The 57671-nt window shown below is 67.9% G+C and carries 40 protein-coding genes and 1 pseudogene (2 of these 41 cut by a window edge); 24 read left to right on the top strand and 17 right to left on the bottom strand.

The features are described from left to right. Positions 1 to 934 carry the 3' portion of a cation:proton antiporter gene (locus tag JYG32_RS20145; protein WP_213266692.1) on the top strand. Its footprint begins 311 nt before the window's first position, so the window shows 934 of its 1245 coding nt (coding positions 312-1245); its start codon lies off the left edge, out of view; the stop codon is at positions 932 to 934. A gap of 81 nt (positions 935 to 1015) precedes the next feature. Here the strand turns inward: JYG32_RS20145 and JYG32_RS20140 are convergent, their stop codons facing one another. The 7 genes from JYG32_RS20140 to JYG32_RS20110 all read right to left on the bottom strand — a co-directional run bounded on the left by JYG32_RS20140 (position 1016) and on the right by JYG32_RS20110 (position 7948). Continuing rightward, positions 1016 to 1228, bottom strand: coding sequence for a hypothetical protein (locus JYG32_RS20140; protein ID WP_249744829.1), 213 nt, complete (start codon positions 1226 to 1228; stop codon positions 1016 to 1018). Positions 1229 to 1466: 238 nt separating this feature from the next. Next, positions 1467 to 1640, bottom strand: a complete 174-nt coding sequence (locus JYG32_RS39715) for a flavin reductase family protein (RefSeq protein WP_433960879.1) — start codon at positions 1638 to 1640, stop codon at positions 1467 to 1469. A gap of 157 nt (positions 1641 to 1797) precedes the next feature. Beyond that, positions 1798 to 2910 carry a Rieske 2Fe-2S domain-containing protein gene (locus JYG32_RS20130; RefSeq protein ID WP_213266690.1) on the bottom strand — a complete coding sequence of 371 codons (1113 nt, stop codon included), beginning with the start codon at positions 2908 to 2910 and terminating at the stop codon, positions 1798 to 1800. A gap of 24 nt (positions 2911 to 2934) precedes the next feature. Further along, positions 2935 to 4635: an NAD(P)/FAD-dependent oxidoreductase gene (locus tag JYG32_RS20125; RefSeq protein WP_213267429.1), complete on the bottom strand. Its 1701-nt coding sequence runs from the start codon at positions 4633 to 4635 to the stop codon at positions 2935 to 2937. Between the two features lie 51 nt (positions 4636 to 4686). Beyond that, entirely contained in the window at positions 4687 to 5772 is a 1086-nt protein-coding gene (locus JYG32_RS20120; RefSeq protein ID WP_213266689.1) for a monodechloroaminopyrrolnitrin synthase PrnB family protein, read from the bottom strand. Then, a complete protein-coding gene (locus JYG32_RS20115) occupies positions 5772 to 7388 on the bottom strand; it encodes a tryptophan halogenase family protein (RefSeq protein ID WP_213266688.1) in 1617 nt (538 codons plus the stop codon). Before JYG32_RS20115 ends, JYG32_RS20120 begins: the two co-directional genes overlap by 1 nt. Positions 7389 to 7630: 242 nt before the next feature. Then, on the bottom strand, positions 7631 to 7948 hold the full coding sequence (locus tag JYG32_RS20110) for a hypothetical protein (RefSeq protein ID WP_213266687.1): 318 nt from the start codon (positions 7946 to 7948) through the stop codon (positions 7631 to 7633). A 702-nt stretch (positions 7949 to 8650) separates the two neighbouring features. Here JYG32_RS20110 and JYG32_RS20105 point away from each other — a divergent pair. Both JYG32_RS20105 and JYG32_RS20100 read left to right on the top strand, forming a co-directional pair. Beyond that, positions 8651 to 10078 (top strand): nitrate regulatory protein, encoded by a 1428-nt coding sequence (locus tag JYG32_RS20105; RefSeq protein ID WP_249744827.1) that lies wholly within the window; start codon positions 8651 to 8653, stop codon positions 10076 to 10078. Between the two features lie 331 nt (positions 10079 to 10409). Then, positions 10410 to 11252 carry a formate/nitrite transporter family protein gene (locus JYG32_RS20100; RefSeq protein WP_213266686.1) on the top strand — a complete coding sequence of 281 codons (843 nt, stop codon included), beginning with the start codon at positions 10410 to 10412 and terminating at the stop codon, positions 11250 to 11252. A gap of 286 nt (positions 11253 to 11538) precedes the next feature. Here JYG32_RS20100 and JYG32_RS39465 read toward each other — a convergent pair whose 3' ends face one another. Further along, a complete protein-coding gene (locus JYG32_RS39465) occupies positions 11539 to 23856 on the bottom strand; it encodes an LWXIA domain-containing protein (protein WP_213266685.1) in 12318 nt (4105 codons plus the stop codon). A 360-nt stretch (positions 23857 to 24216) separates the two neighbouring features. Here JYG32_RS39465 and JYG32_RS20090 point away from each other — a divergent pair, with 360 nt between their 5' ends. The 3 genes from JYG32_RS20090 (at position 24217) to pal (ending at position 27197) form a co-directional block, all read left to right on the top strand. After that, positions 24217 to 24795, top strand: a complete 579-nt coding sequence (locus JYG32_RS20090) for a hypothetical protein (RefSeq protein ID WP_213266684.1) — start codon at positions 24217 to 24219, stop codon at positions 24793 to 24795. A gap of 296 nt (positions 24796 to 25091) precedes the next feature. Continuing rightward, entirely contained in the window at positions 25092 to 26303 is a 1212-nt protein-coding gene (locus JYG32_RS20085) for a porin (RefSeq protein ID WP_249744825.1), read from the top strand. Between the two features lie 402 nt (positions 26304 to 26705). Next, positions 26706 to 27197: a peptidoglycan-associated lipoprotein Pal gene (gene pal / locus JYG32_RS20080; RefSeq protein ID WP_174383196.1), complete on the top strand. Its 492-nt coding sequence runs from the start codon at positions 26706 to 26708 to the stop codon at positions 27195 to 27197. Between the two features lie 135 nt (positions 27198 to 27332). Here the strand turns inward: pal and JYG32_RS20075 are convergent, their stop codons facing one another. Further along, positions 27333 to 27806: a hypothetical protein gene (locus JYG32_RS20075; protein WP_213266683.1), complete on the bottom strand. Its 474-nt coding sequence runs from the start codon at positions 27804 to 27806 to the stop codon at positions 27333 to 27335. Between the two features lie 469 nt (positions 27807 to 28275). After that, a pseudogene (locus JYG32_RS20070) lies at positions 28276 to 28611 on the bottom strand (c-type cytochrome); the annotation flags it as partial. A 349-nt stretch (positions 28612 to 28960) separates the two neighbouring features. On the opposite strand from JYG32_RS20070, the gene JYG32_RS20065 reads away from it, so the two are divergent. From JYG32_RS20065 to JYG32_RS20020, 10 genes are all read left to right on the top strand, one after another. Further along, positions 28961 to 30511 (top strand): sensor domain-containing diguanylate cyclase, encoded by a 1551-nt coding sequence (locus tag JYG32_RS20065; RefSeq protein ID WP_213266682.1) that lies wholly within the window; start codon positions 28961 to 28963, stop codon positions 30509 to 30511. A gap of 260 nt (positions 30512 to 30771) precedes the next feature. After that, positions 30772 to 31047, top strand: coding sequence for a hypothetical protein (locus JYG32_RS20060; protein ID WP_174383192.1), 276 nt, complete (start codon positions 30772 to 30774; stop codon positions 31045 to 31047). 262 nt (positions 31048 to 31309) lie between these two features. After that, a complete protein-coding gene (locus tag JYG32_RS20055; protein WP_213266681.1) occupies positions 31310 to 32344 on the top strand; it encodes a succinylglutamate desuccinylase/aspartoacylase family protein in 1035 nt (344 codons plus the stop codon). 31 nt (positions 32345 to 32375) lie between these two features. Further along, positions 32376 to 32585 carry a type II toxin-antitoxin system MqsA family antitoxin gene (locus tag JYG32_RS20050; RefSeq protein ID WP_174383190.1) on the top strand — a complete coding sequence of 70 codons (210 nt, stop codon included), beginning with the start codon at positions 32376 to 32378 and terminating at the stop codon, positions 32583 to 32585. Positions 32586 to 32903: 318 nt separating this feature from the next. Then, positions 32904 to 33464 (top strand): GNAT family N-acetyltransferase, encoded by a 561-nt coding sequence (locus tag JYG32_RS20045; RefSeq protein WP_213266680.1) that lies wholly within the window; start codon positions 32904 to 32906, stop codon positions 33462 to 33464. 54 nt (positions 33465 to 33518) lie between these two features. Beyond that, on the top strand, positions 33519 to 34460 hold the full coding sequence (locus JYG32_RS20040; RefSeq protein ID WP_213266679.1) for an ABC transporter substrate-binding protein: 942 nt from the start codon (positions 33519 to 33521) through the stop codon (positions 34458 to 34460). Positions 34461 to 34513: 53 nt separating this feature from the next. Further along, positions 34514 to 35563 carry an LLM class flavin-dependent oxidoreductase gene (locus JYG32_RS20035; RefSeq protein WP_213266678.1) on the top strand — a complete coding sequence of 350 codons (1050 nt, stop codon included), beginning with the start codon at positions 34514 to 34516 and terminating at the stop codon, positions 35561 to 35563. Between the two features lie 7 nt (positions 35564 to 35570). Beyond that, complete coding sequence (locus JYG32_RS20030) at positions 35571 to 36923, top strand: LLM class flavin-dependent oxidoreductase (RefSeq protein WP_213266677.1); 1353 nt, start codon at positions 35571 to 35573, stop codon at positions 36921 to 36923. Between the two features lie 76 nt (positions 36924 to 36999). Beyond that, positions 37000 to 38790 carry an amino acid ABC transporter permease/ATP-binding protein gene (locus JYG32_RS39460; RefSeq protein WP_174383008.1) on the top strand — a complete coding sequence of 597 codons (1791 nt, stop codon included), beginning with the start codon at positions 37000 to 37002 and terminating at the stop codon, positions 38788 to 38790. Between the two features lie 34 nt (positions 38791 to 38824). Next, entirely contained in the window at positions 38825 to 39760 is a 936-nt protein-coding gene (locus tag JYG32_RS20020) for an ABC transporter substrate-binding protein (protein WP_213266676.1), read from the top strand. A gap of 191 nt (positions 39761 to 39951) precedes the next feature. On the opposite strand, the gene JYG32_RS20015 is transcribed toward JYG32_RS20020, so the two are convergent. Both JYG32_RS20015 and JYG32_RS20010 read right to left on the bottom strand, forming a co-directional pair. Then, a complete protein-coding gene (locus tag JYG32_RS20015; RefSeq protein WP_213266675.1) occupies positions 39952 to 40350 on the bottom strand; it encodes a PIN domain-containing protein in 399 nt (132 codons plus the stop codon). Continuing rightward, entirely contained in the window at positions 40347 to 40592 is a 246-nt protein-coding gene (locus JYG32_RS20010; protein WP_213266674.1) for an AbrB/MazE/SpoVT family DNA-binding domain-containing protein, read from the bottom strand. The genes JYG32_RS20015 and JYG32_RS20010 overlap by 4 nt, the downstream gene beginning before the upstream one ends. 301 nt (positions 40593 to 40893) lie before the next feature. Between JYG32_RS20010 and JYG32_RS20005 the strand changes: the two genes are divergently transcribed. From JYG32_RS20005 to JYG32_RS19995, 3 genes are all read left to right on the top strand, one after another. After that, a complete protein-coding gene (locus tag JYG32_RS20005) occupies positions 40894 to 41811 on the top strand; it encodes an alpha/beta hydrolase family protein (protein ID WP_213266673.1) in 918 nt (305 codons plus the stop codon). Next, positions 41808 to 42239 carry a MarR family winged helix-turn-helix transcriptional regulator gene (locus JYG32_RS20000; protein ID WP_174383013.1) on the top strand — a complete coding sequence of 144 codons (432 nt, stop codon included), beginning with the start codon at positions 41808 to 41810 and terminating at the stop codon, positions 42237 to 42239. The genes JYG32_RS20005 and JYG32_RS20000 overlap by 4 nt, the downstream gene beginning before the upstream one ends. Positions 42240 to 42763: 524 nt before the next feature. After that, on the top strand, positions 42764 to 44206 hold the full coding sequence (locus JYG32_RS19995) for a sialidase family protein (protein ID WP_213266672.1): 1443 nt from the start codon (positions 42764 to 42766) through the stop codon (positions 44204 to 44206). 60 nt (positions 44207 to 44266) lie between these two features. On the opposite strand, the gene adhP is transcribed toward JYG32_RS19995, so the two are convergent. Next, a complete protein-coding gene (gene adhP / locus JYG32_RS19990; RefSeq protein ID WP_174383015.1) occupies positions 44267 to 45295 on the bottom strand; it encodes an alcohol dehydrogenase AdhP in 1029 nt (342 codons plus the stop codon). A 502-nt stretch (positions 45296 to 45797) separates the two neighbouring features. On the opposite strand from adhP, the gene JYG32_RS19985 reads away from it, so the two are divergent. Then, positions 45798 to 47825, top strand: coding sequence for a TonB-dependent receptor (locus tag JYG32_RS19985; RefSeq protein ID WP_213266671.1), 2028 nt, complete (start codon positions 45798 to 45800; stop codon positions 47823 to 47825). 482 nt (positions 47826 to 48307) lie between these two features. After that, positions 48308 to 49714, top strand: coding sequence for an alpha,alpha-trehalose-phosphate synthase (UDP-forming) (gene otsA / locus JYG32_RS19980; RefSeq protein WP_174383016.1), 1407 nt, complete (start codon positions 48308 to 48310; stop codon positions 49712 to 49714). A 6-nt stretch (positions 49715 to 49720) separates the two neighbouring features. Here otsA and JYG32_RS19975 read toward each other — a convergent pair whose 3' ends face one another. Together JYG32_RS19975 and ftsH are read right to left on the bottom strand one after the other, a co-directional pair. Continuing rightward, a complete protein-coding gene (locus JYG32_RS19975) occupies positions 49721 to 50188 on the bottom strand; it encodes an OsmC family protein (RefSeq protein WP_213266670.1) in 468 nt (155 codons plus the stop codon). Between the two features lie 83 nt (positions 50189 to 50271). Continuing rightward, a complete protein-coding gene (ftsH, locus tag JYG32_RS19970; RefSeq protein WP_213266669.1) occupies positions 50272 to 52245 on the bottom strand; it encodes an ATP-dependent zinc metalloprotease FtsH in 1974 nt (657 codons plus the stop codon). A 473-nt stretch (positions 52246 to 52718) separates the two neighbouring features. Between ftsH and JYG32_RS19965 the strand changes: the two genes are divergently transcribed. Next, positions 52719 to 54383, top strand: coding sequence for an acid phosphatase (locus tag JYG32_RS19965; protein WP_213266668.1), 1665 nt, complete (start codon positions 52719 to 52721; stop codon positions 54381 to 54383). Between the two features lie 95 nt (positions 54384 to 54478). Here JYG32_RS19965 and JYG32_RS19960 read toward each other — a convergent pair whose 3' ends face one another. Beyond that, positions 54479 to 55975 (bottom strand): FAD-dependent oxidoreductase, encoded by a 1497-nt coding sequence (locus JYG32_RS19960; RefSeq protein ID WP_213266667.1) that lies wholly within the window; start codon positions 55973 to 55975, stop codon positions 54479 to 54481. A 314-nt stretch (positions 55976 to 56289) separates the two neighbouring features. Next, positions 56290 to 56499 (bottom strand): hypothetical protein, encoded by a 210-nt coding sequence (locus JYG32_RS19955; RefSeq protein ID WP_213266666.1) that lies wholly within the window; start codon positions 56497 to 56499, stop codon positions 56290 to 56292. Between the two features lie 448 nt (positions 56500 to 56947). Between JYG32_RS19955 and JYG32_RS19950 the strand changes: the two genes are divergently transcribed. Together JYG32_RS19950 and JYG32_RS19945 are read left to right on the top strand one after the other, a co-directional pair. Continuing rightward, a complete protein-coding gene (locus JYG32_RS19950; protein WP_213266665.1) occupies positions 56948 to 57364 on the top strand; it encodes a nuclear transport factor 2 family protein in 417 nt (138 codons plus the stop codon). Between the two features lie 3 nt (positions 57365 to 57367). Then, on the top strand, positions 57368 to 57671 hold the start of the coding sequence (locus JYG32_RS19945) for an SDR family NAD(P)-dependent oxidoreductase (protein WP_213266664.1). 554 nt of this gene lie beyond the right edge of the window; the window shows 304 of its 858 coding nt (coding positions 1-304); its start codon is at positions 57368 to 57370; its stop codon lies beyond the right edge, outside the window.

The raw sequence follows: 57671 nt of genomic DNA, 5'->3' as shown, positions 1-57671 counted from the left end.
CGGCCTGTTCGTGCCGGCCGCGATCGGCATGATCGTGGCGGTCGTGTCGAAGGGGACGCTCGCCAGCGATGCGCCGGCGTTGCAGTACGTGCTGTTTTGCGGCGTTGCGCTCGCGGTATCGGCGGTGCCGGTCATGGCGCGCATTATCGATGACCTGACGCTCGGCGCGATGGCGGGCGCGAGGCATGCGATGTCTGCCGCGATGCTCACCGACGCGCTCGGCTGGATGCTGCTTGCGGCAATCGCATCGTTGTCGAACGGGCCGGGCTGGGCATTCGCACGCATGCTCGTCAGCCTGCTCGTCTATCTGGCACTGAGCGCGCTGCTGGTGCGCTTCGTGGTCCGCCCGACGCTCGCGCGGCTCGCATCGACGGCGCATGCCGCGCGCGACCGGCTGGCAGTATTGTTCTGCTTCGTGATGGCGTCGGCGCTGGCGACCTCGATGATCGGGTTCCACAGTGCATTCGGCGCGCTTGCCGCGGCGCTGTTCGTGCGGCGTGTGCCGGGCGTCGCGAAGGATTGGCACGATAGCGTCGAGGGCTTCGTCAAGCTGGTGCTGATGCCGGTGTTCTTTGCCCATGCGGGGCTGCATGCGTCGATAGGGACGATCGACGACTCGACTTCATGGCTGTGGTTCGGCGTGTTTTTCGCGGGCGGGTTCGTCGGCAAGTTCGGCGGCAGCTATCTGGGTGCGCGCGCCACCGGGCTTGCGCCGCACGACGCGATGCTGGTGGGCTCGCTGATGAATACGCGCGGATTGATGGAGCTGATCGTGCTATCGATCGGTCTGCAGATGCAGATTCTTCCGGCGCGTGTTTACACGATTCTCGTCGTGTTCGCGCTGGTGACGACGGCGCTGACCGCACCGCTCGTCAGGTTTACGCTGCGCATGCAATCGCGCTCGACGCGGGCGACTTCGGTCGCCGGCAAGTGAGGCGGTACCGGACGCGAGAGCGTCCGGCGCGCAGGGTGAAACGGGCGGGCGGCGCGGCGGATGCGAAGCCGACGCGCGGGCTCAGCCGCGGGTGACGGCATCCCACGCCAGCTTCAGGCGGCGCGCCGCTTCGCCGGCATTCCGGTCGCCCAGCATCGAGTACGACAGGCGCAGCGTGTCGGGTTCCGGCTCGCTCGCATGGAACGCCCTGCCCGGCACGAATACGACCTTCTCCCGGATGGCGGCTTCGAGCACGCGCGTCGACGAACTGCTGCCTTGGAATGTGGTCGACAAGCTGACGTCGGTCAGCTCGCATGGCACTGCCTGACTGCTTCATGGATCCAGATAGATCGTGCCCATGATCCACGATCGTGGGCACGATCTCACGTGATCCTCACGGAACGCTCCAGGCTCTCGCATCATGCCCCACTCGCGCGCGAATCTGGAACTGGTCGCGCCGAGCCGCTTACCTTGACTGACTTCCCTGCTCCATTGCTCCCCAAACCCCTGAATCGCGAAGCGAAGAATGGCGTCATCGAAACGAGGCATGGAACTGATCGATGACGGGGCGCGCGAACCGCTCGGCGATCCCCGCCTGGCGCTCTTCGAGGACGCTGATGCCGAAGCGCTCGGCGCCGACAACGTCGTCGTGCGTCCGCGTGCCCCTACCCAGGCACACCAAAACCAGCGGCGGCGCGAGCGACACCGACACGAAGCTGGTGGCCGTGAGCCCGAGCGGGCCCGCCGCGCCGTACGCCGTACGCCGTGATGACCGTGACGCCGCTCGCCAGGTTCGCGAGCGCCTGGCGGAACGACGCGGCCGAGACCGGCTCGGCCAGGGCCGCCGACTCACGCATCGCTGCTCACTCGCGGCGGTGCGGTCGAGCGGTCGCGTCGGCGACGCGGTCGACCCAGCCCCGGTAGAACGCGCGGTACTTGAGCACGAGCTTGTCGTACTTGCTGTACGCGCCGCCGCCGTCCGGCTTCATCCCGTTCCAGATTTTGACGTCGTACCCCGCGGCCTGTCTGGTCTGCAACCCGAACAGCACGTAGTCGGTCGCGCGGCGCAGGGCGCCGCCCACCTTCTTGATCGAGATGAGCATGTGCATGACGTTCTTGCCGTCGCTCACCGGCGTCACGCACTGGAGCAGCTTGTATTTGAAGTCTCCGTCCAGGGCGACGGTCATGACGCACCCGCCGGGGTAGCCATCGAAGTGCAGGTTCATCTGCGACATGTTCAGGCCGAGCGCGCGCGACAGCATGCCGAGGGGCCCGAAGTACCGATCCACGGTGAAGTCGATCCCGGCACCGAACCACGCGCCCGCCCGGGCCAGCGACTCGACCTCCGGCCACCGGCGCCAGTCGTCGAAGAGCTTGAGCTCGAAGGCCGAGATCGGGAGCGCGTGCACGGGGGTCGCGTGCTGCGCGTCGTAGAAGTTCTCGACGATCCGCAAGACCGCCGTCGTCGTCTCGAACGCGAAGTGCAGGTGCATGAAGTCGCCGTTGTCGACGTCGGCCGCGGCGATTTCGGGCAGCGGGTGCAGCGGCTGCGGGGAGCCGTACCAGACCCACACGTAGCCGTACCGCTCGGCGGTGACCAACGTCGGCTGGCGCGCCCCGCGCGGGACGGGCTCCAGCCGGCGCACCGCCGGGCTGTGGCCGGGGATGTGAACGCACTGGCCCTGCTCGTCGTACCGCCAGTGGTGAAACGGGCACTGGATGCACCCGTCCTCGACCCGCCCGTCGGCCAGGTTCGCGCCGAGGTGCGAGCAGTGGCGGTCCATCACCACGGCCCGCCCCGTCGCGCCGCGCCACGCCACGCACGGCCGGCCGAAGAGCGTCAACTCCGTCGGCTTGTCCTTGAGGTCGTCCGAGCGCATCGCGACGTACCAGCTCGCGGCCAGGCGCGTGGTCGCGTCGTACGCCGCCGGGGGATGCTCCTTGACGCTCGCTTGATCCAATTGAATGTCGTCCATCGTTTTCGTGTCGTCGTCGGCCGACTACTTCAGCGCCAAGTCGATGCGGGTCCTGACGTACGCCTTGAGCAGCGCGAACATCGGGTTGTAGTCGAAGTACTTCTTCACCTCCGCCGGCGCGCTGGTCTGCGTCCAGTGCATCAGCTTCATCGCCTGCAGCAGGCTGTACTTCGAGTTGTTGAGCTGCGGCCTGGCCCCGGTGATGCAGTACCCGAAGCCGAACATCGGCTTGGCGAAGTCTCGTTCGTTGATGAGGGCGTGAATCCGCGCCGCGGCCTCCTCGGCCGGCTTGCGCCCGGCGCTCACGGCCTCGACCTCGGCTTTGGCGTCGTTGAACAACTGGTAGTACCCCTCCATGTCCGCGCACAGGTACCCGAGGTACGGGGGGTTGTCGTCGAGGTGATCGAGGTCGCCCTCGTCGCGCGACGCGCGGAACCTCGCGTGGGCTTGCACGAGCCGGAACTGCCCGAGGATCGTGCCGACCGCCCACAGCCGGTGGAACGCGTCCCACAGGCGGAAGTCCGAGAACGCCGTGTAGCAGCAGCTGACGAAGTCGTCGTTGTGGTCCAGAAGCTTCTGCTGCAGGCGCTCGATGTACTCGAAGCGCTCGGGGGAGAAGTCGTCGTCGCGCAGCGCCTTGATGAGGCGCGCCGCGAGCGCGTGGATGGTCACCGCGGTGTTCTCGAGCCCCCGGGAGAAGAGCGGGTCGATGAACCCGTTCGCGTGCAGCATCAGGCAGTAGCGGTCGCCGACGCAGGCGTTCGACGAGAACTGCAGGCGGTCGGTCTTGACCCAGTCGCGCACCGGCACGGCGTCCCGGAACTGCGCCCCGATGCTCGGGAACCGCGCGAGGAACTCGTCGAATTCCTGCTGCGCGGAGATGTCCGTTTTCGGGTAGACACGCGGGTCGAGCTGCAGGCCGACGCTCACCAGGTTGTTGGTCGACCGCGGGTGGTTGTTGAACGGAATCACCCAGAGCCAGCCGCCCGCGAACATGTGGTGCAAGGTCCCCTCGTGCCAGCGCCAGCGCTGCCCCTTGACCTTGAAGATGTCGTCGAACGGCTTGACCCCGAGCATGTGCGTGTAGAGGCTGCGCGAGTGCGTCTTGAAGCGACACGGCTCTTCGCGGAGCTTGAACTTGGTCGCGAGCGGCGCGCGGGGTCCTCCGCAGTCGACCATGTACCGGCCGGTGAACCGTTCGCCCTGGGCGGTGGCCACCGCGACGCCGTCTTTGTCGGCATGGTATTCGGTCACGTTCGTCTTCTGGCGGACCGTGCAGCCGTATTTGATGGCGGCTTGCAACAGGTAGGCGTCGACGTCTTGCCGGTAATAATGGCTCTCCGGCCCCCACGGCAGCTCGGGAATGACGCACTGCGTGAACTCCTTCGGGTCGTGCTCCTGGCCGGGCTTGTGGAACACGAAGCCGAAGTTGCGCTTGATGCCCGTGCTCGACGCGACGTAACGCTGCGTCGAGTAGAACGACGTGATGTGGTCGAGCTCCGGAATGCCGTAGCGATCGGCGATGATGCGGTTCATAAGGGACGTCTCGGGGATCGACGATTCGCCGATCGTGAACCGCGGGTGCGACGACTCCTCGATGATCAGCACGCGAAACTGCTGTTTGGCCAGGATGGCCCCCATCTGGGTGCCGGACATGCCCGAGCCGAGGATGATCACGTCGAAGTGGTTGCTATCGCGCCCGTCCGCGGGGCTTTTCTGAGTCATGGGGGCAAACTCTCCTTGTGAGATGGAACACATGGCCGCGCGCGTCAGGCGTCAGTGCTCGTCGAGCGCGGCGCGGAGGCGGAACCGCGCGGCCCGCGTGAGCGTGAGCAGATCGCCGAGCATGCTGGGCGCGTACCCCCCGCTGCCGATCGTGGGGCCGCTTCGCCCGGCTTCGTACGTCCGCTCCGCCAACTTGAGGTGAGGCGCCCGGAAGTGCAGCAGGACCTCGAAGACCCGCTCGAGGGCCGCCAGCCCGGCCCCGACGGGCTCGCCCCGCACGCGGGCCGCTTGCGCCTCGTCGAGCGCGCGGTCGACGAGCGCCGGCTCCCCGGCGAACCGGGCGTAGACCGCCCTGAACGCGGGAAGCACATAGGGCAGGTACGTCTCCTTGAATTCTCGATAAGCCGGGTGGTCCGATTGCGAGCCCCACAGGACGTGCTCCAGCACGAAGAGGGGCATTTCTACGGCACCGGGGCCGAGGTAGCTCTGGCCCCCGACTCGAATCGGTTCGTAGTAGGGGCGGAGCTCGTCGTAGAAGACTTGCGGCGAGATGAAGCGGTAGGCGTAAACGATCGATTCGACCATTTTCTGAAGATAGGCCGCCAGCTCGACGCACCCTTGCTCGAACGCGGGCGACCTCAGGGGCACGTCGGACAGCTCGACGGTCAACGCGATGGCCGCCTCGAGGGACGCCATCGAGATGCGTACGCTCTCGAGCAGGTGCGCTTCGTCGCGGAGCCCGGTGTAGCTCCGTTGCGCGTCGGCCGCCGCGGGGTTCCAGACCGTTACATGCAGGAGCGTCTCGCGCGGCGGCAGGTCGGTCACACGCGCCAGGTCAAGCAGCACCGGCTCGAGCCCGGGCACCGCGTCCACGGGCTCGTGTCCGTGCCGCTTGAGCGACCCCAGGAAGAACCCGATGTCCCGCATCGCGGCGGCCGCTTCGACGAAGCCCCAGCCGGAGGGCACGCCGCTCGCCGGGAGGAACTCCCGCAACAGGCCGACGATGCCGGGCACGTCCTTCTTGCGATTCAGGCCCGGCAGCTGCAGAACGAGCGCCCGCGCGTGCAGCGGATCGCAGGCCGCCACCGCGGCGTGCGTGGCCGCGAATGCGCATACCCGGCCCGGGGCGCGCTCCACTACAGGATCTCCGGCGCCGCGACCGCCGGCCCGGGCTGGCTGCGAGACCGCCCCGCGCCGCCCTCACGCAGCGATCGCAGGTAGTCGTAGTTCGTCGGCAGGCTCGTCCGCAGACGCTCGGCCTCGCGCCGGATGCGGGCGAACATCGCCTCGGCCTTGTCGATCGACTCCGGTCGGTGCCGCAAGAGCGGCAGCGACCGGTCGGGCAGCATGCCCAAGCCGGCAAAGATGCAGTAGTAGTTTCCGTTCAACCAGAAGTTCTTGAATTCGTAGTCGAACGTTTCGTAGTACGTGGCGTCGTCGAATGATGTGGTGGTCAGCGGCAGCCCCGCCTTGTAACGTTCAACCTTCTCCTTGATGGCGTCCGAGAGCCGCAGGTCGTGCCGGTTCGCGCGCCAGAACGGTGTGTCTTCGCGCGACGTGGTGAAATAGTGCGCCTGGACGAAATCCCGGCAGTCGTCGAACATGTAGACGATCTCGGCGTTGAACGCGTCTCTCAGCCGCGAATCGAACGCGGTGTCGGGGAAGTGCTTCACGAGCTGGTAAAGCGCCGCGTAGATGAAGTAGATCCCCGTCGATTCCAGGGGCTCCAGAAAGCACGACGACAGCCCGATAGCGACGCAGTTGTTGACCCACGCCCGCCCGTTGCGCCCGACCCGGAACTTGATCTGGTTGAGCGGCTGCTTGTCCGAGAGGCCCCAGAGGTTGAGGAAGTCGGCAGTGGCCTGGTCGCGCGAGGTGAACTTGCTCGAGAAGACGTAGCCGCTGCCGAACCGGCCCAGCATCGGAATCTTCCAGGTCCACCCCGAGTTCATGGCGATCGCGGAGGTGTACGGCTCGATCCCCACGCGCGCGTCGTCGTTGGGCACGGCGCTGGCGACCGCGCTGTCGCACAGCAGGTAGTCGGACATGTCGATGAAGGGCTCCTTCAGGGCCTGGTTGATCAAGAGCCCCCGCATGCCGGAGCAGTCGATGAACAGGTCCGCCTCCAGCGTCCTCCCCTCCTTGGTGGACAGGCTGGAGATGTAGCCGCGCTCGTTCAGGTGAACCTCCACGACCTCGTCGACCACGCGGTTCACCCCGCGCTCGACGGCCCAGCGCTTCAAGAAATCGGCCACCAGGTGCGCGTCGAAGTGCCACGCGTGGGGCATCTGGCGGGTGCCGTCGGGCAGGCACGGTGCCAGCTTGCCGTCGAGCGCCTCGGGCTGCGGGTAGCAGGCGTACTCCATCGGCTGCTGGAAGCCCTGTTCGCGCTTGCGCAGCCAGTAGTGCGTAAGCGGCACGCCATCGCAGTTCGGCACGCTGCCGAACAAATGGTAGAAGTAATCGTCGCGCGAGTGGTCGGGGGACTTCCTCCAGTTCACGAACTTGATGGCGGCCTTGAACGCGCCGTTCACCTGGGGCATCCACTCCCGCTCCGGTATCCCGAGGAAGTCGAAGAACACCTTCTGCAAATTCGGGATGGTCGCCTCGCCCACGCCGATCCGGGGGATCGCCGCAGACTCGATGAGCGTAATGTTCGCCTGCTGCTGGAGCGCCCGGACGAGGTACGAGGCGGACATCCAGCCCGCGGTGCCGCCGCCCACGATGACGATATTCTTGATCGGGTTGCTCATGAAACTCTTCCCATAGGAGATAGTGCCGCCTTATCGAGCTGAACTCGCAACTCGTCCGGTAACGCGTCATGACGTGTCTTGCCCATCACGAAAAATGACACCGGGAAGGCGTAGTGAATCGCAGTGAAGTTCGGCAACTGTCCGTGAAAAGACCTTCCAACCGCCCATCGCCTGACGACAACACACCGTCCAGCGCACCGGTCCGGGGCAGTTTTGCGCGCATCTACAAAATTACGGTTTAATTACGATTGAAGCTCAACTGTGGTCACGATACATCCCGATGTATTGTCAATTCCTGCCTTGAAACTTACGCCGGTGATGTAAGCTGTTTGAAGAACTTGATTAATTGCTGGATTATTGGAATTGATTGGCCAGTCGTTGCTATCGTTGCACGCTGATGCCGATCCGAAGTCGACGGAAAAATGATAATGGAAATATGTGCCATCATTGACTTGGCTCTTTATGGCGGAAACGGTCAAAACTCCAGCATTGGTGACGGCCGCAAATGAAGTTGCATCCAAGATGGAGAAAGCCAAAACAGCAAGCGCGATTTTCTTCATTTAAATTCCTCATAAAAATCAAGGAAAATTCAGAACATCAGCAACTTCACATCCTTTTCGATTCGTCAAAAGTTGAATGTCCGCAGGAAAATCACTCCCGGAGGGCAACATAAAATAAACGGTATCACCTGGACGATCGGAAGTACAGAGTCCTTGTCCGTTTTTTATAAATTATTTGCCGCTCTTGTTTATGCCGGGCAATTCAGTAACCAATCAGGAAATTTGTTTCGCGGTGTTATGCCGGGAAATTCAGTAACAATCAGGAAATTTATTTCGCGGTGATGTGTCGTTTAGTTTCATTATTCGACCGCACGGCATTGGGTACGTCTGCGAGCGAATCGGAAAGAGTGACTGACTCATGACGGTCGACACAACGATCCAAAGGTTTGTGCTGCACGTCGATCTGCGTCAATCCCGAGTGCTCGCAAAACATCCGAGCCGCAGGTCCGCCTCGAGCAGCGGCTACAACTCCGGCGTGTGGCCATGGTGACCCGTTGCGGACGTCCGCTCCGCCGACTTGATCAGCCCGAAGAAATCAGGCAGGTCACGAATGACAATTTCATGCGGCAGTGCAATCGCACACCCGAGCAAGCCCGCCAGCGAGCGACCGTCGTGCCGGTCGGCCGTTTCGGGCGAAGGTGATCGCTGATCGCCGGTTTCCGAAACGAGCAATCATCGACGAATCGGCCGGTTCTCCGGGTGTTGCCCACGTCAACGACATTTATTGTCCGCACTACACTGCACCGAGCCCCTTGCCGACCGTCAGTACCCACCATGCCCGCCACCGCCCTGCAATTCGCGCTGCTCGCCAAGCAGCAGGAAATCGCGTCCCTGCGCCACCTGGCCGAGCAGATCGAACTGGTCGACCTGCTCGGCCGCCTGATCCATGCGCTGCAGCGTGAGCGCGGCGCCACCAGCATCTATCTGGCGTCGAGCGGCAGGCGTTTTGCCGCGGAACGCGCGGCATCGCGCGACGAATCGGCGCCGCTCGTCGCTCAGTTGCGCGAACGCCTGGATCTGGAGCTGACGCCCGCGCGCGGCTCGACGTCGCGCCTGCTGTCGCTGATCGCATGGGTGTTGCTCGACCTGGAATCGCTGGATGTGCTGCGGGATCGGATCGGCCACCTTGCGCTGTCCGCGCCGGATTCCGTCCAGGCGTTCAGCACCGTGATCGGCGGCCTGGTGGAGCTGATTTTCCAGCTCGCCGACAGCGCGGCGGATCCGTCGGTGTCGCGCATGCTGATTGCACTCGTCCATGTCGTCGAGGGCAAGGAGGAAGCGGGACAGGAGCGCGCCGTCGGCGCGCACATGTTCGCGGCCGGCACGTTTTCGGCGGACCAGCAGCAGCGCCTGCTGTATCTGATCGCCGCGCAGGAGCGCAGTCTCGAAGTCTTCGCGAACTTCGCGAGCGCGGCGCAAAACGCATGGCGGGAAACACGCATGACGGAGCCGCACGTGGCGACGCTCGAGAAGCTGCGACGCGTACTGTGCACGGCACACGCCGGCGATGCGCTCGATGCCGGCCTGAGCGAAGCATGGTTCGACGCCGCGAGCGCCCGCATCGATGATCTCTGGCACCTTCAGATTGCGCTGACGCTGCAGGTGCAGGAAACGTGCGACGCACGAATCGACGACGCGCATCGGACGCTGCGCGACTCCGAGCGCCTGATGGCGCAGTTGCGGAACAATCCTCCCCCGCATATCCAGGCGCTCGCCCATTTCTTCGCCGGCGATCCGTTGTCGGCGCGCACGGCGGTTCACGAACTGCCGGAACGCCTCTCCGGCTCCGACCCGTGGACGCTCGCCAGCCTGAAATCCCTGCTGGAGTCGCAATCGGCGCGACTGGCCGGCGCGGAGGTCGAACTCGACGCGGCACGTCGCGCCCTCTACGAACGCAAGCTGGTGCAGCGCGCGAAAAACATGCTGATGACGCGCTTCAACCTGCGGGAGGACGAGGCGTATCGGATGCTGCAGAAAGCGTCGATGGACGGCAATCGGCCGCTTGCCGATATCGCTGAAGACGCGCTGACGTCCCCCGAGCGATTCGTCGACGAGCACGCGCAGCCTTCCGCGCGGCGACCTGCTCAACGAAGCGCGCCGGAGGCGCCGCGCGACGACGACACGACCTGACCGGAACGCGCCACGCACCGCGGCAGCGCGCGCAGCGCGTGCAGCGCGTGCAGGACGTGCCGATTGCACCGTGCGAGTGCGATTCGCCGCGATCGGCTGCGGCCGTCGCACCCGGTATTTCGCGTCCAGCCCGCCTGCATCGCGATATCCCCGTCACTGGTATGAAAATTGCGAACATCACGCTCGTCAGGCTAATGGCGGCCTGACGGTCGCGCCATGTCGAACCGTGGCGGCCGATCACGTGGATAACAGCGTCCGCGCCAGGCACCCGCATGTCGAGCGAGTGCCTGGCGCGGTTTTTTTTGCCCGTCCAACTTTACGAGCGCACACCATGGCCTACCTCACGCCCAACGAATTCGTCACCAGGATGGTCGACGCCGGCGAATCGAAACTGTCGATGTCGACCCGCGATACACTGATTCGCGCGTACATGGCGGGTGCGATCCTCGCGCTCGCGGCCGCCTTCGCGGTCACCATCACGATCAACACCGGCAACGCACTGGCCGGTTCGCTGCTGTTTCCGGTCGGATTCTGCATGCTGTACCTGCTCGGCTTCGACCTGCTCACCGGCGTCTTCACGCTCGCACCGCTCGCGGTGATCGATCGCCGGCCCGGCGCAACCTGGGGCGGCGTGTTCCGCAACTGGGCACTGGTGTTCTTCGGCAATTTCGCGGGCGCGCTGACGGTCGCGCTGTTCATGGCGATCATCTTCACATTCGGCTTTTCGGAAGCGCCGAACGCGATCGGTCAGAAAATCGGCGGCATCGGCGAAGCACGCACGCTCGGTTATGCGGCGCACGGCGCCGCCGGCATGCTCACGCTGTTCGTGCGCGGCGTGATGTGCAACTGGATGGTGTCGACCGGCGTGGTCGCCGCGATGATGTCGACGTCCGTACCCGGCAAGGTGATCGCGATGTGGATGCCGATCCTCGTGTTCTTCTACATGGGCTTCGAGCACTCGGTCGTGAACATGTTCCTGTTCCCGTCCGGCCTGATGCTCGGCGCCCACTTCACGATCGTCGACTATCTGCTGTGGAACGAGATCCCGACGGTAGTCGGCAACCTGGTCGGCGGGCTGGTGTTCGTCGGCGCGGCGCTATACAGCACGCACTACAAGACCGCGCCGAAACGCGTGCCCGCTTCGCCGGTGGGTGTTATCGCGCGCAAGGCCTGATCGCGCTGCGGCAAGCCGTGACAGTCCACCCCGGTGCCGTCGTCGCGCACCGGGGCGGCAGACGCCACGCGACCTGCTTACGGTCGAGGCCGTTCACCGGTCGCGCAGTCTGACTCGGGCCGAGGTCGCGGCCTTGGCAAAACAGCGTGCTGCCGAATCGCTTCCGACGCCGACTCATGCCGGCAATTCATGAAGCCCGGTGCAAGCCGAAATGTCCTGGCTCGACGGTCTGGCCGCAAGCTGGCGGCGGCCCGAACTCCCGGCCGCCGCCACACGCCACCATCCGTCACCCGACAATAACCTGCTGCCCGGGAGCGATCTCGCCCGGATTGCTCGCCAGATTCCGGTTGAGCTGCAGGATCTCGTTGAGCGCGGCGTTGATCCGCTGACCGTCCGACATCCGCTGCTGTTCGTCGGCCGGCACGTGCGCGGCGGCAAGCAGCAATCCTTCGTGACGCTCGGCGATCGTCCACAACGAATCGCCCGCGGCCACATTCACCGTCAGCGGCGTGGCGCCTGGCGAACTCGACGGAGGCTGTGCCGGTTGCGGCGGCGTCGCGGACGCGTTCGGCTGAACCGGCGCCGTCGTCGCACCCGGTGACGGTGCAAGCGACGCGCCCGGCGTCGGTGTCCCGGCGTTCGAACCCAGGTGATTCGTCGATGAGCCGGGCGGCTTGTGTTTATCGTCCGACGCCGTCGCCGAGGTAATCAGATTGATCCCTTGCATGACGCCGAAGATCGCCACCGGCGCCAGCGCGATCCCGGTCGGCAAGCGCTCCAGCCAGGGCGTCGCGTTCGGGAAATGCGAATGCAGACGCCCGGCGCCGAGCAGCACGCCGGACATCGTCATCAGCGTGCCAGTGTACGGTTCGCCCGACATCGCAGTATGGAAGCCGCTTGCGATGCTCATGGCCGAGGTCAGGTAATCGCCGGTCGCACTCACGGTACGCGCCAGTTGGCTGCGGTTTTCGGCATTCACGCCGCGCAGGCTGCCCTTGTAAACGATGCCGGTATAGACGGCACTGAATATCCCGCCCACGGCCTGCCCGCCGGCCAGCCAGTCTCCTTTCGCGTACGCCTTGGCCACGTTCATCGTGATCGAGCCGGCGTAACCGCCCAGCGCAAGCACGCGGCCGACCCGCCCGACCGAGTGTCGCGGGCTGCCGTGGTGCAGCAGCTTCAGCGACGTCCCGCCAACCACGCCCTGCATCTGCGCGAGCATGTCGGCGGCGATCGCCTTCGTATGCGTCACCGTGTCGTCGAACGACAGTTGCCCGTCGTCGTTGAGCGCACGAAGCTGCGCAGCCTTTGCCTTGCCCTCGTGCGCAATCTGCTCCAGTTGCGCGCCGCGCCCCGCGACGTCGAAGCCGTTCACCTTCAGTTGCGTCTGCAGCCCGCGCACGAGCCGGTCGACCACCCGGTCGAACACGCGCGGATCGCCGTTCTTCAGGCTGGCGACCGCACCATGATGCAGCGCCTGGAACACGCGGCCGACCCGCAGCCCCGCGTACAGGGAATTCGTCGCGGTGCGCACCGACTCCCCGCCGACCTTGACGAGCGCGACGGCCCCGGCGCCGGTGGTCAATGAGGCCACCCCGACGTCGCCGATCATCCGCAGCGGCGACGGCGGCGGCCGGTTGGTGCCGATCGGCTCGTCGTGCACCCGCAGCGCATGCAGTTCCGCCTGTGCGCGCTTCTCGTCGGGAATATCGACCTTAGCGAGTTGGGCGGCGTCCCGACGGCTCGCGCCGATCGGCTTCGTGCCGTCGTTGATCAGCGCGGGATCGCGTACGACCGCACACCAGTGGTCGAGCGGGTCCGCCGCGGCCGGCCGCGCGCTGGTGGTCACCCGGTCGGGCACGCTGCTGCCGTATTTCGCCAGCCAGCGCCCGCCGAACGTGCGCGCGCCCTCGTCCGTCGTGTTGCGCGGCTTGTTGCCGTCGGCCTCCCACTGCGGCGTCGCGTGCTCGATCGTCGCCTTGCGCGCCTGGTTCAGCCACACGGTCGTGTTGCCTTCGTAGAGTTTCTGGCGCAGCGCCGCGACGTCGGCGGGCGTCATCCCGTGCGCGGCGCCGATCCGCTCGACCTCCGCGAACAGCAGCTGATGCTGGTTCGCCAGCGTCTTCCGGTCGACGCGCTCGAACACGCGCGTCAGCGCATCGGCGCCGTGCAGGCGGTCGATCACCTCGGGCCGGTTGCGGTTTTCGACGATCAGCTTCGCGAGCGCGCCGGTGAGATCCTGGTTGCCGATGAAGTCGGCGCCGTGCGTACCGTACGACAGCCCCATGTGCACCCACTCGAGCCCCTTGCGCTCGAGCACCGCGCGCAACAGCTTCTCGTGTCCCGCGCCCGGCACCGATTCCGGCACCGCGTCCCAGCCGTGGAACGTGACCATCACGTTCGGCGCCGTCGTGCCGGGATGCGCATTCGACCAGCGTTCCAGCGCCGTGAAGAGCCGCACGTAGTCGTGATACGTGTCGTTGGTGCCCGACTGGAACCGGTAGTCGGCACCGGACACGAGCGCGCGCGACGGCGCGGTCTCGAGCCGGATCGCGAAACCCGTGCGCGCCGCCTCGTCGAGCCAGCGATGCAGATGCGCGAGATCGTCGAGCGCGAGCGCCTTCCCGTCCGAACCGGGCGCGGGATGAATCATCCCGTTCTCGCCGTCGAACACCGCGCGCTTCTGGTCGCCGAGCGCCTGCACCGCGCGCAGGAAATCCGGATCGTGCGCCTTGCCGAGCGCCGCCGCGAGCGAATGCGGATCGATCACGAGCGTAACCACCGGCATCACGCCGCCGTACCGCTCGACGAGTGCGCCCATCAACGCCGGATCGTCGCTCAGCGAGAACGAACGCGCCGTCGGTACCATCCGATCCTGCAACTGCGGGTCCGAGCGCGTGAAGAATTGCCGGATCCGCTTGTCGGCGACCGTCGCCGCGCCGACGCGGCGCGTGTGCGGGCGCAGCTTGCCGTGAACGGGCAGGAAGCGCGACGCCGACGTCGACACGTCGCGCCCGATAAACAGCTTGTTGAGCAGCGTCCGCCACATGCCCGCGTCGACCATCACGGCCTGCGGGTCGCCCTTCAGCACGAGATTCACGTTGCCGGCCCGCTGCGCCTGTTTGTTGAAGGCCTCGATCTGCTCGTGCGTCGCGAAATAGTCCTCGGGCTTCGCCGCGCCGTTGCGCAGGCTGAACTCGACGACCGTGGCCGACGACAACCCGGGCTGGTACGGTTCGATCGACAGCGGCGCGGGTGCGGCGCCGTTGCGCCGCAAGCGCCGCAATTCGCCGAGCACCTCGTTGTAGCCGTGCTGCGTGCGGGCCGCGAGCGCGCGGAACGGCGCCGAATGCCGGCCGCGCGCCTGCGCGTCGGCGAGTTGCTCGCGAAGCGCTTTCGCACGCGCTTCGAGCGCCGCGACGCGCGTCGGCCGCGCGCTCTTCAGGAATTCGCCCGGCCGCAACTGCGTGAGCAGGAAATGCACGTCCGCGCCGAAGCGATCGGTGCCGATCGGCATTTCGTCGAGCGGGACGCCATCCTTGTTCTTGTTGTTCGCATGCCGGATCTCGTCGAACCAGCGCATCTCGCCGTTGCGCGCCGCGATCACGCCGAGCGGATTGCCGAGCGCCTCGGCCACCGCCCCGTCCGTCCTGAACACGTAGATCACGTGACGCTCGCCGTTCAGCGAACCGTTCCGGATCGCGGTCAACAGGTGCGGCACGCCGTTGCCGCTGAAGTCGACCGCGTTGAGCGCGGACTCGTCCGACGGCAACAGATGCGGATCGACCGGCGGCCGCGCTGCCGCGTTCGCGTTTCCGCCCTGCTCGGCGCGCGCCAGCGGCTTGCGGACCGGCACGATCGACTGGAACATGTCGCCGGCCGAGCGGAGCGGCTTCTTGTCGGCGGCAGCGGCCTCCTTCGCCGGCCGGAAACCGCCGATGCGATCGACGATCTCGGGCTTGACGTCGCTGACCACGAACCGGATGCCGCGCCGCGGCGAGCGGAGGACCGGAATGCCGCCCCTGCGCCGCCGCCGGAACACCGTACGCAGATCCTGCTCGGGAATCTCGGTATCGCCGAGCGGCGCCTTCTCGTAGTACTTCCATTCGTGGTTCGTGTTGCGCTGCGCGTAGCCGAGCACCTTGCCGGTCTCGTCCTCGACCACGTGAATCCAGCGGTGCTCCCCTTCGACCGCGCGCACGGCCTGGCGCGGCCGCTTGAAGCCCGGTGCGTCGTGCAGCTTCGACACGTCGGCGGCAAGCGCGGGATCGATCGTCCGGCCCGACGCGGTCACGGACCACGACGACTTGCCGTCCGGCGTCTCGATCTTCGACGGGCCGCCGAGCTGCATCAGTTCGTCGTGTGCCACCGGCGACACGTAGAAATCGTACTGGCGGCGTGCGTTGCGTCCGGTGCTGCCGGTTTTCTCGAGCGCCTTGTGAATCGCTTGCGGCACGCGTTTGCCGTCCAGCATCCGCACCGGGCCGAGCACGCCATTCGCGTCGGTTTCGAGCACCGCGACGAACGCCGGCTCCGCGTGTTCGGTATTGCTCGCGGGCTGCGCGGCATGCTTCGTGACCAGCACGTGCGCGTTGGGGCCGAGCTGGCGCGCCAGCCCGTCGAGCGTCGGTGCGCGCCGGCCGTCGACGCGCGTGAGCGTGCGCCGGCCGACGCTGTCGAGCCATGCGGCGGCGCGCGCCTGCGGATCGGCCGTTTCGGCCACCGCGGCGCCCTGGGGTACGGCAGGCGCACCCGCATGACCGGAGACGGCGGCGGGCGTCGCCGCGCCTGACGGGTCGCCGGCGGCGCCCGCGAGGCGGCCGGCGGCCGGGCCCGCCGGTCCGAGCGTCGGCCATGTCGGGCTGCCGTCGGCCGCGCCGACCGCGCGCGTTCCGCCGGCATGCACGGCCGAATAGCCTTCCGGCAATCCGGAACGATCGACGCCGACGAGCCGGTACGACACGTCGCCGGTGGCCGCGTCGCGGGTTCGCACGACATACATGTCGACGCCGGCCGGCTTGAACAGCTCGCCGCCGGGCGTGGTGACGCGCAGCGCGCGGGCCGGATCGTGGCCGAGCGCCGACAACAGCACGACGTCGGCCGGCGCGGCGGCCCCGACGGCGGCCAGGTTCGCGGCCGCGTTGGCCGCGACGCGTTCCTGCGCCGTCAGGTCGCCCTGTGCGAATGCGGTTTCGTCCGGCAGCGCATCGGCCGGCACGTACGCGTAATTGCGCGGCCCGGCATGCGCCGCATCGAGCGCCTGCCCGAGATCGTCGTGCGCGACCACCCGCGTACCTTCCGGCAACGCGCGCTGTCCATCGGGCGTCGCGCGGTCCTGCGCGTGCGTTGCCGCCGCCTTGGCGTCGGGCACCGTGCCGCTGAACCGGAACCAGCCTTCCTCGGGGTCCAGCGCGCCGAAATCGGTGCCGCTGCCGAGCACGATGCTGCCATCGCGCGTCACGAATTCGACGCGCAGGTTCGTCAGGCCGGCTTCGTCGAACGCCTGCATCACGCCGTCGATCACGCGGGTCGGCTGGGGCTCGTCGAGGAAATAGCTCGGCCAGTGCTGGCTCACCGTGCCGCCGGCGCGCGTGACGCGCGCGGCGTCGCCGATCACGCCCGGCCGCTCGGTCAGCGCGCTGCGGAACGGATGATCGAGCGTGACCGATTCGAACGTGGCGTCCGGAATCGCGGTGAAGTCGTAGCCGGGATCGGAAAACGTCGGATCGGGCACGCGCGGCACCGTCGGCCGCGCCGGCGCCTCGCGCATCGGCCGGGCCGCCGTGGGCGCGGTGGCCGGCGACGGCTCCGCGCCCGGCGCGGCGGGGAGTGCCGGGCGTCCCGCGCGCGCCGGGTCGCCGCGGAAGCTCTGCATCGCCAGGCGATCCTTGTCGACCTGACCGGTCAGTCGCGTCCCGCGCACGGCGGTCGAACCGTCAGGCTCGACGAGCAGGATGTCCGGCGGCGCCCAGACCGTTGTCGGCCGCCCCGTGATCTCGGACAGACGCTGCGCGAGCGCGGCGGCGAACGTCGTGCTCGCGGCTCGCACCTGACCGGGCGCGACGCGCAACGGATCGTGCTTGTTCGAACCGCCGAAGCACGAATACAGCGTCACGTCCTGCTCCGGTTCGAGATGCGGCGCGACGCGCTCGGCCACCTCGTCCGGCGTGAGCGGCCGGCCTTCGGGGCCCAGCATCGCGTCGGCCGACATCCCGTGTCCGAACACCACGTGATGGCCGGGCGGCGACATCAGCCCGCGCGCGCCGATCGCATGCAGCGGGTCGCCGGACGGCATCAGCAGCGTATCGGCCGGGCGCAGGAATTCGGGATGCTGTGTCGCGTCGACGCCGGTCACGTCGTCGAATCCCGTCTGCAGCACCGACTGGCCGTGAACCGTCGTCGTGACAACGCCGTCGTTGACGATCTTGCGATCCGTATAGACGCGGCTGTTCTTCGGATAAGTTTTCTGCGGGATGCCCGACAGGCCGTCGTCGGCCTCGTCCGCTGCAGCCTGCTCGGTGCGCGCGGCCCATTCGTCCGCCGTGAAGATCTGCCCGGGCCCGACCTCGACCAGCGGGGTCGGCACATAAACGGGCGGCTCGCCCGCGTCCGGTTCGGCCGCGAGACGCGGATGCGCGGGCCCGCGCGGCGTCGGACCAGGCGCGGGCCGCCCGGCCTCCTCCGGCGTGCCGGCGTTGCCGCGCCGCCCGCTGTCCGCTTCCGGATCGATCTGCGCTTCGATCGGGCGCACCGGTTCGACCGGCGCGTCGCCGTGCGCGGCCGCGCCCGGCACCGGCTCGCCCCGCCGCGCGAACACCATCGGCGGTTCGCTCGCATCGGGCGTCTCCGGGATATGCAGGTAGAGCCGCGTCGACACGTCGGGATCGTGCGCCGGCACGACGATGTCGTCGCTGTTCGGATGCAGGTACAGCGCACCGGTGCCGCGCACCGAGTTGGATGCAATCGACGCGATCACGGGCACCTGCAGCTCGTACGCGAGTTCCTGCGCGAACGGGTAGCCGCCGGAGCCGAGATAGCAGCCCGTCAGCAGCACGCCGTTGCCTTCGGTATAGGCGGGATCCTCGAGCAGCTTGCGCGCGAATTCCCTCGGCGACATCCGGTTGCCGCCTTGCGTGACGGCGGTCGAGCTGTCCCAGCTCACGTCGCGCGGCGTCGTGCCGTGCGATTCGGCGATGTCGAAGCCCGACACCTTCAGGAATTGCCGCGCGGTCGCGTGACCGAGCAGGTTCACGACGCTCGAGCCCGGCACGGGCCGCAGTTCCAGCGGATTGACGCGAACCGGCTGCGCGCGGCCCGGCGAGAACTTGCCGTTCACGTCGGGTTCGATCTGGAAGCGCGCGAGCCGGCGGCCCGGATTGGGGATCGCGCGCCGCCACCCGGCCGCGTCGTTGTCGCCGAGCCGTCCGAACACCGGTGCCTGGATCAGGTCCGCGAATTCCTGCAGCAACGCGGGATCGGCGCCGCTGTGCGGCCCTTCCAGCGCGACCGGCACGCCCGGCGTGTAGCCTTTCCACGCCAGTTCCTCCAGCGCGTGCGTCATCTCGAGCGCGCTGGCCGAGCGGCCGCTGCGCGGATTGACGATCGATCCGCGCTTCGTCAGCACGCGCCACACGTACACGCCGAGAGGCACGCGCGCTTCGCCCGTCGTGTCGCTGCCGCCCCAGCGATTCGACACCGGGCGCAGCGCCACGTTGCTCCAGTTGACCGGATGCGCACCCTGGTCGATGACCGCCAGCGCCGGCGAGAAACGGTAGGTGCGCGGCGCATGCTGCACCGAATGGTCGGGTACGCCGGCGAGATCGGGCGCACCGGGCTCCAGCACGATGCCGCTCGTATAGCCCGAGTCGGGGTTGCCGTCGCTGCGATAGCGCGGCGAACGCCACGCGACGAAGCCGCTCGCGCCGTAGACATCGACCCCCAGCACGTTCGCGAGCAGTTGCGCGAGCGGGCTCACCCGCGTGCCCGCCCCGCACGCATAGAGGATCACCGGCGATTTGCCGTCCCAACCGCTCTGGCGCACCATCTCGGCCAGGCCTTCGACGCTGAGCGCCTTGCCGGCCGGGTTCGCGAACGCATCGGCCCACGCATGTGCATACACGGCGAAGTAGCCGGGCGGCACCGGCATCAACGGCCGCTCGCCGGGCGGCAGCCGGTTCTCGGGCTGGCTCGGATTGTTCGAATAGACCGCGAGATCGGCCTCGCGGCGCGGATACGCGGCCCACTGCGTTTCGTTCATGCCGAACAGCGCGTTGATCACGTCGACGCGTCGGCCGTTCTCGCTGCGGATCAGCGGCTTGCTCGGATCGAACCCGCGCGGGTACACGACGCGCAGCGTGCGATCGTACGTGTCGTTCATCGACAGCATCAGCGCATTGCCGGCATCGTTGAGCCCGACCCGACCGACGACCGCTTCGGGCGGCACCGTGCCGTCCGCGGCGAGCGCATTGCGATCGACCAGCGCGACCTGGTAGCGGCCCGCTGCCACCCCGTCGCGCGCGACCATCATCGCGTCGTGGTACGACGCATAACGCGTCACGCCGATCGTGCCGTCCTTGTCGGATGCAGCCGCCGCGCGTGCCGCCGCATCGTCGCCCGCGGCTGCTCGCCTCTCGTCCGCCTTCGCCGCGCTCAAGTCGTCCGGCAGGTTGCCCTTTTCGGTCGCGGGCAGCCCGTCTTCCGCAGGGTTACGCGCATTGCCTTCGGGATCCTCCACCGCGTACACGTAGTACTCGATGTCCTCGAGACGGTTGCCGCTCTCGAGGATCGGCCCGATCACGTTGCTCAGCATCTCCGGATCGGCCGCGATATGCGCGGGAACCTCCCACGACGCAGGGTGCCCGGCCGTTGTCGGCGCACCGGCTTCGGCCGGCGACGCCTCATCGCCGGCCAACGCGCGGGCAATCGCCGGCGTCGCTGCGCCGTCGATCGATTCGCCGTCGGGCGCCAGCCGCAACCGGATCGCGTCGCCGTCTTCCGGCGTGCCCTGCGTGCGGCGCGCCCGCAGCCACGCGGAGAATCTCGCGCGCAGCCCCGCGTCGGCCGGCGAGACCGGCTCGCCGTCGCCGGCGGGTTCGCCGAAACTGCGCGCCTGTTGTTCCGCGTGCTGCCACGGGTTGCCGATCTCGCCCACCGCGAGACGCTGGTTCGCCAGCCCGTTGCCGAGCATCGTGTTCACGACGTCGATCGTGATCGGCCGCGGCGTCGACGGCGGCACGGGCGTCTTCGTGATCGCGCGAATCGGCCGCTCCATCAGCGTGTGCGAGCCGAGGCCCATCTGCGCGACGCCGATCCCGAGGTTCAGCAACTGCTGCGCGCGATCGGAATCGGACATCGCGTCCCAGTTCTTCACCAGCGACACGCCTTGGTCGAGCATCTGGTAACCGCCGATCGCGCCGCCGGTCACGTTGAACACCGCCGCCGTGCGGCCGGTCGTCTGCGCGAGCGACTGGAACGCGTTGGCCTCCTGCGTGAAACGGCCGAGACCGGCGGCCTCGGCCGTGACGCCCTCGCCGCGCGATGCGAACGTGATGATGTCGGACACCTGCCCCGTCGTGCGCAGCAGCGACGACGCTTCCGCGAGCGACTTCGCCGCCACGCCGAGCCCGCCACCCGCGAAGCCGGCGCCGCTGCCGATCAGGCTGATCCAGTCGCCGCGCGCCTGCGCATTGCCGAAGCCGGTCGACTGGCCGTGATCGCTCAGGTTCTTCAGGTCGCCGATGGCGGCCGGCACGCCGACCGCCATCCCTACGCCGACCGTCGTCCACGCGGCGCCGAGCAGTGCGCCGCCGACCGGCGCGCCGATGCCGCTCGCCACCAGCACGACGCCGCCGGCCGCCGCGAGAATGCCCGCGCCCATCTCGAGAATGTGTTCGGCGTGCTGGTACCACTCCGTCTTGTGCGCGTCGATCGGTTCGTATTGCGAGAAATCGCCGGATCCGGAACCTTGCGTCAGGCTCTTCGGCACATACAGCTTGCCGTCGTCGGACAGCGCATTGTTGTGCTGGTAGTCGTCGACGGTGTCGTACTTCCAGCCGCGATCGTCGATCAGTTTGTACTGGTCCGGATGCCCCTCGACCTGCACCTTGAACAGCGCGCTCGGCGCGGCGCCCGTCCCCTTCGACACGTAGTAGATCGGCACCAGCGACACGACCGCGTGATCGCCGCCGACTTTCCGGATCTGGTCGACGACGGCCTGGATCATCTGCGTCGCGGCCGAATTCTTCGCGTACAGCGACTGGCCGTTCACCGCCGTGCCGTTCGACAACTGTCCGTTGCTGACGATCATCTGTTCGAGCAGCGCCATCGACGGCACGTCGTTCGCGTCGGTCGGCACCGCGCCCGGGTTGTCGGGCTGCATCCCGAGCCCCGCGCCGACGAAGTTCGTGAGCTGGTCGGAACCGACCGTGAACGTCCGGGACTGGCCGTCGAAGTTCTTCTGGAAATCGTTGAAATACGCCTGCAGCTGCTTGTCCGGATCGGCCTTGAACAGGTTGTAGCTGGCCGTTGCGGCTTGCGTGTTCCGATCGCTTTGCGCGTGTTCGGCGCCTTGCTGGTAACGCAGCTGGAAGTCGTTCGCGAAGCCCGAGCGGAACCGGTCGTCGCCCTGCATCTTCGACAGCAGCGCCTTCGACAGCGACGGATCGACGCCCGACGAAAGCGCCTGGCGCACGCTGTCGAAACCGTATCCCGCGTCGCTGCCGCGCAGCGTGTAGATCATCGTCTTCGCGTTGCCGTTGGCGTCGAGCAGCCAGCTCGCGACGTCGTTCTCGCGCTGCACGGGCACGCCGCTCGCGGTCGGCTGCTGGTCGGCCAGCCCGACCGCCTTGCTGAGCCCCTTGTAGAAGTCGATGCCGTCGCCGTAAGGCTGCGGCGTGCCCGTGTTCGACTGCGTCCACTTGTTGCTGAAATCCTTCTCGACGGTGTCGAGCACGACGCCCGCGAATTCGGGCGGCGCATTGGCGAGGATGTCCTGCATCCATTTGCCGGCCTTGTCGGCGTTCATCCTGCCGTCGTAACGCGCCTGCATGCTCGCCTGGTCGGTCGCCTTCGAATCGGGCTTCTGCATCAGCGGATCGATCTGCGAATGGATGAAGTTCGCGTCGAAATGCGGCTGGCCGGCCTGGGTCCACAGCGTCTGGCGCTCGTCCAGCGAGAACGATGCGTCCATGTTGGTCTTCAGCACCTGGAGCGCGGCGCCGGGATTGCTGCCCGGGTTCTGCATCAACTGGTCGACCTGCTGCTTCGTGTACTGCAGCCGCACGTCGGGCGCCGCCGCGAGCAGCAGCTTCATCTGCTGGTAACCCGGCGAATTCTGGTCGACGTGCGCCATCGCGTACTGGAATACGCCCTGCTGGTCGATCTGATCCTTCAGCGCCTTGGCCGCGGTCGGATCCTTCACGTCGGCCGGGTTCACCTCGACGCCCGTCAGCTTGACGAATGCCTCGGCGAGCGGATTCTGCCGGGCGAGCGCCTTTTCCTGCGTCGACAGCTTCGGGTCGTTCGGATCGACGGTCTGGCCCGTGTCCTGCAACAGCGCAAAGGTGACCGGATCGGACTGCGCGAGCTGCTTCATCTGCGGCGACAGCGACGGATCGTCGGGATTGATCGTCGCGATCGTGCGTTTGAGCTGGCTTTGCTCGCCGAATACGTCGACGAGGCCGGTGTACCACATGCCGTCGTGGTTCTGCTTCACGGACGCGACGGTCTGTTTCTGCTCGTCGGGCGTCACGTAGGTCAACGCGCTGTCGTCGCCGCCCGTCACCACCTTGTCGTACTGGCTCTGCGCCTGCGACATTGCCTGCGTGATGTCGGCCTCGTCGGCGCGGCGCAACCCGCCCGGCTCCTTCTGCCACGCCGCGTAATCGGCCTTCGCGTCGTTCAGGCGCAGCGTCGCGGCCGACGTGCTGTATTCATGCCGCAATGCGGTCGTCAGCGCCGTGTAGGCGGTGTCGCAGTTCGCGTCGGCCGTGCTGGCCGTCTGACGCAACTGCGCACCGGTCTCGGGGTCGGCGCGCCGGATGCCGCCCGGCAACGCGTTGTACTGCTTCACGTCGGCATTCGCGTCCTGGTCCTGCTGCACCGCCTGTGCGAACTGGAATGCTTTCTCGTTGGTCGCCCGCTGGGGCGCCGATTCCGCGGTGACTGCCTTCTGCGCGTCGTCGAGAACTTCGCCGAGCACCGGATCCTTCGGCGATGCGTTGCGCAGATCCGATGCGACGCCCGCGATCGCCTTGTTCGTGTCGCCGCCGCCGTCCGCGGCGACGCGCATCTGGTTCTCGACGGCCGCCTGCACCGCGCCCCACGCGGTTTCGGCCTTCTTGACCTGGTTGTCGAGGTCGGCTTGCGATGCGCCCTGGTCGTTCAGGCGCTTGAGCGTCGCCATCTCCGCCTGCGCCAGCTGGAGCAGGCGCTGCGTCTCGGCCTGCGCCGCGGCGAGGGCCTTCTGTTCGGGTGTCTGGGCCGGAGGGGCGCCGGTGGCGCCGTTGTTGTTCGTCCCGTTGTTGTTCGTCGGGTTGTTGTCGTTCTGTGGCTGCGGCACGTCCACCGGCGCACCCCCGCCCCCTCCCACTGCCATCAACACCATGTGCGTTCTCCCGCGGCATGCGTGACGTACCGGGCAAGCGGCAGGCCGCCACGCGCAATGGTCCATTGTGCCGAACCGATAGCGCGCAAAAAGTCGCGAATTACGTAGTCGCCGGCCCGGTTACGCCGGCACCGGGAAACCTGTGCTACGAATGTGACGCGGGCAACGGCCGTTGTTTTCCGATGCCGGCCCGGTGCCGCTTGAACGGTAAATTTTCCCGTTGCCTCCGGCCGTGCCGTCCATCCATACTCATCGGTCAGGCTAAAACCGCGGCGGTCGCGGCACTGCCTTGACGTTCTTCGCCGTTTCCGGGTGGCTTGAACGACAAACGACAACACGCCATCGAAAGCGACCTTCGCGATGCACTACCACCCCGATGACCTCAGCCGGCTGTTCCTGAACGTGCCCACGCTGCTGCTGAACCGCCCTGCGCCGGCCGAACGATTCCTCGCTGCCGCCGTCGATACCGGCGTCGAGCTCGGGCATGTGCTGCGCGACTACCCGCAGGTCCGCTACCAGCCGCTCGACTTCCACTACCTTTGCCAGCAAAGCCTGTCCGTGCTGGACGACGCGCTGCTCGCCGACCTGACTCACGACCTGAACCACGGATGGCGCGGCGCGCACTGGGCTGCGCTGCTGATCGCGTTGTCGGGCGACGCACGCTACCTGCCGCACCTCGACGACGTCAGGCGCCATCGCGGTGCCGGGTGGTCGGCCGAGCTTGCCGAAGCCGCGTCGGGGCCCGATGCGGCGGTGTCGGCATTCCGTTGCTGCCCATCGATCGTGCGCTTGCGCAATCAGCTTGCTGCGTTGCCGCGCGTCGTCGTTCGCCTGAGACCCTGCCCGTCGCCGGAAGCAATCGAAGCCAAAGCGATCGCCGTTCGTGCCGCGTATCGAAGCCGCGGCGTCGAAACTGCGCTGCCGATTGCTCGCCGTTAATCGTTCGACCGTCGATCGCGCGCCGACGGCTTGAACCGCTCGGTACCGCACTGAAACTGAAAAGCGTCGCCGACGCCGCGACGCACGCCCTCCTGCGCCACACGCTCCCCGCTCCCGACTGAATCCCCGACGCCGACACCGACGCGCCGCGATTCTGCTCGATTCCGCAGAGGACCTTTCCTGTGCAACGCCTTAATCGACCGTCGCACGATCTCCAATAATGGCCGCTCGATCCGTCGGCCGGCACGCCGACGCGACCCGCCGGCCGCCGTGCCGGGCAAACGATAAAAACTCCTATGCATTCCTACCAGATGAACAAGCATGCCAGCGCGCGCGTCGCGGGGACCGTCGTTGCCGCATGCCTGACCGGCTTCGTGCCGGGCGTCGCGCACGCACAGAGCAGCGTGACGCTGTACGGCCTGATCGACACGTCGATCACCTACTCGACCAACCAGCGCACGCAGGGCGCCGGCTCGCCCGGCAGCGGCAGCGTCGCGATGACGAGCGGCGCGCTGAACGCGTCGCGCTGGGGGCTGCGCGGCCGCGAAGATCTCGGTGGCGGCATGGCCGCGGTCTTCACGCTCGAAAACGGCTTCTCGGGCACCACCGGCAAGCTGTCGCAGAAAGGCGTCGACCTGTTCGGCCGCCAGGCGTGGATCGGCGTGAGCTCGAAGACGGCCGGCACGCTGACGTTCGGCCGCCAGTACGACCTGATCCTCGACTTCGTGACGCCGCTCGGCGCGTCCGGGCCCGGCTGGGGCGGCAACCTCGCGGTCCATCCATACGACAACGACGATTCGAACCGCAACCTGCGCATCAACAACGCGGTGAAATACACGAGCCCGACGTACCGCGGGCTGACGTTCGGCGCGATGTTCGGTTTCTCGAACGCGGCCGGCCAGTTCGCCAACAACGCGGCATGGAGCGCGGGGCTGTCGTATGCGAACGGGCCGCTGAAGCTCGGCGCCGGTTACCTGAAAATCAGCCGCGACCGCAATTCGCCGAACCCGGACGGCGCGCTGAGCACGGTCGACGGTTCGGCGACGATCACCGGCGGCAACCAGCAGATCTGGGCCGCGGCCGGCCGTTATGCATTCGGGCCGCATTCGATCGGCGCCGCCTGGTCGCACTCGACCACCGACGGCGTGACGGGCGTGCTCCAGGGCGGCAATATCGCGCCGCTGAAGGGCGAATCGCTCGTGTTCGACAACTTCACGGTCGACGGGCGCTACTTCGTCACGCGTGCATTGAGCGTCGCCGCCGCATACACGTACACGATGGGCCGCTTCGACACGCGCACGGGCCAGACGCGCCCGAAATGGAACCAGGTCGTCGCGCAAGCCGACTATGCACTGTCGAAGCGCACGGACGCGTATCTCGAAGGCGTCTACCAGAGCGTGAGCGGCGGCAACGGCAATCCCGCGTTCAACGCGACCGTCTGGACGCTGACGCCTTCGGCGAGCAGCAACCAGGTTGTCGTCGCACTGGGACTGCGGCACAAGTTCTGACGACGCGGCGCTTCGCCGCTGTGTCGACTGCGTACGGCACGCGTTTCAAGCCCCGCCCGATCGTCGTGACCCGCGCTGAACAGGCCGCGCCCGTGCGCGGCCTGTTCGCGGTGGCATCGCGTGCCGCGCGCCGCCGGCGGGAGCAAGAATGCCTCCCGGACTGTCGTGTCTGCGCAAAGAAATGCGGAGAAACTGGTCACGTTTTGACATTTTTCCTAATCTATTTGCAGCGACGCCGTGATTCGGCGTTCCGGTCGCAATACGCTTTCATATGGCGCACCACCGGCTTACGAACATGCATCACGTCGACGAAGCCGGACCTTTCGCGCCGTTGCGGCCGGATACGGACGTGCAGATCGCACGCACCACGCTTTCAATGCAGTCAACCGCTGGAGAGGAACAATGAGCAAAACGAACCGATTTGCGGTCCTGGCAGCCCTTGCACTGCTGGCCGGTTGCCATCACGCGGCGAAAACCCCCGAGAATGCCGGCATGGCGCCGACGCCCTCGAGCGAAGCCGTCGCAACGGTGACCGCCGACGATCTCAACAATCCGAACAGCCCGCTCGCGAAGCGCAGCATCTATTTCGATTTCGACGCGTACACCGTGAAGCCCGAATACCAGTCGCTGCTGCAGGCGCATGCCGACTACCTGCGCAGCCATCCGTCGCGGCGTGTGCTGATCCAGGGCAACACCGACGAACGCGGCACGTCCGAATACAACCTCGCGCTCGGCCAACGCCGTTCGCAAGCCGTGTTCAGCGCACTTGAAACGCTCGGCGTGCCGGGCACGCAACTCGAAGCGGTCAGCCTCGGCAAGGAAAAGCCGGTCGCGCTCGGCCACGACGAGGATTCGTGGGCGCAGAACCGCCGCGCCGATCTCGTCTATCGTTGACCGGACGCCGCCGCGACGGCGGCATCCTCGCAAAGGAAAGCATGGCGGGCCGCTGGCCGCGGTCGAGCGGTGCCATTCGGCGCGTCGGGTTCATCCGCGCCATCGGTCACGCACCCGATGCGCGGCGCGGCGCGCTCAACGCCGGCGTCCGAGCCGACGATGCAGCCAGTGCGACATCACGGCCGACGTCACGATCGCATCGAGCGTGGCGATCGCGTTGATGTCGCCGACCTTGTCGGCATTCATCAGATACGCGCAGAGCAGCACGTAACCGGTCATCGCACCGCCGCCCACGATCATTCCCAGCAACACGAACCAGCGCCGCCGGATGCGCGTGCCGATCGCGCCCATGATGCCGCCAGCGACCGTCGCGGGCAGGAAATAACCGAACAGGAACGACGCGAAGAAGATCATCGGCACCATGCTGGCGCTGACTTTCAGCACGTGCCATGACGGGCCGTCGATCAACGACCACGCGATCAGCATCACGAGCGGCCAGACGAGCGCCGCGACCAGCGGGCCGCCCACGGCAAACGACATGCAGCCGAGCACGATGGGACGGGACGGATGCGACGGTTCGCGCGGCGGGCGCTCGAGGGTGGCACTCATGGTTTTCGTATTCGGAATCGGAATGGCGGCGTGCCGGAGTGTACCAAGGCGCCGCGCGGCGGATCCGATCCGGCCCCATCGTGCGCGACGATACGCAAAAAGCATGGAATAAGCGGTCCGCCCGATCCGTTTCTTCATCGCGCAGACGCGCGGTTCACGCGAACCGGCCTGTCCTGCGGCCTGCGCGCTGCAAGGAGATCGCAATGAAATCGGCAACGTTGGCCGCGGCGCTGATCGCGGCACTGGTGCTTGTCCTGTCGGCGGGATGTACGCAGTCGGGCAGCGGCACTTCGCAAGGACCGGGCATGAGCCGGTACGGCGGCGGTTCGGGAGGCAGCGGAGGCGGTGGCGGTGGCGGAGGTGGCGGCTACTGAAGCACCGCCGCAAAAAGTCGGGCGACGCATCGCGCGCGATCACCGGAAACCGGCTGCATCGCGCGCGACGCCCCGCCCTGCGGCACGACTTGGACTTAACGCATGGCCTTCACGTCGGCCGGCGTGACGCTCGCGGGCTGGCCGCCCCACGTCGCGCGCAGGTAGTTCGCGAGCTGGGCGAGTTCGTCGTCGCTCAGCGTGTGCGCGAAACCCGGCATCGGCTGCAGGTTTTCGAAGCCGGCAAACTTCTGCTCGTCGATGCCGTCGAGCATCGCGACCAGCAGGTTGCGCGGATCGCCCTGGCGCACCGTCGAGTTGCCGTTCATCGGCACCGCAACGTGCGGCTTGCCTTCGCCGTTGAAGCCGTGACAGCTCGCGCACACTGCGAGATACACCGAGCGGCCGGCCGCGAGCTGTGCGGCGTCGGCCGTCTGCTTGCGTTTGCATGCCGTCGCATCGGCTTTGCCCTGCATCGACAGCAACCGACGGGCAAGCGCGCCCCACGCATCGCGGCCGGTCTCCGGTCGGCCGCCGCACATCGTTCCGTTCGCAACGATGCTGCCGCGGCGCCGTCGAATGCGCAAGCCTTTTGCAGGCGTGGTTGACGACTGGCGGCCGGCGCGATGTCCGGTGCTGGCGGACTGCCACCGGCGATGCGCCCGGGCCCCCGCGCCGCCTGTGTTTCATGGTAATGTCGTGCGCATCCGGCTTGCCGGTGCTTCCGCCATGTGCCGTGCGGGCGCCGCCAGCCATCGCAATATCGTGTCGAGGTCAACGACCATGGCAGTCAGGGCATCTCTCCTGAACTCCGTTCTCGCCACTCCCCCCTCCGGCAACCACCGTGTCACGGCGGCGCTGCGTCCGTCGATGCTCGTCACGCTGTTCGAGGATATTCGCCCGATGGCGATGTCCGGGCTCGCGAGCGGCTTCGTCGCGGCCGTCGCGCTGATCCGGCTGCAGCAACTCTGGTGTCTCGTGTGGCTCATCGCCGACATCAGCCTGCTCGCCGCCCGGCTCGCGATCGCGCGTGCCTACACGGTGCGCCGCGACGCCGGCGACGATCGCGCCGAATACTGGGCGATGCACTATGCGCCCGTGTCGCTCGCGGCGTGCTTCGTGCTCGGCCTCGGCGTGATGGGCTGCGTGCAAGCGACCGACGTCGAACTCGGCACGCTGTCGGTGATGGTCGCGGGCGGCGTGTTCGGCGGAATCGCGTCGCGCAATTCGGCGTTGCCGCGGCTCGCGATGACGCAGGTCACGCTCGGCGTGCTGCCGATCGGCGTCGGTGCGCTGCTGGCCCACCGGTCGGGCGCGTGGCTGCTGCTGCCGCCGCTCGCGATCTATCTCGCGGCCATGCGCACCGTCGTCCAGCGCCACTACCGCGTGCTCGTCGCGCTGATCGCTGCGCGCCAGCGCAACGCCGAACTCGTCGCACGCTTCGACGCCGCCCTCACCTATATGCCACACGGCCTGTGCATGATCGACGGCGACAGCCGCGTGACCGTCGCGAACCGGCGCACCGCGCAACTGTTCGGCTCGCCGCGCGAGATCATGCTCGACACGCCGCTGCCCGACGTCGTCGCGGCGCTCGGCGCGAATGCGGTGACCGATGCCGGCGGCGCCGGGCTCGTCGCGCAGTGCGACGGCTGGTTGAACCGCGACGAACCGGAGCCGTTCGAGATCGTGCTCGCCGACGGCCGCCAGCTCGAACTGACGCGCCACCGCGTGCCCGACGGCAACGCGGTGATCATCGTCGAGGACGTCACAGCGCGCCGCCAGACCGAGCAGCACATCCGGCATCTCGCGCGGCACGACGCGCTGACCGGTTTGCCGAACCGCCACGAACTGCATGCCGGGCTCAAGCGGATGCTCGCGCGCCGGCCGCGCCTGCCGAACCCTGCGCTCGCCGTCATGTATCTCGACCTCGACGGCTTCAAGGCGATCAACGACCGCTTCGGCCACCAGGCCGGCGACGAGGTGCTCATGCAGGTCGCCGAGCGGCTTGGCAAGACGCTGCCGCCCGGCGAGCTTGCGGCGCGCATCGGCGGCGATGAGTTCGTCGTCGCGATCGACGACACGACGATGCAAGCATGCTCGCTCCTCGCCGCGCGGATCATCCGGCAGATCTCGGCACCGTATACGCTGTCGATCGGCAAGATCGTCAGCCTCGGGATCAGCATCGGCATCGCACTCGACGACGGGCACGGCTCCCCCGACGAACTGATCCGCCGGGCCGACAGCGCGCTGTACGACGCGAAGTCGGCCGGCAAGGGCATCTACCGCTTCTATTCGAACGGCAGCCGCCGCGTGGCACCGGTCACCGCGAGCTGACCCGACGGCGCGCGCTCCGGTCGCGAATCCGCGTTTCCACCGCCGGCCGCATCCTCCCGACGATTCAATTCCGAAACGCTTTGCGTGTTCGCACGTGGCGCCGCACACGCGCGTGTCACGTGACGTGTTCCGTAACATCGGCGTTCGCCACCCGTCACATTGACCGCAGAAGCCTGCACGATCGATGCAGCGCAAGGCTTTTCAAGGCTGGCATTCTTATTGCTCCCTGACAGGGAAACAGGTTGTCAGGGAGACCCAGCATGAATACCGTCGAAGTCCTCAGCCGCAACGAAACGATCGACGAACAGGCCGTGATCGACGGCGCATCGCTGATCCGGCGGCTCGTTTCCGAGCGCCGCATGCCGGCCGCGCGTGAAGCCGCGTGCGTCGACAATCCGCCGCTGACGCTGTACGGCGCGTTTCGCCAGGGCGTTACCGATTACAGCGCGCGGCGTGCGAATCCGTATCGCGCCGGCAGCCGTTTCTGGGCACTGTGGGAAGAAGGTCGTATCGAAGCTGAAACATCGGGCCGCTGAGCCGGCCGCACGCGCCGACCCTGTCGCGACAAGGGATCGGCGCGAAACCGGCTGCACGCATGCAGCCGGCCCGCGCGCCGGCATGCGTTCACCGCTGCAACATCGCGCGCGGTTTCGCGTGTCGGCAAGCCGGCTCGATCATGCGCATCCACGCGCGTGCCGGTTGGCGGTTGACGGCGTTCGGCGTTGCGCGCTCCCCGCGCGCCGCGCGGCGGCCGTTTCCCGATAAGATGGCAGATTCCGTTCATCGAACGATGCCGCCATGACCGCCCCGTCCTCACAGCGAAACCCCATCCACTGCGAAATCGATCTCGACGCGCAAGGCAAGCACGCGGGCTACCTGCGGCTGCCGCATTCCGTGCACCGCTCGGCGTACGGCTGGCTGCCGATCCCGATCGCGTCGATCCGCAACGGCGACGGCCCGATCGCGCTCGTGATGGCCGGCAACCACGGCGACGAATACGAAGGCCAGATCATCGTGTCGCAGTTGATGCGCGAGATCGAGCCCGAGATGGTCAGCGGACAACTGATCCTGCTGCCGATGGCGAATTTCCCCGCGGCGGACGCGGGCCTGCGCGTGTCGCCGCTCGACGAGGGCAACCTGAACCGCAGCTTTCCGGGCGAGCCGACCGGCACGCCGACGCAGATGATTGCCCACTACATCGAGCATGTGCTGCTGTCGCGTGCGCAGTATCTGGTCGACCTGCATTCGGGCGGCAGCTCGCTGCTGTACCACGGCGGCAACATGCTCGCGATCGATCCGCTCGACGCCGACGAAGCCGCGAAGCTCAACGGGCTGCTGGTCGCGTTCGGCTTGCCGAATGCGCTGCTGCACGCGCCGAACCCCGTGCATTCGGCATCGGCCGCGCGCCGGCAAGGCGCGATCTCGATCGTGACCGAACTCGGCGGCGCGGGCATGGCCGATCCGTCGCTGATCCGGCTCGGCCGCCACGGGCTGCTGCACTACCTCGGCTATATCGGCCTGCTGCGCGGCGCGCTCGTGCCCGACGCGCCGCCGACCGTCACGCGCTTCATGCGCGTCGACGGCGACCGCCATTTCGTCTATGCGTACGAGCGCGGGCTGTATGAACCGCTCGTCGAACTCGGCGACCAGGTGAAGGCCGGACAGCCGGCCGCGTGGGTGCATTTCCCCGATACGCCGTTGCGCGAGCCGATGCTGCACCGGTTCAAGGGCGACGGCGAAGTGGTGTGCAAGCGCGTGCCCGCGCAGGTAAGGCGCGGCGATTGCCTGTTTCAGCTGGCGGAGTTGTCGGCGGCGCCGAGCATCGGCCAATGAGTCGAATCGTATCGCTGAGGAAACCACGAACATGAAATGTCCTGCCTGCGGTGCCGCGCAACTGATCCGTGACACACGTGACCTTCCATACACCTGCCAAGGTCACTCCACCGTCATCCCTCGCATCACCGGCGACTTCTGCCCTGCATGCGGGGAATCCGTGCTGAACCTCGAAAATGCAGGCCGCCTCGGCGAAGCGATGACACGGTTCGCAACACAGATACAAGGTCGGGTGACGTAGCCGCGCGTTATCCGTCGCCCAACATGCATCAAACGAGCGCTTCTGCACGGAGGAGCGCCCCATTCGGCTGACCCCACCCCACTCCCGCTGCAAGCCTTCTGACGCCCGCCGCGAAATCCTTATCGCAATTGCTTCGTTCGCCTTTGCCGGCCGCGCCGCTAACGTGTTCAAAACGGCGGCGGCCCGCCACATGCATCGCAGGATGCACACCGGCCGCCGTCATCACGACAACCGCGCCGCGATAACGGAACAGACCGGACGGGCCGCGTGCCCGAGCCCCGACAGGAACGTCCGCATCGCGCGCCCTTCGCGATGCCCATGGCCACGAACGACCGCCTCATCGACACGACGCCGCTCGACGTCCGCGCGCAACCGCTGATCGACGCGCTGATCGACGAGTATTCGACCCGTTACAACGCGTACCGCCCCGACAGCCGCGCGTCCGCGCGCGACGAACTCGCGCGCTACCCGGCCGAACTGTTCGCGCCGCCCGAAGGCGCCTTCGTGCTGCTGCTGCGCGACGGCGAAACGATCGGCGGCGGCGCGTTCAAGCGCTACGACGCGCAGACCGCCGAGCTCAAACGCATCTGGACGCGCACGGACCTGCGCCGTCAGGGCCTCGCGCGGCTGATCGTCGACGCGCTCGAACTGCGCGCCGCGCGGCAGGGCTACCGCCGCCTCTACCTGACCACCGGCTTTCGCCAGCCCGAAGCGTGGGCACTGTACGACCGCACCGGCTATACGCGGCTGTTCGATTCGTCGATCGACCCCGAGGCGTACTTCCACCTGCCGTTCGGCAAGGATCTCGCCGATCCGGCGCGCACGTCGACGCTCGCCGACCTGTGGGCGCCCGTGCCCGAACCGGTGTTGCCGCGCTGACTGCGCGACAGCCCCGCATTTCCCCGATTCCGCTTTCCACGACAGGACGTTTTCATGCAACGAGCCGTACCGCTTTCCTCCCGTGCCGTCCGCACGCTGGCCGCCGCGCTGATCGGCCTGACCGCGTTCGCCGCGGCCGCCGCGACGTTCGACCTGAGCCCCGAGCAGCGCGGCCGCCCGCGCGGCACAGTCGATGCGGCCGTCGAACGCGCGGTGCCCGCGTCGTTCAAGTTCGCCGAGCCCGGCACGCTGACCATCGGCATCGCGCCGAGCCTGCCGCCGATCAGCTCGTATGCGACCGACGCGCGCACGGTGATCGGCTTCGACGCCGACGTCGGCCAGCTCGTGTCCGACAGCCTCGGCCGCAAGCTGAAGATCGTCGCGCTCGCGTGGGCCGACTGGCCGCTCGCGCTCGAATCGGGGAAAGTCGACGCCGTGATCTCGAACGTGACCGTCACCGAGGAACGCAAGCAGAAGTTCGATTTCTCGTCGTACCGCCACGATCTGGTCGGCTTCTACGTGCGCAACGACAGCAAGATCCAGGCGATCCGCGAGCCGAAGGACGTCGCGGGGCTGCGCGTCGTGACCGACGCCGGCACCAACCAGGAAAAGATCCTGCTCGCGTGGGACCGCGAGAACGTCGCGCACGGGCTGAAGCCCGTGCAGATCCAGTACTACGACGATCAGGCGATGCGTATCGTCGCCGTGCAGTCGGGCCGCGCCGATGCCGTGTTCAGCGTGAACTCGGTGCTCGCGTACCAGAGCGCGCAGCAGGGCAAGACGCGGCTCGTCGGTGCGATCAGCGGCGGCTGGCCGCGCACGGCCGACATCGCGATCGCGACGCGCCGCGGCAGCGGGCTCGCCGATCCGCTGACCGTCGCGCTGAACGGGCTGATCAAGACCGGCCGCTACCGGCAGGTGCTCGACCGCTGGAACCTCGCGTCAGAAGCGATCGACCAGTCGCGCACGAATCCGCCGGGGCTGCCGAAGAGCTGAGTGCCGCGCCCGCTCCCCGTTCATCCACGTCTCACGCAGGAATGCCGCTCACCATGTCTTATTCGCTTTCGTTGCTGGACAAGAGTCCGATCGCCGACGGCGCGAACGCCGCCGACGCGCTGCGCTTCACCACGACGCTCGCGCAGCGCGCCGAACAGCTCGGCTACGAGCGCTTCTGGGTCGCCGAGCATCACGGCACGCCGGGCTTCGCGAGTTCGGCGCCGGAGCTCGTCGTCGCGCACCTGCTCGCGCACACGTCGCGCATCCGCGTCGGTTCGGGCGGCGTGATGCTGCAGCACTACAGCCCGTTCAAGGTCGCCGAGTCGTTCAAGCTGCTGGCCGCGCTCGCGCCGGGCCGCGTCGATCTCGGCATCGGCAAGGCGCCCGGCGGGCTGCCGCTGACCACGCGCGCGCTGCAGTGGTTCCACGACAAGACGCGCAAGCCCGACTTCGCGGGCCAGCTCGCGGAGCTCGACGCGTTTCTCGGCTGGGGCGTCGCCGAAGATCATCCGCTCGCCGGCGCGGTCGCGATGCCGGTGCCGCCGCAGCCGCCCGAACGCATCCTGCTCGGCGGCTCGCCGGACAGCGGCGCGCTCGCCGCCCGCCACGGCTGGCGCTTCTGCTACGCGGGGCATTTCAACGGCGACGACGCGAATCTCGAGCGCTCGCTCGACGCGTACCGCAGCGCGGGCGGCACGCGGCCGCTGGTCGCGCTGTACGCGGTGGCCGCACCGACGCGCAACGAGGCCGAGCAACTGATCGGGCCGCTGAAGATCTTCAAGCTGCAGTTCGCGGGCGGCCAGAGCTTCAACCTCGCCAGCGCGCAGGCGGCCGCCGAATTCGCGCGGCAAAGCGGCGCGTCCGACTACCGGATCGACGAGTTGCGCCCGACCGTGCTGGCCGATACGCCCGAGCGCGTGCACCGCGCGCTCGATGCGCTGAGCCGGCGGCTCGACGTCGACGCCTTCGTGATCGACTCGCCGGTGAGCGACTACGCGGCGCGGCTCGCGTCGGTCGAATGGCTCGGCGGCGCGCTGTCGGCAACACCACCGCATGCGGCCCTCGCCGCCGACCGCTCCCTCTCCCCTGACCAGAACGCGTGACGCTCCCATGACGACCCGACGATCGATCCCCTTCGGCCTGATGCTGCAAGGCGCAGGCAGCCACATGAACGCATGGCGGCACCCGAGCAACCCGCCGGACGCGAGCATCAACCTCGACTTCGCGATCGGCATCGCGCGCAAGGCGGAAGCTGCCGGCATTGCGTTCGCGTTCGTCGCGGACGGCCTCTACATCAACGAGAAGTCGATCCCGCACTTCCTGAACCGCTTCGAGCCGCTGACCGTGTTGTCGGCGCTCGCGGTCGCGACGAAGAAGATCGGGCTCGCGGGCACGATCTCGACGTCGTACAGCGAGCCGTTCACGGTCGCGCGCCAGCTCGCGTCGCTCGACGCGATCAGCGGCGGGCGCGCGGGCTGGAACGTCGTGACGACGCCGCTCGAAGGCACCGCGAAGAATTTCGGCAAGGCCCATCCCGATCACGAACTGCGTTACGAGATCGCCGACGAATACCTCGACGTCGTGCAGGGCCTGTGGGACAGCTGGGACGACGACGCATTCGTGCGCGACCGCGCGACCGGCCGCTTCTTCGATCGCGACAAACTCCATACGCTCGATCACCACGGCCGCTTCTTCCAGGTCGCGGGCCCGCTCAACATCCAGCGCTCGCCGCAGGGGCAGCCGGTGATCTTCCAGGCCGGCTCGTCCGACACCGGTATCGGGCTCGCGGGCAAGTACGCGGACGCGGTGTTCACGCATTCGCCGTCGCTCGACGAGACGGCCGCGTTCACGCGACGCGTGAAGCAGAGCGCGGTCGAGCACGGCCGCCATGCCGACGACGTGAAGATCTTCCCCGGCGTCGGGCCGATCGTCGGCCGCACGGCCGCCGAGGCCGAAGACAAATACCAGGCGATCCGCGACCTGCTGACGATCGACGAGGCGCTCGCGTATCTCGGCCGCTATTTCGATCACCACGATTTCACGCAATACGCGCTCGATGCGCCGTTCCCGGAACTCGGCGACCTCGGCCGCAACAGCTTCCGCTCGACCACCGACCGGATCAAGGCCGACGCGAAGAACAAGGGCCTGTCGCTGCGCGAGACGGCGCTCGCGGTCGCGACGCCGCGGCCGAACTTCATCGGCACGGCCGAGCATGTCGCCGACGAACTGATCCGCTGGCACGACGCGGGCGCCGGCGACGGTTTCATCCTCGGCTTTCCGGTGCAGGCGCAGGGTGTCGACGATTTCGTCGAACTCGTGATTCCGGCGCTCGAGGCGCGCGGCCGCTACAGCCGCGACCTGCCCGGCGCGACGCTGCGCGACCACCTCGGCCTGCCGCGCAAGGCGAGCCGCCACGCGGCGCCCGGCGCGGCGCAGGAAACGGCCGCCGACGCGCACGCCTGACCCACCGCGGCCCGGCCACGGGCCGCCGCGCCGCCCGTTCGCGGCGCACCCGACCGACTCGAGGACTTCCAACGACATGAGCGACACGACCCACCTCGGCGGCGCGCTGCCGCCGCTCTCTTCTCCCGGCGCGCGCGAGCCCGGCACGCGTTTCCGGATCGTGCCCGCACGCCACCGGTCGCGCACGGCCGGCACCGTGCTCGCCGTCGTGCTGATCGCGATCGCGCTGCATTCGATCCTCGGCAACCCGCAATGGGGCTGGCCGGTGTTCGCCGAATGGTTCCTGTCGCCGCCGGTGCTGTCGGGGCTCGCACGCACGCTGGTGCTGACGCTGCTCGGCGCGGTGTTCGGCTTCGTGCTCGGCGCGTTCGTCGCGCTGGCCCGGCTGTCGCGTTCGCGCCTGCTGTCTGCGAGTGCGTGGACCTTCGTGTGGCTGTTCCGCTCGATTCCGCTGATCGTGCTGCTGCTGATCCTGAACAATCTCGGCTACCTGTACGAGCATGTGCGGCTCGGCGTGCCGTTCACCGACATCGTGTGGTTCGACACGCCGACGACCGACCTGATCAGCCCGTTCCTCGCGGCCGTGCTCGGCCTCACGCTGAACCACGCGGCGTTTTCCGCGGAAGTGATCCGCGGCGGCATTCTCGCGGTCGACCAGGGGCAGCTCGAAGCGGCCGCCGCACTCGGGCTGCCGCGCGGCCGCCAGACCGCGCGGATCGTGCTGCCGCAGGCGATGCGCGCGATCCTGCCGACCGCGTTCAACGACCTGATCTCGCTCGCGAAAGGCACGTCGATGGTGTACGTGCTCGCGATGCCGGAGCTGTTCTACACGGTGCAGGTGATCTATCGCCGCAATCTCGAAGTGATTCCGCTGCTGATGGTCGCGACCGTCTGGTACCTGATTATCCTGACGGTGCTGTCGGCGATCCAGGTACAGGTCGAGCGGCACTATGCGCGCGGCGCACTGCGCAATCCGCCGCCGTCGGTGCTTACGTTCGCGCTCGCGCGCATCGGCGTGCTGTGGCGGCGTGCCACGTCGCGCAATTCGGCGTCGATCGTGCAGGCCGAAGGCGATACCGATACCGGTGCCGCCGCCGCGCCGCGCGCCGGCGGCGAAGTGGCCGTGCATGGCGTATCGAAGCAGTTCGGCATGCAGCGCGTGCTCGACAACGTGTCGTTCGTCGCGCCGCGCGGCAGCGTGACCGCGATCGTCGGGCCGTCGGGTTCGGGCAAGTCGACGCTGCTGCGCACGATCAACCATCTCGAACGCGTCGACGACGGCTTCATCGACATCGACGGCGAACTGATCGGCTATCGGCGCGATGGCGACGTGCTCTACGAGCTGAAGGAGCGCGATGTGCTGAAGCGGCGCACGGCCGTCGGGATGGTGTTCCAGAACTTCAACCTGTTCCCGCACCTGACGGTGCTCGAGAACCTGGTCGAGGCACCGGTCGCCGTCGGCGGCGTGACGCGCGACGCTGCCGAGCGCACCGCACGCACGCTGCTCGCGCGCGTCGGCCTTGCGGACAAGGCCGATGCGTACCCGCGCCAGTTGTCCGGCGGCCAGCAGCAGCGTGTCGCGATCGCGCGGGCGCTCGCGTTGCGTCCGAAGGTGCTGCTGTTCGACGAGCCGACGTCGGCGCTCGATCCCGAGCTCGTCAACGAGGTGCTCGACGTGATCAAGGAACTCGCGCGCTCGGGCACGACGCTCGTGATCGTCACGCACGAGATCGGCTTCGCGCGCGAAGTCGCGGACAACGTGCTGTTCATGGAGCGCGGGCGCATCGTCGAGGCCGGGCCGCCGGCCGCCGTGCTCGACGCGCCGTCGCATCCGCGCACGCGCGCGTTCCTGTCACGGGTGCTGTGATGCGAATCCCTTCCGATAACCGGGGCGCCACACGATGATCGATCGACGTCAATTCATGACCGCCGCGCTGGTCGCGGCAGCCGGCAGCCTGCCGTTGCGCATCGCACACGCGGCGGCCGCAACCGCCGACCTCGACCCGCGCCAGGCCGGCCGCCTTCGCGCGGAGCGCGACGACGCGGCGATCCGTGCAACAGCCGGCTACCGCTGGGTGCACGACGGCGCGTTCACGGTCGCGATTTCACCGCATGCGCCGCCCGTGTCGACTTACGCAACCGACGCGCGCACCGTGGTCGGCGCCGATCCCGACTATGCGCAGCTCGTCGCCGACGCGCTCGGCCGCACGCTCGCGCTGGTGCCGATCGCATGGGCCGACTGGCCGCTCGGGCTGACGTCCGGCAAGTACGACGCGGTGATCTCGAACGTCGGCGTGACCGAGAAGCGCAAGGAGAAATACGATTTCACGACCTACCGGCTCGGGCTGCACGGCTTCTATGTGCGCACCGGCAGCCCGATCGCGAAGATCGCCGAGCCGAAGGACATTGCCGGCTTGCGGATCATCACCGGCGCCGGCACGAGCCAGGAGCGCATCCTGCTCGAATGGAGCAAACGCAACGTCGCGCAGGGGCTGAAGCCGGCCGAGCTGCTCTATTTCGACGACGATGCGACCGCGCGCGTCGCGCTGCTGTCGGGCCGCGCCGATGCGGAGCTGAACCCGAACGCGTCGCTCGCGTACGAGGCCGCGCGCAGCGGCAAGATCCGTCGTGTCGGCGTTGTCAATGCGGGCTGGCCAAACAATGCCGATGTCGCGATCGCGACGCGTCGCGGCAGCGGGCTCGCGCCCGCGTTGACGCTCGCGACGAATGCGCTGATCGGCAACGGCCGCTACGGGCAGGCGCTCGCGCGATGGGGATTGCAGAGCGAGGCGATCGCGCGGGCGGAGACCAATCCGCCGGGATTGCCGTCGTTTTGAAGGCGTCGATGCGTCGATGCCCGAGTGACATCGCCCCGGCGTTCCACGATGGAAATACCGGGGCGAGTCGAAGCGGTATTGTTCGTCGCGTAGCCGCGCCTACGCGGTTACGCCCACGTGAACTCGCCGTTATGTTCGATGGCTCGTTTCGGCGAGACTGCTGTTTTCCGGTTTATCGGCTCGTACCGTGATTACTTGATCAGGTGCATCCCTGCGACCTTCGCAGCCGTCACGTCGAAAGTGGCCGTGTACTCGCACTCGGCTACATACCCGGAACGCTCGATCAGGCAGTCTGCGAAATCCGCCTTTGCGGATGCCGCGAAAACGCGAAGTGCCTTTCGCACCGCGTCCGCACCTTCAACGACCAGTTCCTTGGTGCCGATCATCGAGTCGATGATGTCCTTCATCTGCTCGCGCTCGACGCCATAGCAGCGCCCGAGTACCTGCACAACCTCGACCAGCGCGACCTGCGAAACGTACCCCGGCCGCTCGGCCGACAGGGACTCCATCAGCGCCGTCGCCTTCTTCGACTGAACGGCGTCGTCCTGGGCAAAGTAGCGGACCAGCACGTTCGTATCCAGTCCGATCATCGCGCGGATGCCCCCTGCTCGGCGATGGCCCGATTCATGTCTTCAACCGACACCGGCTTAGCGGGCTTCTTCACGATGCCCTTGAGCGACGCGAGCGAGCGCGTGGCCGGATAGATCTCATACCGGCCGGTCGCCTCGTTGAAGCTGAATTCGATCCGGTCTCCCGACTCCAAGCCAAGCCGATTGCGAACGTCCACGGGAATCGTGACCTGCCCCTTCGAAGTGATGGTTGCTGCCGTCATGATGACACCTCCAATTCTCCTTACTTTAAGGTAAGGAGTATCGAAAAGCAATCAAGGTGTCGCGTTCAGGAAAGCGGCTGGTCGCTTCGGTAACGTGCAGAAGGTGGCGGAATTTCTCCGGGATGAGGGTTTTAGCGTGCGCTGGTTCCCTGCTTTCGAATCTCGGAATTATGAAGAGAGGTGCCGTGCACGTTAGCCCCCGGGCGCAGCCCTCGAACGACTCCTCGACAACTATTTCGTACGCGAAATAAATTCCGGACTATATTTCGCATACGAAATAACTCCCGGAACGAGGACGGTCATGACCGCTCAACCCATCGAGTTTTCCGCCATCGACGGCTATCCGCTGCGCGGCACGCTGTGGACGCCCGACGTCGAACCGCGCGCGCTGGTGCTGATCCATCCGGCGACGGCGGTGCCGGAACGGCTGTACGCCGGTTTCGCACGCTTCCTGACCGGGCGCGGCTTCGCGACGCTGACCTACAACTATCGCGGCATCGACGCGTCGCGGCCCGCGCGCCTGAGCGGGCTGCAGACCAGCATGCGCGACTGGATGGAGCTCGACGTCGGCGCCGCGACCGCCTGGGCACGGCAGGCGTACGACGGGTTGCCGCTGCTTGCGGTCGGCCACAGCGTCGGCGGCCACGCGATCGGGCTGTCCGCCGGCACGGTGCACCTGCGCGCGGCCGTGCTCGTCGCGGCGCACGCGGGCAGCACGCGGCTGATCGCGAGCGCGGCCGAACGCCTGAAGGTGCGCCTGATCCTCCGCGTGCTCGGCCCGCTGATGTCCGCGCTGCTCGGCTACGTGCCCGGCAAGCGGCTCGGGCTCGGCGAGGATCTGCCGGCCGGCGTGTTCCGCGAATGGAGCCGCTGGACGACGCTGCCGCGTTACTTCTTCGACGATCCGGCGCTCGGCGCCGCCGAACGCTACGCGAAACAGCGGCTGCCGATCCTCGCGCTGGGCTTCGCCGACGATCCGTGGGCTACGCCCGCCGCGATCGACCTGCTGGTAAGCTACCTCACCGGCGCGGCGGTCGAGCGCCGCCAGGTCGATCCGCACACGGCGGGCAGCGGCCCGGTCGGGCACATGGGTTTCTTCCGCAGCCGGCCCGGCTCGGTGCTGTGGCCGGGCGTCGCCGACTGGCTCGCGCAGGCGCTCGACGCGCCGCGCCACGCGGGCCGCCCGTCCCTTTCCATTGCTGTCGGGAACCCGGCGTGAGCGAACGACGACGACTGTTTTTCCTGTTGAACCTTGGCCAGCGGCGCGTGCAGCGCTGGGTCGACCGCAAGGCGGAGACCGACACGCGCGCGAGCGCCGCGCAGGCCGGCGTGCTGTTCTTTCTCGACAAGCAGGACGGCGCGCTGATCGGCGAAGTCGGCGCGGCGCTGCAGCTCGCGCCATCCGCGATGACCGGCCTCGCCGACCGCATGGCGAGGGCCGGACTGATCGCGCGCCACGCCGATTCGGACGACGGCCGCGCGACGCGCCTGTTCCTGACCGACACGGGCCGGGCGGCGCTCAAGCACGCACGCGTGCTTCTGCGCGAACTGAACGAAAAACTGTGCGACGGGTTTTCCGACGAGGAACTCGATGTCGTCGCGCGCTGGCTGCACGCGTTGCAGGAGCGGTTTCCGGCGGAACGCTGAACGGCGACAACACGCGCGCCGCATCGCCTGCCGGCAGCGAATCGAGTCCACCAAACCGGCTCGCGCCAGCGACAATTGAAAGCGATTGCGATTCGCCTTTTCGATTCGATTTCCGCGCACGCGCGACGGCAAATTTTGCGTTCGCGCCGCGCCGCGCCGGCAACGCTTTCCGGCTACGCTCTGTTACAAAAAATTGCCTGCCGGGCGGCATTCGAATCGCCTACATTGCAATCCACTTCTACGCATTCTTCGCCTGCCCGAACCGGCCTCCCCGCAGGACGGTATCAACGACACATCCGTCACAAGCAATAAAAACGAATAGGAGTCTTGACCGAAGTGCTGGCGGTATCCAGCGCACGCGGATTGCGATGGCTGAAGCGGCATCCTGAACGACACGTTCCGGCGGCACGCATCGTGCGCGTTGCCGCGGCACCCCGACCCGGGCGGCCTGTGCCGCCGTGCATCGGCTTGCGCTGACTCGTTCCGCCGCACCATGGCGGCCGCACGTCAACGAGGAGCAGTCCATGCGACGCACTATCGTGTCCCACCCGCTTTTCACCTGCCTGCCCGCCGCGATGGCGCTGGCCTGCGGCGCCGCGCACGCCGACCCCGTGCTTGTGTCCGGCCCCAGTCCATACGCCGCCTGCACCATAGGCGGACCCGGCACCGTCTATGTGAATGCCGAGGTCGAACCCTGGCTTTCGGTCAATCCGGCAAACCCGACGAACATGATCGGCGTATGGCAGCAGGACCGCTGGTCGAACGGCGGCGCCCACGGGCTCGTCGCCGGTTATACGTTCGACGGCGGCGCGACCTGGGCGAGCACGCCGCAGCCGTTCAGCGCATGCGCGCCGGGCGGGCTCAAGTACGAGCGCGCGTCCGACCCGTGGGTGTCCTTCGGCCCGGACGGCACCGCGTATTCGGTATCGATCTCGTTCAACCAGTCGAACAACAGCAACGCAGTCGCGGCCTCGGTATCGACCGACGGCGGACAGACGTGGAGCAGTCCGGCCGTGCTGATCGCGAACAACGAACCGACGACGCAGTTCTTCAACGACAAGGAATCGGTGACGGCGAACCCGGTGAAGGCCGGCACCGCGTACGCGGTATGGGACCGCCTCGAACTGCCGAACGGCAACCCGTACGCGAACCTGCATACGCAGGCGTTCCGCGGGCCGACGCTGTTTTCGAAGACGACCGACGGCGGCAAGACCTGGAGCACCGCGAAGGTCATCGTCGACGTGCCTTCGCGTCAGCAGACGATCGGCAACCAGATCGTCGTCGATCCGAAGAGCGGCACGCTCTACGATTTCTTCGACCTGATCCAGCCGCCGTTCAGCAAGGCGGCCGGCAAGGTCGCGTTCGTCAAGTCGACCGACGACGGCGCGACGTGGACGAAGCCGCAGGTGATCGCGGGATTGCAGACGGTCGGCGTGACCGATCCGAACACCGGCGAACCCGTGCGCACCGGCGACATCATTCCCGAGCCCGCGATCGATCCCGCGTCGGGCCAGCTTTACGTCGCGTGGCAGGACAGCCGCTTCAACGGCGGCAAGTACGACGAGATCGCGCTATCGACATCGACGGACGGCGGCGCGTCCTGGAGCGCGCCGCTGCAGGTCAACACGCCGACCGGTCGGCCGGCCTTCAACCCGTCGGTGCGCGTCGACAACACGGGCGCCGTGATGGTCACCCACTACGACTTCCGTGACCTGCCGGCCGGGAACACGACGACGCTGCCGACAGGCTTCTGGCGCAAGATCTCGCACGACGGCGGCGCCACCTTCGGCGACGAGCGGCGCGTCGGCGGGCCGTTCGACATGAAGCTCGCGCCGAACGCGGAAGGCTTCTTCATCGGCGACTACCAGGGCCTCGACGTCCGCCCGTCGTCGTCGTTCCATCCGTTCTTCATCCGGACCAACTCGGGCAACCTGACGAACCGCACGGACGTGTTCTTCGCCCCCTGACGCGGGCAATGCGGCCCGGCCGCCGTCGCGACGCCATGCGCCGCGCGGCGGCCGCGCGCGTCAATGCATGTCGGTCAGCACGATGCGCCCGTCGACCTTCCCTTCGCGCAGCTTCGCGAACACGTCGTTGATGTTGCCGAGCCGGTCGCGGTGGATATGCGCGCGCACGAGGCCATCTGCCGCGAAATCGAGCGATTCCTGCAGGTCGCGGCGCGTACCGACGATCGAGCCGCGCACGGTGATGCCGTTCAGGACCGTCGAGAAGATCGGCAACGGGAAATCGCCGGGCGGCAGCCCGTTGAGCGCCACCGTGCCGCCGCGCCGCACCATCCCGAGCGCCTGCGCGAACGCGCTGCGCGACACCGCCGTGACGAGCACGCCGTGCGCGCCGCCGATTTCCTTCTGGATCACCTTCGCCGGATCGTCGACCGATGCGTCGATCGTCAGTTGCGCGCCGAGCTGCCGCGCGAGCGCGAGCTTGTCCGGCGCGATGTCGATCGCCGCGACATGCAGGCCCATCGCGCGTGCATATTGCACCGCCACGTGCCCGAGCCCGCCGATGCCGGAGATCGCGAGCCACTGGCCGGGGCGCGTATCGGTGACGCGAATGCCCTTGTAGACGGTCACGCCCGCGCACAGGATCGGCGCGATTTCATCGAACGCGACCTGTGCCGGCAGATGACCGACGTAGTCGGGATCGGCGAGCACGTATTCCGCGTAGCTGCCGTTCACCGAATAGCCGGTGTTCTGCTGGTCGTGGCACAGCGTTTCCCAGCCCGTGTGGCAGTACTCGCAATCGCCGCAGGCCGTATAGAGCCACGGCACGCCGACGCGGTCGCCCTCGCGCACATGCTTGACGCCCGCGCCGACCGCCGCGACGACGCCCACGCCCTCGTGACCCGGAATGAACGGCAACGACGGTTTGACGGGCCAGTCGCCGTCGGCCGCGTGCAGGTCGGTATGGCAAACGCCCGACGCCTTGATGTTGACGAGGATCTGGCCGGGGCCCGGCGTCGGCACGGGCACTTCCTCGATGCGCAACGGTTCGCCGAACACGTGCACCACGGCCGCTTTCATGGTTTGCGTCATGCGTCGCTCCTGTCTGGTCGGTGAGCGATCCAGTATCCGGTTTCGGAATCGGAGGACGTTGATGCGTATCAACGCGATGCGCGCTATCCGGCGATCGTGGCTGCATCATCGCGCCGCACGGCGGCGCGACACGGGCGGGCGCGCGGCGCTTCGCTTCACGCCGTACCGGTCGTATTCGCGGGCGATCATCGGCCAGAACGTTCCGCTGTAGCCGATATTTCGACGACCCGACGGAATCCGGACGCGGCGCTGACATCCGGCTTGGAATTTGAAATGATATAACATATCATTTCGCGTGCTCGTCCGCCTGACGCCGTTCCACCATGGGTGGCCGAGCCTCGCCGAGCCATGTTCCAACGGGTTAAACGCGTCATTGACGCAACAATATATCGTATCCAGCCGTGACCCGCATCGCTCGTTATCCGATCCGATTCCAACCGATTCACCGACCATGCGCGACCTCCCTCGTTTACCGCTTCGCCCGCTTTCGCCCCTTTCGCTGATGCTGTTCGCCGCCGTCGCACACGCGCAGTCCGATGCACCCGCCGCGTCGGGCACGCCTTCAGCCACCCCGCTCGCACCGATCTTCGTGACCGCGAACCCGCTCGGCGATACCGAACTGATCGCGCCGACCGTCCAGCTTTCCGGCGACGCGCTGACGCGCCGCCAGGCCGATTCGCTCGGCGAAACGCTCAACGGGCTGCCCGGCGTGTCGACCACCACCTACGGGCCGATGGTCGGCCGGCCGATCATCCGCGGGATGGACGGCGACCGGATCCGGCTGCTGCAGAACGGCGTCGCGTCCTACGACGCGTCGTCGCTGTCGTACGACCACGCGGTGCCGCAGGATCCGCTGTCGATCGAACGCGTCGAGATCGTGCGCGGCCCGGCCGCGCTGCTGTACGGCGGCAACGCGGTGGGCGGCGTCGTCAACACGATCGACAACCGGATTCCGCGCGAAGCGATTGAAGGCGTGACGGGTGCGCTCGACGCGCGCTACGGCGGCGCGAATTCCGTGCGCGCGGGCGCCGCGCAGGTCGAAGGCGGCAACGGCCGCTTCGCGTTCCACGTCGACGCGTTCGACCGCGAAACGAGCAAGCTGCGAATTCCCGGCTACGCACGCAGCAGCGCGCAACGCGCGATCGACGGCCCCGACACGCCGCAGCCGGAAGGCAGCGTGCCGAACAGCGACGGCCGCGTGCACGGCGGCGCGGTCGGCGCGTCGTACACGTGGGCGGACGGCTTCGCGGGCCTGTCGTACAGCGGCTACGAATCGAACTACGGGTCCGTTGCGGAAAGCGACGTGCGCCTGCGGATGCGCCAGGAACGCCTCGCGCTCGCGTCCGAGGTGCGCAACCTGAGCGGGCCGTTCACGAAGCTGAAATTCGACTTCGCGTACACCGACTACCGCCACAAGGAAGTCGACAACGGCGAGACGGCGACCACCTTCCGCAACCGCGGCTACGAGGCGCGCATCGAGGCGCGGCATCGCAAGATCGGCCCGTTCGAAGGCGCGATCGGCGTGCAGTTCGGCCAGAACACGTTCTCCGCGCTCGGCGACGAATTGCTCGTGCCGTCCACGCGCACGAACAGCGTCGCGCTGTTCGGCCTCGAGGAATGGCAAGTCGTCCCCGCGCTGAAGTTGAGCGTCGGCGGCCGCTTCGAGCACGTGAAGGTCGACCCCGATCCGGCCGGCGTCGAGAAATTCGCGGGCGCGCAGCCGCGCGATTTCAACGCGGGCAGCCTGTCGGCGGGCGCGCTGTTCTCGCTGACGCCCGTGTGGTCGGTCGCGGCGAACGTCGCGTACACCGAACGCGCGCCGACCTTCTACGAGCTGTATTCGAACGGCCCGCACGACGCGACCGGCCAGTTCCTGATCGGCAACCCGAACGCGTCGAAGGAAAAGGCCGTGTCGACCGACCTGTCGCTGCGTTATGCGAGCGGCCCGAACCGCGGCAGCGTCGGCGTGTTCTACAACCGCTTCTCGAACTACCTGACCGAGTACAACACCGGCCGCGTCGTGAACGGCGACGACGAGCCCGTCGCACCCGGCACCGACGGCGCGCTGAACGAGGCGATCTATCGCGGCGTACGCGCCGAGTTCTACGGGATCGAGCTGGACGGCAAATGGCGCGCCTTCTCGCGGCGCGGCCATACGGTCGACCTGGAACTGACGGCCGACTACACGCACGCGCGCAACGTCGACACGGGCCAGCCGCTGCCGCGCATCGCACCGCTGCGCGCGACGCTCGCGGCCGACTACGGTTACGGCCCGTTCGGTGCGCGCGCGCAGGTCACGCACGCGTGGTCGCAGCATCGCGTGCCCGACAACGACTTCTCGACGGACGGCTACACTTCGCTCGGCGTGATGCTGACCTACAAGTTCCGCGTCGGCGCGACGCACTGGCTCGCGTACCTGCGCGGCGACAACCTGACGAACCAGGAAATCCGCTATTCGACGTCGGTCGTGCGCGGCTTCGCGCCCGAAGGCGGCCGCAGCGTGATGGCCGGGTTGCGCACCACGTTCTGAGTGCCGCTGCGCGTCGCGCGTTCGCGGCTCGCGTGCATCCAGGTCGCGCATCGGCATAGCTGCATCGAAGGCCATCTCCGACGATCGGCGCGGGATCATGCGCGTGTGCGGACGTGCGTATGCATGCCCGCACGCACACCGACACGAATCACCGCCCGACCTTTTCCCTTCCTCCGCTGCACGCTGCGTGTGCAGCGCCGCGCACGTGTCGATCCCGCCTTTGCATCGCGTGTTGCCACAACACCGTCATGGGTATCGCGCTGCATGCGCGCCCGCGCCGTTCGCCGATGCAGACTTTTAAAACGAGCGAATGACGAGTATCCTAAAAAAAGTACTCCCCGTTCGGACGGCGAATCGCGTGCCCCTGACTCCCGTCCGATCGCATTGCGGCCCCATCGCATCGCGCGCAGCGCGTCGATGGCGGCATCCGCTTCGCGCCGCCGGCCGCACGAACCTTCCCCCAACAATCGTCAGGAGAGCTGGTGAGCCGACTCGTCGTCGTATCCAATCGCATCGCAGACCCCCGTAAAGCCGCGGCCGGCGGCCTCGCCGTCGCCGTGAAGGACAGCCTGCAGGAGACCGGCGGCGTATGGTTCGGCTGGAGCGGCAGGCTACGCGGCGACGACGATCAGCCCACGCACGGCGACGAGGTGCAGATCCAGAACGTCGGCGGCATCCAGCTCGCGACCATCGATCTCGACCCGCAGGATTACGACGCGTACTACCTCGGCTATTCGAACAACGTGCTGTGGCCGGTGTTTCACTACCGGCTCGATCTCGCGCAGTTCGACCGGCGCTTCGCCGACGGCTACCGGCGCGTGAACCAGTTGTTCGCGCGCAAGCTGCGCACGCTGCTGCGGCCCGACGACGTCATCTGGGTCCACGACTACCAGTTGATTCCGCTCGCCGCCGAGTTGCGCGCGATGGGCTGCACGAATCCGGTCGGCTTCTTCCTGCACATCCCGATGCCGCCGCCGCCGATCATGGCCGCGATCCCGGAACACGAATGGCTGATGCGCTCGCTGTTCGCGTACGACCTCGTCGGCTTCCAGACCGAATCGGATCTGCTCCACTTCGAGCATTACGTCGAAGCGGAAGCCGGCGCCACGCGGCTGCCGGACGGCCGCATGCGCGCGTTCGGCCGCACGCTGTCGGCCGGCGCGTTTCCGATCGGCATCAACGTCGACGAGTTCGAGTCGCTCGCCCGCGATCGCGACGGCATCGACATGTTCGAGCGGATGCGCGACGAATATTCGCGCCGCCAGTTGCTCGTCGGCGTCGACCGGCTCGACTACACGAAGGGGCTGCCGCAGCGCGTGCATGCGTTCCGCGAGTTGCTCGAACAGTATCCGGAGAACCGCGACCGAGCGACGCTGATCCAGATCGCCGCGCCGAGCCGCGAGGATCTCGGCGCGTACGACGACCTGCGGCGCGAGATGGACAGCCTGTGCGGCGCGATCAACGGCGACTACGGCGAACTCGAATGGATGCCGATGCGCTACATTCACCGCACCGTCGCGCGCAAGCGCTTGCCGGGCCTGTATCGCGCGAGCCGCGTCGCGCTCGTCACGCCGCTGCGCGACGGGATGAACCTCGTCGCGAAGGAATTCCTCGCCGCGCAGGACGCGTCCGACCCGGGCGTGCTCGTGCTGTCGCGTTTCGCGGGCGCGGCCGAGCAATTGAAATCGGCGCTGCTCGTCAATCCGTACGACACGCAAGGCACCGCGCAGGCGATCCAGCGCGCGCTCACGATGCCGCTCGACGAACGCCGCCAGCGTCACTCCGCGCTGATGGCGATCGTGCGCAAGACCGACGTGCACTGGTGGCGCACGCGTTTTCTCGATGCGCTCGCCGAAGCGGCCGAAGTCGCGGCGGCCACCGAGCACTGACCGCACTCACCCGTTCGTCGCCGCGTATTCGAGCGCCGCGCCGTTCGCATCGCACAGGTCGACCGAGATCGGGATGCCCGCCCGCATGCTCTCGGTCACCACGCAATACGCATCGAACCGGTCGAGCACGCGCGTCGCCGCCGCGAGATCCGCCCACTTTTTTCCAATCGACAGCCGCACGGCCATCGCGCCCACGCGCACCCTGCCGGTTTCGTTCTGAACCATGTCGACGTCGATATGCGCGGCAATCGGCTGCGGATCGACATGCTGCTTTGTCAACGAGAACAGCAGGCTCGCCGCGAGACAGCTCGCGACCGCCGCGGCGAGCAGCCGGACCGGGTTCGGCCCGCGCCCGTCGCCGAGCGGCGGCGGCTCGTCGATGAGCACCGGCGACAGCGTCGTGCCGGCAAACGTGACTTCGAAGCAAAAACGCGCCTGCTGCGCGACCTTGACGGATACGTGCGGCTCGCTCATGGCGACTCCGTGGCTGGCAAGAGGGAAAGGAATTCCGGCGCATCGCCGCATCGACGCGCGCCGTTCGCAGGCTGGCTACGCGTTCAGCGCTCGGGCTCGCGCGGCGGCCCGTACGCGACGAAATCGCGCTCGACCGCCGACGCCTGCTCCGGCGCGAGCGCGTCGCCGCGCGAGCCGGCATCGCCGTCGGGTGCCGCTGCCGCGGACGACGCTTCGATGCGCCCGTCGATCAGCGCCTTCAGCGCGTCGCGTTCGAGCACCTCGCATTGCAGCAGCCGACGCGCGATGCGTTCGAGCGCGTCGCGTCGCTCGCCGAGCGTCGCCGCGACCCGCGCATGCGCGTCGGCCAGCAGCGTGTGCACCTCGTCGTCGATCATCCGTGCCGTGTGCTCGCTGCAGCGTCCGGCGCCCGCATGCCATGCGCCGGGCATGCCCTGGCGCGCATCGCCGTCGTCGAACGTCGCGAGCCCGATCTTCTCGCTCATCCCGTACTGCATGACCATGTGGCGCGCCATCGCGGTCGCGCGTTCGAGATCGTTCTGCGCGCCCGTCGACACGTCGCCGAACACGAGCTCTTCGGCGACCCGCCCGCCGAGCAGCGCGTCGATCCGGTCGAGCAGTTCGCTCCTGCGCAGCACGTAGCGATCCTCGGTCGGCACCTGCTGCGTATAGCCGAGCGCGGCGACGCCGCGCGGAATGATCGACACCTTCTTCACCGGATCGCAATGCGCGCGGCTTTCCGCGACAAGCGCATGGCCGGCTTCGTGATACGCGATGGTCAGCTTCTCCTGCGCGTTCATCACGCGGCTCTTGCGCTCGAGGCCCGTCAACGCGCGGTCGATCGCCTCGTCGAAGTCGGCCATGCCGATCGCCGGCTTGCCGAGTTCGGCCGCATGCAGCGCGGCCTCGTTGACGACGTTCGCGAGATCGGCGCCGACGAAACCCGGCGTGCGCGACGCGAGTTCGCCGAGGTCGACCTCGGCCGCGAGCTTCACGCGCTTCACGTGTACGCCGAGGATCTGCCGGCGGCCGTTCACGTCGGGCCGGTCGATCGCGATGTGGCGATCGAAGCGGCCCGGCCGCAACAACGCGGGATCGAGGATCTCCGGCCGGTTCGTCGCGGCCATGATGATCACGCCGGAGCCGGCCTGGAAGCCGTCCATCTCGACGAGCAACTGGTTGAGCGTCTGCTCGCGTTCGTCGTTGCCCGACATCGGGCCGACACCGCGCACCTTGCCGAGCGCATCGAGCTCGTCGACGAACACGATGCACGGCGCCTTCTGCTGCGCCTGCTCGAACAGGTCGCGCACGCGCGCGGCGCCCACGCCGACGAACATCTCGACGAACGCCGAGCCGCTGATCGAAAAGAACGGCACGGCCGCCTCGCCGGCCACCGCACGCGCGAGCAGCGTCTTGCCCGTGCCCGGCGCGCCGACGACGAGCACGCCCTTCGGAATCTTGCCGCCGAGCCGCTGGTAGCGGTCGGGATTGCGCAGGAACGCGACGAGCTGCTGCAGTTCGGCCTTCGCCTCGTCGATGCCCGCGATATCGTCGAACGTGATGCCGGTTTCCTGCTGCACGTACACGCGCGCGCGGCTCTTGCCCATCCCGGTGAAGTCCTGCAGCCCGCCGCGCTTGCGCAGCAACATGTTCCATACGAACACGAACAGCACGAGCGGCAGCAGCCAGGAAGCGAGCGACGCGATCCAGCTCGTGTCGGGCGTGCCGTGATAGCGGATGCCGGCGGCGGCCAGCGTGTCGGTCAGGTGCTCGTCGGTCACGCGGTTGGTCGTGAAGCGCCACGGCGCACCGGCCTGCTGCGCGGCCGCGGCTTCGGATGCCGGCAGTATCGTGCCGGCCTGCGGCATCTTCAGCGTGCCCGAGATCGACGCGGGGCCGATCTCGAGATCGTCGACGAGCCGCGCGGCGACGAGCCGGTGGAAATCGCTGTACGCGATCGGCGCCGACGCCGGGTGCAACATCAGCAACTGCGCGGCGAACAGCGCGAAGAAGCCCGCCGCGATCAGCAATCCCGGGTAGTCGAATTTCTTGTCCATGGCATCGGGCCAGCCGCACGCGCGGTGCGGCGCACGCTCACGCGGGCAATCGCGCGCAACCGGCGCGCGGCATCGGCGGCCATGCGGAAACGGCATGCATCCGCGCCTTCGTCGTCTCGCTGTGTCGCTTCGTTTCGTCGCATAAATGACGCCGCGACGGCACCGTCGGCCGGCGCCGCGTGGCGATCCTCGCCCGGGGCAGCACGCCGCGACGCGCCGCCCCTGAATTCAGTCTAGTCCTCGCGCGGGCGTCGCGCATCGCCCGCCGCGCGAGTCGAATCGTCCGACAAACACCTTTCATCCGCGGCCCCCGCCGCGTTATAGTCGCATTCGTGTCATTTTTATGACAATTGCATCGCGCCTGCCTGCACGCAACGCCGGCCGTTGCTTTCCGTCCCGCATCGCGGCCGCCTGGGCGACGCCGCCGCGCATCGAACGACACCGCCAACCCGCCCATTCGAGGAGCCTACGACGTGACCGACACCCCCGATCGCCCCGACGACCTTCCCGCCGATCCCGACCGCCGCCGTGTGCTCGGCGGCCTCGCCGCGCTCGGTGCGGGTGTCGCGCTCGGCGGCTGCGAAACCACGGCGGGCAGCGCGCCGCGCTCCGCCGCCGACCTGCGCATCGACGAAGCATTGCGCCAGCGCGTGCGCCATATCGTCGTGATCTACGCGGAAAACCGCAGCTTCGCGAACCTGTACGGCGATTTCCCCGGTGTGCGCCATCCGCTGAGCGAGGTGCGGCCCGAGCACGCGCAGCAGCTCGATCGCGACGGCAAGACGCCGCTGCCCGTGCTGCCGAAGATCTGGGGCGGGCTCGTGCCGCAGGCGCAGGAAGTGGACGGCAAGCGCTACGCGATCGCCGAGCGCGACATCGACAAGCTGCCGAACGCGCCGTTCCGGATCGCCGACGCGCAGGGCAAGCCGCTGCCGAACGGCGTGATCACGCGCGACCTGTGGCACCGCTTCTACCAGAACCAGATGCAGATCGCGGCCGGCCGCAACAACCAGTTCGCCGCGTGGGCCGATTCGGGCGGCCTCGTGATGGGTCATTACCGCAATTCGGCCGACACGTTGCGACTGTGGAATCTCGCGCGCCAATACACGCTGTGCGACAACTTCTTCATGGCGGCCTTCGGCGGTTCGTGGCTGAACCACATGTTCCTGATTTCGGCGCAGGCGCCGCTGTATCCGGACGCGCACAAGCATCCGCACGCGGCGAAGCTGCTGTCGAAGGTCGAAGGCGACGATCCGGCCGGCACGCGCCTCGCGCTCGCCGCCGATTCGCCGACGTCCGCGCTCGACGGCCCGCCGAAGTTCGCGGGCGACGGCCCGCTGACGCCCGACGGCTACGGCGTGAATACGATGGCGCCGCCGTACCAGCCGAGCTACGTGCCGCCGCCCGACCCGGGCAACGCCGCGTATGCCGATCCGGACGACCATCGCGTGCTGCCGCCGCAGGGCTATGCGACGATCGGCGATCGCCTGTCGGAGAAGAACATCGACTGGGCGTGGTACAGCGGCGCGTGGCAGTACGCGCTCGAGCATCGCGACACGGGCACCGTGCCCGATTTCCAGTACCACCACCAGCCGTTCAACTACTTCCGCAACTTCGCGCCGGACACCGCTGCGCGCCAGCGGTACCTGCGCGACGCGGGGCTCGGTGACGAACCGTCGACGAACCGCTTCATCGCCGACATCGACGCGGGCCGCCTGCCGGCCGTCGCGTTCTACAAGCCGCAGGGCAACCTGAACATGCACGCGGGCTATGCGGACATCGAATCGGGCGACCGCCACATCGCGACCGTGATCGACCACATTCGGCGCGGGCCGCAATGGGACCACACCGTGATCGTGATGACGCACGACGAAAACGGCGGCTGGTGGGATCACGTCGCGCCGCCAGTCGGCGACCGCTGGGGGCCGGGCTCGCGGATTCCGGCGCTCGTGATCTCGCCGTTCGCGAAGAAGGGCTTCGTCGATCACACGCTGTACGACACGAACTCGATCCTGCGCTTCATCAGCCGCGTACACGGGCTTGCACCGCTCGACGGCGTGGTCGCGCGCAACAACGCGTTCGCCGCGCGCGGCGAGACGCCGCCGGGCGATCTCACGAACGCGCTCGACCTCGGCTGACGGCCGGTTGGCCGCTTAGCCGCTTCACCGCTTGAAATGACGACGCCCCGGGCAATGCGATCGCTTGCCCGGGGCGTCGTTCATTTGCGGCTACGTTACGCGGCGCTGCAAAATGCGTCGCGCACCGCGTGCGCGGCGTGACGGCCGGCCTGCCGGCCGAAGAACGTCGCGTCGGCCAGCGACAGCCCCGAGCTGTAGCCGGCCCCCCAGCGCGGCAGCCCGCACGTCGTGCGGCCGGCCGCATACAGGCCCGGCACCGGCGCGCGCGCCGCATCGAGCACCTGGCCGGTCGGCAGCGTGTCGAGCCCGCCGAGCGTGAAATGCGGATAGAACGCGTAGTCGATCCGGCAATCGAGCGCGACGAACGGCGGCTCGATCAGCGGCTGCAGCCACTTCTTCGCTTTGTGGAACAGCGGATCGGCGCCTTCGGCCGCATGCCGGTTGTACACGTCGACGGTCGCCGTCAGCGTGCCGGCCGGCATCTGCAGGTCGCGCTCGACTTCCTCCCACGTTTCGCCGGCCGCCGCGATGCCGATCCGCGCGATCGCGGGCGGCTCCTGGTACGTCGCGTGATCGACGAGCAGGTAGATCCGGTCGTCGGCCTGGTGGAACGCATGATGGCCCGTGCGGCCGTGATAACCGTCCTCGTTGATGAAGCGCTGCCCGCGCGCGTTCACGAAGATCCCCCTGATCAGCGATTCGGGCGCGTAGAACGGCAGGCTGACGAAACCCTGGTCCATGTGGATCGCCGCGCCGCCCGCGCTCTGGCCGAGCAGGATGCCCGAGCCGTCGTCGCCGGGGCTGCCGATCGGTTCGTCCGAGCGCAGGAACTGCGGTGCATGCCGGCGCACCATGTCGCGGTTCATCGCGAAGCCGCCCGCGCACAGGATCACCGCGCCGCGCGCCCGCACGAACACCGTCTCGCCATACGCGCGCAACACGACGCCGCGCACCGTGCCGCCGTCGTCGACGATCAGCGCGAGCGCGCGCGTGTCGTAGCGCGTCGCGACGCCGACCGCCGCCACGCGTTCGGCCAGCACGCGCATCAGCATCTGCCCGCCGCCCCAGCCCGGCCATTGCGGCGTGTGGCCGCGCGGGCATGGCTTCGCGGCCTCGCTGAACGGCCAGGCTTCCTCGCTGCCCGACCAGATCAGGCAGTCGTCGGTTTCCGGTTCGACGATCCGCTCGGCGACGAACGTGTTCTTGTACGAGAGGCCCTGCGCGACGAGCCAGTCGTGGTGCGCAAGGCTCTCGTTCGCGTAGAGCCGCACCTTTGCCTCGTCGGCGTCGCGGCCGCCCGCGAGCATCAGGTAGCGATACAGGTCCTCGGTGTCGTCGGTAAAGCCGGCCTGCCGCTGGGCAGGCGTGCCGCCGCTGCCGCCAAGGTAGATCTCGCCGCCCGACAGCGCGCTCGTGCCGCCGTAGCTCGATGCGCGTTCGACGATCAGCGTATCGGCGCCGGCGCTCGCGGCTTCGATCGCCGCGCAGGCGCCGGCCGCGCCGAAGCCGACGATCACGACATCGTGTTCGGCGTCCCAGCGATGCACGTCGCGGGCGTTCAGGGGGCGGGTCAGGGAATAGTCGGATGACATGGGGAATGGGTCAGCGTGAAGGAAATCTGCGGGAAGCGAGGGGCGTGGCGCTGGTCTGCCGGGCTGGTGGCCTGACTCGGAGGTCGGCGCGTTGTCGCTGTGTCGCGTTTTCGCGTTGCCGATACCTGCACGCGGCGGTGCTGCTGCAGACCCTGCGTCGTGTCAGGCGCGGCGAAAGTCGAACGGCGTAAAGCAGGGCCGGCCGCGCAGCCTGGCCGATATGCAACGATTGCGCGGCGGCCCCGGCGAAAGCGGTCCGTGCGCCGTCGCGCCGCGGCGGCGTCCGGACTGCGCGGCGCGCGGCCGCGCCGGCGTCACATGCCGCGCAACGCGGCGAAACCGAAGTGCGACGGATCGATCGGCACGCAACCGGTCGGCAGGCCGCTCGGGTCGACCGAGCGGCATTGCAGGATGCCGGCCGCATACGGCGGCGACGGGACCTGGTCGGCTCCGTATCGCGCCATTGCCATGGCAACGAACGTGGCCATCGCCAGTACGCACAGCTTGCGAGTCGTCAGTCTCATGATCGTCGTCCCCTCCGGTTGGCCGCTTGTGCGGTTCATGTCCGGCGCGCATCGCCTGCCGCACCGGATGACTGCACGGTAGCCAGTGCCCGGCCGCCAGCCATCGTCCATTCCGACTAGGGGCAAACGCTGAGCGGAGGCCGTACGGCATGCCGCGTCGCAACATCGCGAGCAACGGATTCGCACGCGTGGAGGAAATGCGACACGTCGCGCGCCTTTCGCGACCGGCCAAGCCAATCGTCAGACACAGGCCGCGCGTCGGCCGCTGCGTCGCACCATCGCGCAACGCACGGCTGCCGCCCCCGGTGTTTTCCCCGACCCTCGCCCTGCTCCGTATGGATGACGAGTCTCGATCGGTTCGATGCGAACCTGCGCATCGAAGTCGCAATGCCGCCGCGTCCGCACTCGCGGCGCGGCCGACTCTTTCCGTTTCTCCACGGGAGCATGCATGACCGATTCGAATCCCCGCCACGCGCTGTACGAACTCGCGTGCCGCTACGCGCAAGCCGTCGACCGGCGCGACTGGCCGCGGCTCACCAGCCTCTTCACCAACAATGCGACCCTTGCCGGCCCCGGCTTCCGCTTCGACGACCGCGATGCGATCGTCGCGGGCATGCGCGTGATCGAGCGCTACGAGACGACCCAGCATCACGTGCACAACCAGCTCGTCACGCTCGACGGCGGCGAGGCCGACGTCGAGACCTACGGCGTCGCGTGCCACGTCTATGTGCGCGACGGCGTGAAGCGCAAGCTCGACTGGGGGCTGCGCTATCGCGACCGCTGCGTGTTCGACGGCGGCACGTGGCGCTTCGCCGCGCGCACGCTGCACGTCGACTGGGCGCAGGACCTGCCGCTGGAGGGCTGAACGATGCGCGCTTCCCTTCCCCTCGAAGGCCGCACCGCGCTCGTGACGGGCGGCGCCGGCGGCATCGGCGCGGCCTGTGCGCACGCGCTCGTCGCCGACGGCGCGGCCGTCGTGCTGATGGGCCGCCGCCGCGACGCGCTCGAACGCGCGCAGCGGCAACTGACCGACGCGATGCCCGGCAGCCGCGTCGCGATCCACGCGGGCGACGCATGCGACGAAGCCGACCTGCAGGCCGCGCTCGACTGCGCGTGGGCGCTCGACAACCGCCTCGACATCGTCGTGCCGACCGTCGGCGGCGCCGGGTTCC

Origin of the sequence: Burkholderia pyrrocinia (assembly GCF_018417535.1) — a bacterium.
GTDB lineage: Bacteria > Pseudomonadota > Gammaproteobacteria > Burkholderiales > Burkholderiaceae > Burkholderia > Burkholderia pyrrocinia_E.
Note: the sequence above shows the minus strand (reverse complement) of the source record. Positions and strands in the feature narration are given on the sequence as shown.

What these genes read in the sequence shown, in the direction of transcription:
- JYG32_RS19975 (WP_213266670.1), bottom strand. Translation starts at nt 50,188, where the DNA reads ATGAGCGAGCCGCACGTATCCGTCAAGGTCGCGCAGCAGGCGCGTTTT.
- JYG32_RS39465 (WP_213266685.1), bottom strand. Translation starts at nt 23,856, where the DNA reads ATGGTGTTGATGGCAGTGGGAGGGGGCGGGGGTGCGCCGGTGGACGTG.
- JYG32_RS20040 (WP_213266679.1), top strand. Translation starts at nt 33,519, where the DNA reads ATGCAACGAGCCGTACCGCTTTCCTCCCGTGCCGTCCGCACGCTGGCC.
- JYG32_RS20045 (WP_213266680.1), top strand. Translation starts at nt 32,904, where the DNA reads ATGGCCACGAACGACCGCCTCATCGACACGACGCCGCTCGACGTCCGC.
- JYG32_RS20050 (WP_174383190.1), top strand. Translation starts at nt 32,376, where the DNA reads ATGAAATGTCCTGCCTGCGGTGCCGCGCAACTGATCCGTGACACACGT.
- JYG32_RS20030 (WP_213266677.1), top strand. Translation starts at nt 35,571, where the DNA reads ATGACGACCCGACGATCGATCCCCTTCGGCCTGATGCTGCAAGGCGCA.
- JYG32_RS20085 (WP_249744825.1), top strand. Translation starts at nt 25,092, where the DNA reads ATGCATTCCTACCAGATGAACAAGCATGCCAGCGCGCGCGTCGCGGGG.
- JYG32_RS19985 (WP_213266671.1), top strand. Translation starts at nt 45,798, where the DNA reads ATGCTGTTCGCCGCCGTCGCACACGCGCAGTCCGATGCACCCGCCGCG.
- JYG32_RS19995 (WP_213266672.1), top strand. Translation starts at nt 42,764, where the DNA reads ATGCGACGCACTATCGTGTCCCACCCGCTTTTCACCTGCCTGCCCGCC.
- JYG32_RS19955 (WP_213266666.1), bottom strand. Translation starts at nt 56,499, where the DNA reads ATGAGACTGACGACTCGCAAGCTGTGCGTACTGGCGATGGCCACGTTC.
- JYG32_RS20130 (WP_213266690.1), bottom strand. Translation starts at nt 2,910, where the DNA reads ATGGACGACATTCAATTGGATCAAGCGAGCGTCAAGGAGCATCCCCCG.
- JYG32_RS20115 (WP_213266688.1), bottom strand. Translation starts at nt 7,388, where the DNA reads ATGAGCAACCCGATCAAGAATATCGTCATCGTGGGCGGCGGCACCGCG.
- JYG32_RS20055 (WP_213266681.1), top strand. Translation starts at nt 31,310, where the DNA reads ATGACCGCCCCGTCCTCACAGCGAAACCCCATCCACTGCGAAATCGAT.
- JYG32_RS20015 (WP_213266675.1), bottom strand. Translation starts at nt 40,350, where the DNA reads ATGATCGGACTGGATACGAACGTGCTGGTCCGCTACTTTGCCCAGGAC.
- JYG32_RS20020 (WP_213266676.1), top strand. Translation starts at nt 38,825, where the DNA reads ATGATCGATCGACGTCAATTCATGACCGCCGCGCTGGTCGCGGCAGCC.
- JYG32_RS19960 (WP_213266667.1), bottom strand. Translation starts at nt 55,975, where the DNA reads ATGTCATCCGACTATTCCCTGACCCGCCCCCTGAACGCCCGCGACGTG.
- JYG32_RS20010 (WP_213266674.1), bottom strand. Translation starts at nt 40,592, where the DNA reads ATGACGGCAGCAACCATCACTTCGAAGGGGCAGGTCACGATTCCCGTG.
- JYG32_RS39460 (WP_174383008.1), top strand. Translation starts at nt 37,000, where the DNA reads ATGAGCGACACGACCCACCTCGGCGGCGCGCTGCCGCCGCTCTCTTCT.
- JYG32_RS20035 (WP_213266678.1), top strand. Translation starts at nt 34,514, where the DNA reads ATGTCTTATTCGCTTTCGTTGCTGGACAAGAGTCCGATCGCCGACGGC.
- ftsH (WP_213266669.1), bottom strand. Translation starts at nt 52,245, where the DNA reads ATGGACAAGAAATTCGACTACCCGGGATTGCTGATCGCGGCGGGCTTC.
- JYG32_RS19950 (WP_213266665.1), top strand. Translation starts at nt 56,948, where the DNA reads ATGACCGATTCGAATCCCCGCCACGCGCTGTACGAACTCGCGTGCCGC.
- JYG32_RS20090 (WP_213266684.1), top strand. Translation starts at nt 24,217, where the DNA reads ATGCACTACCACCCCGATGACCTCAGCCGGCTGTTCCTGAACGTGCCC.
- JYG32_RS20065 (WP_213266682.1), top strand. Translation starts at nt 28,961, where the DNA reads ATGGCAGTCAGGGCATCTCTCCTGAACTCCGTTCTCGCCACTCCCCCC.
- JYG32_RS20125 (WP_213267429.1), bottom strand. Translation starts at nt 4,635, where the DNA reads ATGACTCAGAAAAGCCCCGCGGACGGGCGCGATAGCAACCACTTCGAC.
- JYG32_RS20060 (WP_174383192.1), top strand. Translation starts at nt 30,772, where the DNA reads ATGAATACCGTCGAAGTCCTCAGCCGCAACGAAACGATCGACGAACAG.
- pal (WP_174383196.1), top strand. Translation starts at nt 26,706, where the DNA reads ATGAGCAAAACGAACCGATTTGCGGTCCTGGCAGCCCTTGCACTGCTG.
- JYG32_RS20100 (WP_213266686.1), top strand. Translation starts at nt 10,410, where the DNA reads ATGGCCTACCTCACGCCCAACGAATTCGTCACCAGGATGGTCGACGCC.
- JYG32_RS20110 (WP_213266687.1), bottom strand. Translation starts at nt 7,948, where the DNA reads ATGAAGAAAATCGCGCTTGCTGTTTTGGCTTTCTCCATCTTGGATGCA.
- JYG32_RS20075 (WP_213266683.1), bottom strand. Translation starts at nt 27,806, where the DNA reads ATGAGTGCCACCCTCGAGCGCCCGCCGCGCGAACCGTCGCATCCGTCC.
- adhP (WP_174383015.1), bottom strand. Translation starts at nt 45,295, where the DNA reads ATGACGCAAACCATGAAAGCGGCCGTGGTGCACGTGTTCGGCGAACCG.
- JYG32_RS20005 (WP_213266673.1), top strand. Translation starts at nt 40,894, where the DNA reads ATGACCGCTCAACCCATCGAGTTTTCCGCCATCGACGGCTATCCGCTG.